Genomic DNA, 42,542 nt, shown 5'->3' with positions numbered 1-42,542 from the left:
AATCTGATGGCCGAGCGCCGCTCGATCTACAACCAGGTCACCGAGCTGACCAACCGCATCAAGAACGGGGGCGTGCTGCGCGAGATCGATGCGTTCACTGCGCATAACTCCAGAGGGTTGGTCAGTGCGGTCATCGACATCAGTGGTGGCAAGGGGGCCGACCTCATCAGGCGGTGCCGCGAAATGGATGCCTGCTGATAGCGGAGGGGGTGTCCTGCCAGATGTTCACCCGGAGACCACTTCGCCGCCTGGCGTGGCGGTGAGGCCGGCCTCTCCCGTTCCATGAAAGACGTCCCGCTCGCCTGTGCAGGAGCTCGACATGGGCAGCCTGCTCGTTGAGCTTTTACCCTTCGCAGGTTCCCTATGCCTGCTTAGACCGCGTTCGTGGGGGTCGCTCTTGATCGTTCTTGACGTCGAAGGGCACTGACTGTCAGTGCGGTGCGTCAAACTAGATCCGCGGCCGACAGGGCCTCCCCCGGAAACGGCGGCGGCCCCCTGGTCCTACGCAGGAGGCCGCCAACACCGTCAGGAACATCAACCAAGGGAGGCCGAGATTCCCAGCAACAGGAAGTGTAGGCGCCAGGTCGGACATCGACCCACCGCGAAGATCATCCAAATGTCACGAAAGCGAGACCGGGGGCACGTCCACCTTGCGGAGGGGCCCGCCCGGCGGCACTTCCGTCGGCTCCTACATTCTGCCGGTGATGAGCTGGTGCGCGTCGCGGTCAAGGCGAGCTTGAGCGGCATCGGAGTGCTCGCGCTGTACTGGTGGAATCACCACCACTGAGTCGTGCCGAAGAGTGTGCTGGTCTGACCCGGTAGCGGCACACTCCGCACTGCCGATCGTCAATAGGCCACCACCTACCCCAGCTGCCACTCCGTCCGCCGGCGACCCACACACCACGAAGCGGGCGTGGTACCTGGCGTCTTTCATCCGCCGCACGTGCCCCCTTTCACCCCGTTGTCGAGAGGGGGGTGCGCCATTGGGTTTGACGGCAACTCTGACGGCAACGACGGCACACAGCCGCGCATGCTCGCCGACCTGAGCGATCGGAGCAGGATGCTGCCAGCACTCCTCAAGGCGTGCTGCCCGATCCTACGGATCAGAAGGTCTGAGGTTCGAATTCTGCCGAGTGCACGCAGATCAAAGGCCCCCTCATTCCGGGGCCTCTGGCGTTTCCCGACTCGATGGGCCGCACACCGTCCCCGGCCGTTCGGGGGATGCCCGGTCGCCGCCGGCGCCTTTCCCGCCCGGCGGGGGCATCCCTTGTTGGAACGAAAGGGAGACACCATGCCGCTCTACCTGTCGAGATTCAGCTACACCCCGGAGACCTGGGCGAGGCTGATCGGCCGCCCGGAGGACCGGGCAGAGGCCGCTCGGTCGTACATCGAGTCCGTCGGCGGGAAGCTCCATGGCTTCTGGTACGCCTTCGGCACGCACGACGGTTACAACCTGTGGGAGGCCCCGGACAACGTGTCCATGGCCGCGGTCGCCCTGGCGATCAGCGGAGGCGGTGCGCTGAGCTCGTTCGAGACAACAGTTCTCCTGACCGTCGACGAAACGATCGAGGCCCTGCGCACAGCCGGGCAGGTCCAGTACCGGGCTCCTGGCGCGTAGCGGTCCGGGTCACTATGCGTCCCGTCGCTTCGGTGCGCAGTGAAGTTCTGAAGGGATTCAGGGGATAGGAGGGGAGAAATGAATAGCCCGTGTGGGTGAGGTAGGAATCTCTTCTTCCCGAAGGGCGGGGAGTCGTCCGGTCTGACTGGTGATTCCGCTGTTCCTCAGTCGGGCCGGCAGTGTTCCTCCAAGTAGTTCGCCGCCAGCGCGCTCGCGCGGGTGAACCAGTCGTTCAGGACCGCGATTTCGTCGGGTGAGTAGTCCGCGAAGAGTTCCGCGAGGCGGGCGTAGTACGGCTCGTAGACCTCTCGGACGCGGGCGACAGCTTCCGGCCGGGCGGCTACGCGGATGCGGCGGCGGTCGGTCGGGTCGGGGAGGCGGGTGATGTAGCCGGCGCGTTCCAGGCGGTTGAGGATGCCGGTGACCGCGCCCGTGGTGACGTGGACGCGGGCTGCCAGGTCGCCGGCCGTGGGCAGGTTCTCGCCGGCCTCGATGACGTAGGCGAAGCAGGTGAGGTCGGTCACACTCAGACCCACCTGTTGGGCGATCTCGTGCTGTCCGACCAGGTGGGTCGCGATGAGGTGGTCCATCGCCGACAGTGCCTGCTCCGGTGTCGCGGCCGGACGCGGCTTGGCTTGCATTCCCATATCCCTTAGTTCGTGAGATGTTTGGGGCGCTAAAAGCTTAGTTGGTGAGGGGGTCGGGGGCGGGTTTCCCGGGCCTTCGCGTGTCATTCGTGTGAAAAGGGGGGCAGCGCATGAGCGCACATCAGTATGACCACGGGCACACGGCAGCCGGGTGGGTCGGAACCGGGATCGCGAGTGTCGGGGCCGCCGTGGCGGGGGCGGGGGTGTGCTTCGTTTCTGGCGTGCTGATCGTCGGTGGGCTCGGGATCGGTGTGGTCGCGCTGTTCGTCACCTGGGCGCTGCATCTGGCCGGTTGGGGGAAGGGACCGGGGATCCGGCCCCGGGAGGAGTGGGGGTGGCGGGTGCGGGACTCGGGGGCGCGGGCCGGGCATGACGAGTGCCTCGGGTGTCGGCTGGCCGGGCGGCGGCGGACCGCGGGTTCGGGCCGTGTGGACGAGGTGGCCGGGGGAGTCGTCATGCGCGGTGATGTGGGTCTCGGCGGGGAGCCCGAGGCCGCTGTTGTGGTTGCCGACTCGGGGCGTTGACTCGCGCGGACGCCGTTGTCAGTGGTGCCCTCTAGTCTCGACAGAGATGGCACAGGCGTGGAAGTGCTCGGGGCTGCGGTGGTCGGCGGACGGTCCCGTGCTGGCGTGGGACGGCGGGCGGCGCAGTGCGCTGACCTGGGGGAAACGGGTGGCCTTCGGGGTCGCGGAAGGGGGCGTGCGGACATGTGTGGGGGCTCGGGGGCATGCGTGTCCGGCAGGGGCGGCCGTGTCGGGGCGGAGTACGGGGGCGCGGTGCGAGGAGTGTGCGCGGCTGGACCGGGCGCACTCCGTGGCCGCCGACACGATCGCGGACGATCCACGGCCGTACCACGTGTATTTGGCGTGGTTCGGGCCCGGCATGGTCAAGGTCGGGATCACGGCGGAGGAGCGGGGCTCCGCGCGGCTGTTGGAGCAGGGGGCCGTGTGCTTCAGCTGGCTCGGAGTCGGGCCGCTCATGGCCGCGCGGCGTACGGAGGAGCTGTTGCGGGCCGCGCTGGGGGTGCCCGACCGGATTCCATACGTCGAGAAGCGGGCCGTGCGGGCCGTGCTTCCGCAGGCGGCGGCTGACCGGGCCGTCGAGGTCGCCGAGCTGCACGCGCGGGCGCTCGCGCTGGGCGGGTGGCCGGAGTCGCTCGTGCGGGAGCCCCTGCTAGTCGTCGATCACGTGGAGGTCTTCGGGCTCGCCGGGCTGCCGGTCGCCGTCGGGGAGGTGGGCGAGCTCGTCGCCGGTGGGACCGTGAGCGGGGAGCTCGTGGCTGCTGCCGGGCCCGATCTGCATCTGGCGACCGCGGGTGGGGTCGTCGTGCTGGACACGCGGCTGATGAGCGGGTGGGGGCTGGTGCCAGCCGGGGGTGCGGAACTGACCGTTCCGGTGAGGGAGTTCAAGGAGGAGGTGGGTGTGCAGGACGGGTTGTTCTGATCCGCTCGCTGATGAACCCCGTCCGCGGATGAACCCCGTCCGCGGATGAACCCCGCCCGCTGATGACCGTCCTGCTGTGCCGCCCAGCGGATCCACAGCTTCTCCGTCCCGTCTCACAGCGGCGCCACAGGCCTCACCCCACCGGCCCCGGCATTCGCAGGCGTTCCCAGGCGTTCCCTGAGAAGTGCCTGTGTGTTTCTCAGGGAAATCACAGGTTCTCGAAAGGGCGCTCTCAGAGCGCCCCGACATCGTGTGCACCATGACCACGACCTCGCCCCAGGGGCGCACCGAACTGCTGAGGCCGGACGGGAGCCCCGTCCGAGTGCTTGTGGTGGACGACGAGATGTCGATCAGCGAGCTGCTGTCCATGGCCCTGCGCTATGAGGGATGGCAGATCCGGAGTGCCGGTGACGGCACGGGCGCCATCCAGACCGCGCGCGACTTCCGGCCCGACGCGGTCGTGCTCGACATGATGCTGCCCGACATGGACGGGCTGGCCGTGCTCGGGCGGCTGCGCCGTGAGCTGCCCGACGTGCCGGTCCTTTTCCTCACCGCCAAGGACGCCGTCGAGGACCGGATCGCCGGGCTGACGGCCGGCGGGGACGACTACGTCACCAAGCCGTTCAGCCTCGAAGAGGTCGTCGCGCGGCTGCGCGGGCTGATACGGCGGTCCGGTGCCGCCGACCGGCGCTCCGACTCCACGCTGGTCGTCGGCGACCTCACCCTCGACGAGGACAGTCACGAGGTCACCCGGGCCGGGGAGAACATCCACCTGACCGCGACCGAGTTCGAGCTGCTGCGGTTCCTGATGCGCAATCCGCGGCGCGTGCTCAGCAAGGCGCAGATCCTCGACCGCGTGTGGTCGTACGACTTCGGCGGGCAGGCCAACGTCGTCGAGCTGTACATCTCGTATCTGCGGCGGAAGATCGACGCGGGGCGGGAGCCGATGATCCACACCCGGCGTGGTGCCGGTTACCTGATCAAGCCCGCGGCCTCATGAGCGGGCGGCGACGGCCGAGTACGCAGCAGAGGGCGGGCAAGCTGTCGCGGGCGGGCAAGCCGCGCACGCTGCGGGCACGGCTCGTCGTCGCGTCCGTGGTGCTGATCGCCGTGGTCTGTGCGGTGATCGGAACGGTGACGACGCTTGCCCTCAGGTCGCATCTGTACGAGCAGTTGGACAGGCAGGTCGACGAGGCCGGCAAGCGTCTGTCGGGACCTATGAAACCCGGCGGCGAGAAGGACTCCGACTCGATCGACAGGGTCACCGGCTTCGTCGAGGGACCGGCCCAGCCGGAAACCATCGCCGCCGAACTCGGCGGCGATGGCAGCGTCACCAGGGCGGCCTTCGCAAAGGCCTCCAGCGACAAGGGCCCCTTCCAGCGGAATACCGCCGTCAGCCTTACCGGCGCGCAGAAGGCCGCCCTCGCCGAGGTGCCGACCACGGGTGGAATCCACACCGTCGAGATACCCGGCCTCGGCGAGTACCGCGTCCAGTTCGTCCCCGGGGCCGACGGAGGCAGCTACTACGTCGCCCTGCCCACCGAGTCGGTCACCACCACGATCAACACGCTCATCCTCGTCGAGGTGAGCGTCACCGGCGCCGGCCTGGTCGCCGCCGCCATCGCCGGTTCCGTCCTCATCGGCGTAGCCACCCGCCCCCTCCGCCGCGTCGCCGCCACCGCCACCCGGGTCTCCGAACTCCCCCTGCACACCGGCGAGGTGAACCTCAGCGAGCGGGTCCCCGACTCCGAGACCGATCCGCACACCGAGGTCGGCCAGGTCGGCGCAGCGCTCAACCGGATGCTCGACCACGTCCACGGCGCCCTGCACGCACGGCAGCAGAGCGAGACGCGGGTCAGGCAGTTCGTCGCCGACGCCAGTCACGAGTTGCGGACCCCCCTCGCCTCCATCCGCGGATACGCCGAGCTGACCCGGCGCGGCAGAGAGGACGTCGGGCCCGACACCCGGCACGCCCTCGGGCGGATCGAGTCCGAGGCCGGGCGCATGACCCTGCTCGTCGAGGACCTGCTGCTGCTCGCCCGGCTGGATGCCGGGCGGCCGTTGCAGTTCGAGCAGACCGACCTCGTACCGCTCGTCGTGGACACCGTCAGCGACGCCCGCGCGGCCGGCCAGGACCACAACTGGCGTCTCGACCTGCCCGACGAGCCCGCGCTCGTGTCGGCGGACGCGGCCCGGCTCCAGCAGGTCCTCGTCAACCTGCTCGGTAACGCCCGCAACCACACCCCGCCCGGTACGACCGTCACCGCCCGCGTCCAGCGGCGCGGCCCCTGGCTGTGCGTGGACGTCGAGGACAACGGGCAGGGCATCCCGGCCGAGTTGCTTCCGCACGTCTTCGAACGGTTCGCACGCGGCGACTCCGCGCGGACCCGCGCCACCGGCTCGACCGGTCTCGGCCTCGCCATCGTGCAGGCCGTGGCGACCGCGCACGGCGGTGCCGTGACCGTCGACAGCGTGCCCGGGCGGACGGTGTTCACGGTGCACCTGCCCGCGCTGCCGGCCCGGCCGCAGCCGGACATGAGCCGGCAACAGCACTCACAGGCACGCCACAGCGTCACCACATGGGCACGACAGGGCGCCTGACGAAAGTCGGTTCCATGCGAACCGATTCTTCTCCCGGCACCCTGCCGGCGCGGGAGCACCTCCCGGCCGCACCAGCCGGTACGCCTGTCCTGGACGTAGTGATCCCCGTCTACAACGAGGAGAAGGACCTCCAGGCTTGCGTCCGCAGACTGCACGAGCACCTCGCCCGCACGTTCCCGTACGCGTTCCGCATCACGATCGCGGACAACGCCTCCACGGACACCACCCCGCAGGTGGCGGCACGGCTGGCGGCGGAGATCCCCGAGGTCACCACCTTCCGTCTGGAGCAGAAGGGCCGCGGCCGGGCCCTGCGGGCCGTCTGGTCGTCCTCGGACGCCCCGGTCCTCGCCTACATGGACGTGGACCTGTCCACCCACCTCAACGCCCTGCTCCCGCTGGTGGCGCCGCTGATCTCCGGCCACTCGGACCTCGCGATCGGCTCCCGGCTGGCCCGCAGCTCGCGCGTGGTGCGCGGCCCCAAGCGGGAGTTCATCAGCCGGGCCTACAACCTCATCCTGCGCGGCTCGCTCCAGGCCCGCTTCTCGGACGCCCAGTGCGGGTTCAAGGCGATCCGCCGTGACGTGGCTCAGGTGCTGCTGCCCCTGATCGAGGACACCGGCTGGTTCTTCGACACCGAGATGCTGGTGCTCGCCGAGCGCGCGGGACTCCGTATCCACGAGGTGCCGGTCGACTGGGTCGACGATCCCCACTCGACCGTGCACATCGTCAAGACCGCGACCGACGACCTCAAGGGCGTGTGGCGGGTCGGCAGGGCCCTGGCCACCGGTTCGTTGCCGCTGGACCGCCTCACCCGGCCGTTCGGCGACGACCCGCGCGACAGTGAGATCAAGGACGTACCGCGGGGCCTGGCCCGCCAGTTGGTCGGCTTCTGCGTCGTCGGCGGCCTGTCCACCCTCTTCTACCTGCTCCTCTACAGCGGCTTCCGCGTCTTCACCGGATCCCAGGCCGCCAACGCCCTCGCCCTGCTGGTCTCGGCGATCGCCAACACCGCCGCGAACCGGCGGCTCACCTTCGGGGTGCGCGGGCGCGGCGGGGCCGTACGGCACCAGGCGCAGGGCCTGGTCGTCTTCGGTATCGGGCTCGCCCTGACCAGCGGCTCGCTCGGCGCGCTCAACGCGGCCACGTCCGAGCCCGCGCACTCCACCGAACTGGCGGTCCTCATCGCCGCCAACCTCGCGGCGACGGTGCTGCGCTTCCTGCTCTTCCGGGCGTGGGTGTTCCCGGACCGGCGGGACGAGCACGAGCCCTCGAACGCCGAGCCCTCGAACGCCGAGCCCTCGAACGCCGAGCCCGCGACCGCCGGGGCCGCGCCCGACCCGCGTCTCGAGTACGGCCCGCTCCCGCAGCGACCGACGGAGCGACCGACGGAGCATCCGACGGAGCGGCGGTACGCCCCGTACGACACCACCCGGTTCCGCGCCGGTGACCCCGCGGACCGCACCTGGAGGGACACCACCGTGCAGCTCCAGCCGGTACGCCCGACCGACACCGACCCGAGGAACGCCCGATGACGACGTACTACGACGAGAGAACCCGCGAGACGGGCACGAGCCCCTCGGCCTGGGACGGGCCCGCCGCGGCACCACCACCGGCCTCCGCCTCGAAGCCGCCCTTCCCGCGGCGCATATGGCGCGGCCGGCCCGAGGACCCCCGCTGGGCCCGCCCGGCCTTCCTCGGCCTGCTGCTGGCGATCGCGGTGCTCTACCTCTACAACCTGAGCGCCTCCGGCTACGCCAACTCCTTCTACTCTGCGGCCGTTCAGGCGGGCAGCCAGTCCTGGAAGGCTTTGTTCTTCGGCTCGCTGGACGCGGCGGGTGCCATCACCGTCGACAAGCCCCCGGCCGCGCTGTGGCCGATGGCCCTGTCCGTGCGGCTGTTCGGCCTCAGCTCCTGGGCGATCCTCGTCCCCGAGGTCCTCATGGGAGTCGGCACGGTGGCCGTCGTGTACGCGGCCGTACGCCGCCGGTTCAGCCCCGCTGCCGGCCTGATCGCGGGCGCGGTGCTCGCGCTCACCCCCGTCGCAACGCTGATGTTCCGCTTCAACAACCCGGACGCGATGCTGGCCCTGCTGATGGCCGTGGCCTGCTACTTCGTCATTCGGGCCCTGGAGGACGGCCGTACGAAGTGGCTGGTGTGGGCCGGTGTGGCCATCGGCTTCGCCTTCCTCGCCAAGACACTCCAGGCCTTCCTGATCCTGCCGCCGCTGGCCCTCGTCCACGCGGTGTGCGCACCGGTGTCGATGAAGAAGCGATTCCGGCAACTGGCCCTCGCCACGGTCGCGTTGGTCGTCTCCGGCGGCTGGTGGGTCGCGATCGTCGAGCTGTGGCCGGCGTCCTCCCGCCCGTACATCGGCGGCTCGCAGAACAACAGCTTCCTGGAACTGACCTTCGGCTACAACGGCTTGGGCCGTCTCAACGGTGACGAGACCGGCAGCGTCGGAGGCGGCGGTGGCAAGTGGGGCGAGACCGGCTGGGACCGACTGTTCAGCTCCAGCATCGGCGGACAGATCTCCTGGCTGATCCCGGCCGCGCTGGTCCTGCTCGTGGCGGGCCTCGTGGCCACCCGCAAGACGAGGCGTACGTCGGTGACGCGCGGTTCGTTCCTCGTCTGGGGCGGCGCGCTGATCACGACCATGCTGGTCTTCAGCTACATGCAGGGCATCTTCCACGAGTACTACACGGTGGCGCTCGCCCCTTACATCGCACCGCTGATCGGCATGGGCTCGGCGCTGCTCTGGGACAAGCGTGACAAGGCGTGGGCGTCGCTGACCCTGGCGGCCGCGATGACGGCCACCGCGGCCTGGGGCTACGTCCTGCTCAACCGCTCCTCCGACTACCTGCCCTGGCTGAAGTGGTTCGTCCTGGTCGGCGGTCTGACGGCGGCCCTCGGCCTGATCTTCGCCGGCCGGCTGGGGCGCCGACTGGCCCTGGGAGCGGCGGGGTTGGGCCTGGTCGCCGCGCTGGCCGGTCCGGCGGCGTACACGCTCACCACGGTGAACGAGGGGCACACAGGCTCGATCGTCACCGCGGGCCCGGCGGTCGCGGGCGGTCGTGGTGGGCCGGGTGGCGGTGGCGGCCCCGGCGGTGGCGGTTTCCCGGGCGGTGGCCCGAACCGGCAGAACGGCAACGCCCAGGGCGGGCAGGGCAACGGCTTCCCCGGCGGCGGTTTCCCGGGCGGCGGCCAGAACCAGCAGGGCCAGAACACCACCCCCGGCGGCCGGACCGGTGACGGCGGCCGCATGGGCGGCGGCGGCATGGGCGGACTGCTCAACGGCGCCAGCGTCGGCTCCGAGGCCAAGAAGCTGCTGGAGACCGACGCCGACCAGTACACCTGGGTCGCGGCGGCCATCGGCGCCCAGAACGCCGCGAGTTACCAGCTGTCCACCGGCGAGCCGGTGATGGCCGTCGGCGGCTTCAACGGCACCGACCCGTCCCCGACGCTCGCACAGTTCAAGAAGTACGTGGAGGAAGGAAAGATCCACTACTTCATCGCCTCCGGAGCGGGCGGCGGCATGGGCGGCAGCAGCGACGGCACGTCCTCCCGGATCACCTCCTGGGCCGAGGCCAACTTCAAGAAGGTCACGGCCGGTTCGGCCACCTTCTACGACCTCACGCAGAAGGCGAGCGGCTGACAGTCCCCTGACCGGGAGAAGGGCGGTGGCTGAGAGCCACCGCCCTTCTCTGTGGCTCGATAACTCGGTTGTACGGCGTATGGGAATTATTCTACGGTGTACAGCATGACGACGTCCCCCCAGGAAGAGGCCCCGCCGCAGACGGCGCACGGCGGCCATCCCCAGCGCTGGCTGATCCTCGGTGTCATCTGCCTCGCGCAGCTCACCGTGCTGCTCGACAACACGATCCTGAACGTGGCCATCCCCTCGCTCACCCGCGAGATGGATGCGACGACCGCCGACGTCCAGTGGATGATGAACGCCTACTCACTGGTGCAGTCCGGCCTGCTGCTCACGGCGGGCAACGCCGCCGACCGCTACGGCCGCAAGCTGCTGCTGATGTCGGGCCTGGCGATCTTCGGTGTGGGCTCGCTGGTGGCCGGCCTGTCCCAGAGTCCGGCCCAGCTGATCGCGGCCCGCGCCGGCATGGGCGTCGGCGGCGCGCTGCTGATGACCACGATCCTCGCCGTCGTCGTGCAGATCTTCGACGACAAGGAGCGGGTCAAGGCCATCGCGCTGTGGTCCACGGTCAGTTCGCTCGGTTTCGCGGCCGGGCCGCTGATCGGCGGAGTGATGCTGAACCACTTCTGGTGGGGAGCGATCTTCCTGATCAACATCCCCGTCGCCGTGCTCGGCCTGATCGCGGTCGCCGCGCTCGTACCGGAGTCCAAGCACAAGGCGGGCGATCGTCCCGACCTGGCCGGCGCTGTGCTGTCGACCATCGGCATGACGGCCGTCGTGTACGCGATCATCACCGGCCCAGAGCACGGCTGGACGTCGGGGCAGGTGCTGGTCTCCGCGCTGATCGGCATTGCCGTTCTCGGCCTGTTCGTGACATGGGAGCTGCGGATCGAGCACCCCATGCTCGACATGCACTTCTTCCGCAACCAGAAGTTCGTGGGCGCGGTCGCGGGCGCGATCCTCGTGGCGTTCGGCATGACGGGCTCGCTGTTCCTGCTCACCCAGCACCTCCAGTTCGTGCTCGGCTACGAGCCGCTGGACGCCGGTCTGCGGACGGCGCCGCTCGCGTTGACCGTGGTCGCGCTCAACTTCACCGGGCTCGGAGCGAAGCTGGTGCTCAAGGTCGGCACGCCGGCGGCCATCGCACTCGGCATGACCCTGGTGTCGGCGGGGCTGGCGGCGATCGCGCTGCTCGGCGGGCACGGCTACGGCGGGATGCTGCTCGGCCTGGTCGTGATGGGCGCGGGTGTGGCGTTGTCCATGCCGGCCATGGCCAACGCGATCATGAGCGCGATACCGCCGGAGAAGGCGGGTGTGGGAGCGGGGATCAACGGAACGCTCGCGGAGTTCGGCAACGGTCTCGGTGTGGCGGTCCTCGGCGCCGTGCTCAACTCGCGGTTCGCGTCGCTGGTCGCCGTATCGGCGGCGTCGTTGCCGGCGGCGTTGGCCGCGGCTGACGGTGCTGAGGAGAAGGCGCGCATCTCTGATGCGTTCGCCTCCGGGTTGGAGACCAGTCAGCTGGTGGGGGCGGTGGCTGTGCTGGCCGGTGGTCTGGTCGCGGCGGCGTTGTTGCGGCGGGCTGAGCGGGCAGAATCCGCCTGAGAGCCCGGGGCGTACGGTCGTCTCGCGGGTGCGGGTCCGTTGTGGCTGGTCGCGCCCCGCGGCGAGCCGCAAGTCGACACAGCCCCGCGCCCCTGAAAGCATGATCGGCGTTTGCAAGTCGAGGAAGGTGCGCCATGGCGAAAGCGGCTCGGGAGAGTCAGCCGCGGACCAGCGTCTGGCTGGAGAGCAAAGCGCACCGGCGGCGCGGCGGTGGGCAGCCCTCGGGGCTGGACCGCGCGCGCATCACCGAGGTCACCGTCCGGCTGCTGGACGCCGAGGGGCTGGCCAAGTTCTCGATGCGGCGGCTGGCAGGTGAGCTGAGCGTCACCGCGATGTCCGTCTACTGGTACGTCGACACCAAGGACGACCTCCTCGAACTCGCCCTGGACGAGGTCATGGGCGAGATGCGGCTGCCGGATCCGGACGCCGACGAGGACTGGCGGGACCAGGTGCGGGCCCTCGCGTGGGAGTACCGGACGCTGCTGGTGCGTCACCCCTGGGTGTCCGCGCTGGTCGGCGTCTTCCTCAACATCGGCCCCAACAACCTGGCCTTCTCCCGGGCCGTACAGCGCGTCGTCCGCAGGACCGGGCTGCCCGCGAAACGCCTGACGAGCACGATCTCGGCCGTCTTCCAGTTCGTCTACGGCTACGGCACGCTGGAGGGCCACCTCTCCGCCCGGGCCAAGGCCGGCGGCATGACCGTGGACGAGTACTTCCAGCAGGCCCTGAGCACCGTGACCGCGGCCCCGCAGGCAGCGGACGTCATGCAGGAGTCCCAGGAGATCATGGCGGCGCGCGGCGGTGACACGGTCGCCGAGATGCTGGAGCGCGACTTCGAGTTCGCGCTGGAACTGCTGATCGCGGGCATCGAGGCGATGGTCGCCCGGGAGTCAGAGGCCTGAGCGGGAGGGCCGGCTACTCGCCCTCGGCCAGCCGCGCCGGGAACCCACCGGTCGCCACCGGCCCCCACCGCTCCGGTGTGACACGGATGATCGACTTGCCCTGCTTGAGCATCGCCGCGCGGTACTCGTCCCAGTCGGGGTGCTCCCCGGCGATGTTCCGGTAGTACTCCACGAGCGGCTCGACGGACTCGGGCGGGTCGATGACCTCGGCCGTGCCGTCGATCTGGACCCAGGGGCCGTTCCAGTCGTCGCTGAGGACGATCAGGCTCACCCGGGGGTCCCGCTTGGCGTTGCGGGTCTTGGCCCGCTCCGGGTACGTCGAGACCACGATCCGGCCGGAGTCGTCGACCCCGCAGGTCAGCGGCGAGCCCTGGGGGCCGCCGTCGGCGCGCCGGGTCAGCAGGATGGCGTGGTGCCGGGGTCGTACGAAGTCGAGCAACTCGTCGAGGGAGACGCGGGTGTTCGTAGCGATGTTCGGTGCCATGCCAGGCAGCCTACGACGCCATGGCCTCGGCGAGGTTGTCGTACACGGGCACGTCCCGGCGCAGGCCGGTCAGTTCCAGTACGCGGCTCGCCACACCCTCCGGCCGGGCCACCAGGCGCATCCGGGCTCCGGGGCGCAGCCGGTGGCGGATGTCGTTGATGAGGCGGATGCCCTGGGAGTCCATGAAGCAGGTCGCGGTGAGGTCGAGGACGAGGACCTCCAGCCGGTCACCGCGGGCCTGAGCCTCGGACACGATGAGCGGAAGCAGCTGCTCCGCGTTGCAGAAGTCGATCTCCGCGGGCATGGTGAGGTGGACGCGGCCGGGCAGGTCACGCGGTTCGGTGGGATTCGGAAGGAAGGTCACAGCACTCACCTGGCAGACGTTCGTCCGGATTCCGGTAAGGCCGCTTCCTGACCCGTGGGGCCATTCCACCATGCCGGAGCGCGGCTGCGGAAGCGCCTGTGGCGGCCGTCGGCCGGACGTCACCTTGACGCAACCGAGCAGCTAGAGTGCTGTTCGTCCTGTGCTCGCAGTCGGGAATGTGCTGCGGAGCTCTCCTGCGCACGACCATGGTCGTGCATGCCGAAGAGGTTCGTGGTGGCTGCGTCCGAGTTTCCTGATTTGCCCCGTTTTACGGTCGGCTTCGAGCTGGCCGAGGCACTCACGGTGGCGTCTCAGCAGCTGCACGAGACCCCCACACGGCACAACACGCTGCGCACGGCAGTCCGGCTGGCCGTGCACCTCATGCCCGGGGCCGAGCACGCCGGCATCTCCGAGATCGAGCGCGGCAGCAAGTTCCGCACGCTCGCCTGGACCGACGACGTCGTGCGCTCCGCCGAGGCCCGGCACGGCGGCCGCGAACCGCACGGGCACTGGGACCAGTTGTGGCACAGCCCGGTGGCGCGGATAACGGACAGCGAGGCCGACGACGGCTGGGACGTGCTGTCGGCCCTGGGACTGCGCTCGGCGCTGTCGCTGCGGCTGCGCGCCGACCGCCGCCGGCTGACCGTGCTCACGGCCTACGCGCGCAAACCGGGCGCCTTCGACGAGGACGCGACGCGCATCGGCCGGCTGTTCACCACGCACGTCAGCATCGCCCTGGAGTCCGCCACCGTGCGCGAGCAGCTCACCGAGGCCATGCACACCCGGGACCTGATCGGCCAGGCCACCGGCATCCTCATGGAACGCAAGGGCATCGACGCGGCCGCGGCCTTCGAGAGCCTGGTGCGGGCCTCCCAGCGGGAGAACGTGAAACTGCGCGACCTCGCCCGCCGGATCGTCGGCGCTCACAACTCCCCGTGAGCCACTGTGCGTTAGGGCGGGGGGCGTTAAGGGACGCCGACGGGATACACGTACGTCCATGAGATCCGAGACGTCCGACACGCTGGACCAGGCGATGGTGCGCAGCAGCGGTCTCGACACCCTGCTGCGCGATCTGACCGACCGTGCGGTGCAGGAGGTGCCCGGCGCCGCCGCGTGCAGCATCACGGTGAGCCGCGGCGGCCGGCTGCTCACCCTGGCAGGCAGCGACGGCCTGCCCAACGGCCTGGACCAGCGTCAGTACGAGAACGGCTCGGGGCCCTGCGTAGACGCCGCCGAGACCGGCACCGAGCAGTACGCCCCCGACCTGGCCGCGGAGTCCCGCTGGCCGGCGTACACGCGGTACGCGCTCACCGCGGGCGTCCACTGCGTGCTGGCCGTGCCGGTGGCCGTCGAGGGCGAGACGGGCGCCGCGATCAACCTCTACGGCGTGCGGCCCGGGATGCTCGACCAGGGCCGGGAGGCGGCCCGTGCCTTCGCCGCACGGGCGGGGGACGCGATCAACGTGGCGCTGCGCATCGAGCGTCGCCGCCAGTCGGTGGCCGACGTGCGCACCGCGCTGCTCTCCCGCAGCGTCATCGACCAGGCGATCGGCATCCTCATGGCCCAGGAGCGGATCGACGCCCGTGACGCGCTGGAGCGGCTGCGCCGCGCCTCGCAGCACCGGAACGTCAAACTCCGGGACCTGTGCGGCCAGTTGGTGGCGAAGGTCTCCGGCTCGGCCTCAGACAGCCGGAAGTGACTCGCCCTGCACGGCCTGGATGTCCAGCTCCACCCTGAGCGTCGTGCCGATGGCGGCGATGCCCGCCTGGAGGACCTGGTTGTAGTTCATCGCGAAGTCCTCGCGGTGCAGTTCGGTCGTGGCACGGAACGCCGCCCGGGTGCCGCCCCACGGGTCCGGGCCGGTGCCGAGGTAGGCCAGGTCCAGGTCGGCCGGCCGTACGACACCGTGCATGCCCAGCTCGCCGTGGACCGTCCACCGGTCGGACCCGGTCGCCGTCAGCCCCGTGGACCGGTAGGTGATCTCGGGGAACCGCTCGACGTCCAGGAAGTCCGGCGACTTCAGGTGCTCGTCGCGCATGCCGTTGCCGGTGTCGATGGACCCGGCCCGGATCACCGCCTCCACACGGGACTTGGTGACGTCGTCCGGGGCGATCTCGATCGAGCCGGAGAACTCCGTGAACCGGCCGTGCACGCTGGAGATGCCCAGGTGCTGTGCCACGGCGGCCACGCTGGAGTGCACCGGGTCGACGGTCCACGGCCCCGGCGGCGGCAGCTCGGTACCACCCTGCCGCGCCAGCGTCACCGTGCCGACCTCGGCCCGGCCGCTCGCCGTGACGATCACGCTGGCGGCCGCGGGCGCGTATCCGACGGCGGTGACGATGACGGTGTACGCCCCCGGCTGAAGCGGCGTCGCGTCCCGTACGGCGCCCTCCGCGTCGGCCTCGGCACGCAGCGCCTGCGCACCGGTCGTGTCGGCCACGGTGACGACCGCGTGCGACACGGCCCAACCGTCCCGGGTACGGATCCTCGCGGTCAGTCCCATCTCAGCTAACTCCTCGAAAAGAAACCGGCCCGCGGCAGCGGACGCACCTCCGCTCGGAGTGCGCCCACCGATACGGGCCGGGGCTTGTCCTACTCGCCGGGGTGGGCGAGTTCGATGTCGTGGGCGTCGGTGCCGCGGCCCGTGACCGTCAGGGCGGTGGCCACCGGCGGGTAGCCCGTGGCGATGACGGTGTACTCACCGCCGTCCAGGTCGGTGAAGGCGTACGCCCCGTCCGTGCCGGTCGTGGCCGAGCCGACGACGTTGCCCGCCTGGTCGACCAGCGTCACCCGGGCGTCGGCCAGCGGGCCGTGCGGGGCGCGGACGACGCCCTGGACGCGGGCGCCCGAGTCCAGGTCGATCTCGACGCGGGTGACCCCGGTGCCGCCCACCTCGACGGGCAGGGCGCGCGGCCGGTACCCGGCGGCGTTCACCGCGACGGTCACCGACCCCGGCACCAGCTCGGCGAAGGAGAACTCGCCCTGCTCTCCGGTGGCCTGGGTGGCCAGCAGATCCCCGCGCACATCGGTCACGATCACCATCGCGTCCTTGACCGGCTGCCCGCCCTCGGCGGCCCGCACCAGGCCGGTCAGCCCGCTGGTGCCGCTGAGCAGGATGTCGTAGGCGACCGGCTCGCCGTTCACCACGACCGTGGACGCCTGCGGCTGGTAGCCGTCGGCGGACGCGATCAGCACGTACGACCCGGTGCCCGGCGCGTCGAGGGCGTAGGAGCCGTCGGCCTGCGCCACGGACCGGCCCAGCTGACGCCCGGCCAGCGAGATCAGCGTGACGGCGGCCCGCGGCACGGGCGCGCTCTCGTTGCCGCGGACGAAGCCGCGGACCGGCACACCGCTCCCACCGGACGCGGGCTCCTCGGCCCGGGCCGCCGTGGCGACGGCGGCGAGCCGCTGCGTGCCCTCGGACCCGGTGCCGTCGGCGGCCTCGGTGTCCGCCACGGCCCAGCTCGGCCCCGCCTTCTCCCCGGCGGGAGCCCCGGCGGGAGCTTCCGCACGGGCGTCGGTGTTCGCAGCCTGTGCCAGCCCACCCTTCGTCTTCAAGGGGACCTCCTTGATGAACAGCGACACCAGCAGCGCGAGCAGCGCCAGCGGAGCCGAGTAGAGGAACACGTCGGCGACACCGTGGCCGTAGGCGCTCTCCACGACGGTGCGGATCGGCGCGGGCATCGCGTTGAGGTCGGGGATGCCGCCCCCGCCCGTGCCGGCGTGGCCGAGGGCCGCGCCCTTGCCGCCGAGGTCGGCGAGGCCGTCCTTCACATACTCGGTGATCTTGTTGCCGAGGACCGCGCCGAGAGCCGAGACGCCCACCGCACCGCCCAGGGACCGGAAGAAGGTCACCGTGGAGCTGGCAGCGCCGAGATCACCCGGCTCCACCTGGTTCTGCGTGCACAGCACCAGGTTCTGCATCATCATGCCGATGCCTAGGCCCAGCAGCGCCATGAAGATCGCTATGTGCCAGTACTCGGTGTCGTACCGGATCGTGCCCAGCAGCCCGAGACCCGCGGTCACCAGCACGCCACCGGCGACCAGCCACGCCTTCCAGCGCCCGGTCCGGGTGATGACCTGGCCGGAGACGGTGGAGGAGACGAACAGGCCCGCGATCATCGGGATGGTCATGACGCCGGACATCGTCGGCGACTTGTCCCGGGCCAGCTGGAAGTACTGGCTGAAGAAGACGGTCCCCGCGAACATCGCGACACCGACGAACAGCGAGGCCAGCGACGCCAGCGCGATGGTCCGGTTGCGGAACAGCCGCAGCGGGATGATCGGCTCGCTCGCCTTCGCCTCGATCAGGACGAACAGCGCCAGCAGCACGACCGAGCCGCCGACCATCGCGTACGTCTGCCACGACACCCAGTCGTACTTGTCGCCGGCGAAGGTCACCCAGACCAGCAGCAGGCTGACGGCCGCGGTGATGAAGAAGGCGCCGGCCCAGTCGACCTTGACCTTCCGCTTCACCACGGGCAGGTGCAGGGTCTTCTGGAGCACGATGAGGGCGATCACGGCGAAGGGCACGCCGACGTAGAAGCACCAGCGCCAGCCGAGCCAGTCGGTGTCGGTGATGACACCGCCGACCAGCGGACCGCCGACCATGGCCGTGGCGAAGACGGCGCCCAGGTAGCCGTTGTAACGCCCGCGCTCACGCGGCGAGATCATCGCCGCCATGATGATCTGGGCCAGGGCGGACAGACCGCCCATGCCGATGCCCTGAACCGCGCGGAACGTGATGAGCGTGGCAGGGTTCTGCGACATGCCGGCCGCCGCCGAGCCCAGCACGAAGACGACCAGGGCGAGCTGGATCAGCAGCTTCTTGGAGAACAGGTCGGCGAGCTTGCCCCACAGCGGCGTGGACGCGGTCATCGTCAGCAGGGACGCGGTCACGACCCAGGTGTAGGCGCTCTGGCCGCCGCCGAGGTCGCCGATGATCCGGGGCAGGGCGTTGGAGACGATCGTCGACGACAGGATCGCGACGAACATGCCGAGCAGGAGACCGGTGAGGGCCTCCATGATCTGCCGGTGCGTCATCGGAGCGCCGCCGCCGGAGGAGCCGTGGGAGCCTCCCCCGTGCTTGGCATGAGCCCGCACACCGGCTGGTGTGGTCGTTGCCATGGGCTTCCTTTCTTACGTGCTTGCGGGTGTACGGGTGGTCTGTTCGACAGCGGGTGGTGCCGCCCGGGGCGCGGGGCGGCAGTCGAAGCTCTCCCTCAGCCGCGCCATCAGGTCCGTGAGCCGGTCGACGTCCTCGTCGGTCCAGTGGCTCAGGCGCTCGGCGAGGACCTCGGTGGTGCGCCGGGACAGCTCGTCGAGCTGTGCGTGGCCCGCGGGCGTGAGGCGCAGGATGCGTGAGCGTTTGTCGGCGGGGTCGGGGGAGCGTTCGATCCAGCCCCGGGCCACGACGTGCGCGACATGGCGGCTGGTGACCGACATGTCCACCGCGAGCAGCTCGGCGAGCTTGCTCATGCGCATGTCGCCGTGGCGGCCCAGCAGTGTCAGTACGGCCGCCGAGCCGCCGGTGCAGTCGGCCGGCATGATCCGGCCGAGCTCCCGCTTCACGGCGCCGAAGGCACTGAACTGGCGGACCAGCTCTTCGTACTGCGCCCTCTCGGCCATGACACCTCCCGCTTTCGTTGCCTAGGGCAACCATAGAAGCTGTTGGTTGCTGAAGGCAAATAAAGAAGGTGAATGCGGCATAAAAAGTTGGCAAAGGCAAGTATTGCGGTAGTAAATGTGCAGGTGGTGACGCTGGTGACAGGGGTCGTGCGGGGGTAAACGGAAGACCAACCCCCACTTGGGGAGCCCCGGCGTTTTCGCTAGGGTCTCGGGCCATGGCTAACAACCAGGCCCCCCAGGGCAACCACGACCCCGCCGGCAGCACCCAGATGTTCCGCGCGTTCGTCGACGAGGCGCCGCAGGGGCGGCAGGCCGCGGCGACGAGTGGCGGGCCGCGGATCGGTCTCATCCTCGGCGTCGTCGTCGCCGTCGCGGTTGTCGCGGCGGTGGCTTGGCTGGCGCTGGGGTGACGTTGACCGTGCGGCGCGGGTGACTCGTACGACGGGTTTCCCGGAACTCGGCGTCCGGCGTGGGGCTGGGGCGTTGCGCGACTCGGCGTTGTCCGGTTGCCCGGAGTTGCTGCTGGGGCCGGGTGGGTTCGCAGCCCGGCGGAGCGGGGTGCCGCTGCGCCCACCCGTGCCGCTCTTGGCGGCACGATTGCCCGCAGCGGCGGGCGGCCTGCGGCAGCTGTGCGGATGACCGCGCGCCTGCACCCGGGGCAGCGGCCCGCGGCAGCTCAGCCGGGGCACCACGCAGCGCACTTGCAGCCCGCGGCGGCGACTCTGCGGCAGCTCGTGGCCAGGCCCTGTTGCGAAGTGCCGCCTGCCGCTCGACGCCCGGCACGCACTCTCGCCGCACCGGCCGAAGGACCGAGTGCGCCCAGTACGAGGGCTTCCGGCCGGCACGCCGAGCGCACGCACCGGGCGCCGCGCGGCCGCCCTTCGGGCGACGACGCCACTTTCGCAACACCCTTTGGACGGCGCCACCACGCGCCCGCACCCGCGGCGGCGGCCCGCCGCGGCTGAGTGGGAAGCGCCCGCGGCTCAGCCGCGGCGCAGCCGCACTCGCGTACGTGCGGAAGGGGTCGGGGGGTGTCCGCCCGCGGCGGTTGGCGCGTCAACGGACAGCCAGTCGGTCACCCACCCCATCGCGCCGTTCCGAGGACGGACACTCCCCGGCGCGGCCCCGGCCCACCGCATCCGGCAGGCGCAGCCACCACCTGCGGATAGGCGGCCCACCACCCCCGCGGGTCGGCGGCCCACCCTCGGCGGGCAGGGGGCTCACCACCAGCGGATAGGCGGCCCGCCACCCTGGCGGGTCAGCGAGCCATCATCCGCGGGTCAGCGGCCCGCCACCCTGGCGGGTCAGCGAGCCATCATCCGCGGGTCAGCGGCCCGCCACCCTGGCGGGCCAGCGAGCCATCATCCGCGGGTGGGCGAGCCACCACCCGCGGGTTCGGCGGCGCGCTCAGTCCGAGATGAGGCCTTCCCTCAGCTGCGCCAGCGTCCTCGTCAGCAGGCGGGACACGTGCATCTGCGAGATGCCGACCTCCTCGCCGATCTGCGACTGGGTCATGTTCGCGAAGAACCGCAGCATGATGATCCGCCGCTCACGGGGCGGCAGTTTGGCCAGCAGCGGCTTCAGCGACTCCCGGTACTCGACGCCCTCCAGGGCGCTGTCCTCGTACCCCAGCCGATCGGCCAGCGAGCCCTCGCCGCCGTCGTCCTCCGGGGCCGGGGAGTCCAGCGAGGACGCCGTGTACGCGTTCCCCACCGCCAGCCCGTCGACGACGTCCTCCTCGGACACCCCGAGCACGGACGCGAGTTCGGTGACCGTCGGCGAGCGGTCCAGTTTCTGCGAGAGCTCGTCACTGGCCTTCGTCAGCGCCAGCCGCAGCTCCTGAAGCCGGCGCGGCACCCGCACCGACCACGACGTGTCGCGGAAGAACCGCTTGATCTCGCCCACGACGGTTGGCATCGCGAACGTCGGGAACTCGACGCCCCGTTCGCAGTCGAACCGGTCGATCGCCTTGATCAGCCCGATCGTGCCGACCTGGACGATGTCCTCCATCGGCTCGTTGCGGGAGCGGAACCGCGCCGCCGCGTACCGCACCAGCGGCAGGTTGAGCTCGATCAGGGTGTCGCGGACGTATGCACGCTCGGGGCTGTCCTCGTCGAGCGCGGCCAGCCGCAGGAACAGGGAGCGGGACAGGGTGCGGGTGTCGATGGCCCCCGTGGCCGGAAGCGCCGGCGCGGGCTCGGTCGCGAGCTCGGCCGGAACGTCGTCGATGGGGCCGAGTGAGTCGAGAGCATGGGGAGCTGTGTCGCTCTCCGCGAGCGTGAGCACCTTCGAGCTGCCCTGTTCTGCGGACATGCCACCCCCTTTGGGTCGCGGGACGGTCGCGGCGAACGCCCCCGTCTGAGGAACGCAGCCTTCACCTGAATACCGGAGCCGAAGCCCCGGCAAACGCGCTTCCCGCAGAATGTCACATGTCGGCAACACGCTGTAGTGACATGTCGACATCTGAGACGCGAATCCGCCCTGCACGCAAGGGGTCTGACGCCTTTTCGGCCCGCAACTGTCGGGAACGGCCCTGAGGAGCGATTCGCTCGCCACGGTTACCACTCGCAACTGTTTGCGGTTACGTGCCGAGGGGGTGCGCAGGCACCTCCCACCCTGGTTCGCGGCTAACCGTCACCCCGGTTCGCGGCCACCCGCCGCCCGGGTTCGCGGCTACGCGTCGATCCGGTTGGCGGACCGCAACCGCTGGAAGCTGCGCGCGAGTAGCCGCGAGACATGCATCTGCGAGACGCCGAGTTCCGCACTGATCTGAGACTGCGTGAGATTGCTGTAGTACCGCAGCAGCAGAATCCGCTGCTCCCTTTCGGGCAGCTGTACGAGCAGATGCCGTACGAGATCCCGGTGCTCCACCCCGTCCAGCGCGGGATCCTCGTAACCGAGCCGGTCCAGCAGTCCCGGCAGCCCGTCGCCCTCCTGTGCGGCCTCCAGGGAGGTGGCGTGATACGACCGCCCGGCCTCGATGCAGGACAGCACCTCGTCCTCGGTGATGCGCAGCCGCTCGGCGATCTCGGCCGTGGTCGGGGTGCGCCCGAAGGCGGTCGTGAGGTCCTCGGTCGCGCTGTTGACCTGCACCCACAGCTCGTGGAGCCGGCGCGGCACATGGACCGTGCGGACGTTGTCGCGGAAGTAGCGCTTGATCTCGCCGATCACCGTCGGCATCGCGAACGTCGGGAACTGCACGCCCCGGTCCGGGTCGAAGCGGTCGATGGCGTTGATGAGCCCGATGGTGCCGACCTGGACGACGTCCTCCATCGGCTCGTTGCGGGAGCGGAACCGGGCGGCCGCGTAGCGCACGAGCGGGAGGTTGGCCTCGATGAGCGTCCCGCGCACCCGGTCGTGCTCCGGCGTGCCCGGCTGGAGCTCCTTGAGCTGCGCGAAGAGGACCTGCGTGAGGGCGCGGGTGTCGGCGCCGCGGCTCCGCTGGGGAGCCGGTTCCGAGGATGGTGCCTGAGGTGCGGTACTGGCCAGCACGGTCAACTCCACCTCGTCATCCGTCAACCCATCCGTCCGCTCTTCCATCAAAAGCGGTCATAGCATCACAAGACATGTCCACTGTGTGCAAGCACCCCATAACTACGTGTTGAGGGATGAAATACCGCATAAATGCGCAGAAGCCCCCCGTCGGAACGACGGGGGGCTCGAAGCGGGGGGCTCAGAACTCGTAGTCGGCGATCACCCACGTGGCGAACTCGCGCCACAGCGCGACACCCGCCTGGTGGTCGGGGTGCTCGACGTACCGGCGCAACGCGTCCGCGTCGTCGAAGGCCGAGTTGATGGCGAAGTCATGGGCGATGGGACGGTCGCTGACGTTCCAGCCGAGCTCCCAGAAGCGGATCCCGGGGATCGTGCCCTCGAGCGAGCGGAAGGCCTCGACACCCTTCACGACCCGCGGGTCGTCCCGCTCGACACCCTCGTTCAGCTTGAAGAGGACCAGGTGGCGGATCATCACTTTCCTCCGTCGGCGACCCACGTGGCGAAGTCGCCGAGGGCCTGGGCGGCGTCCGATATGCCCTGGAACCCTATCTGCATGTAGTCGGCGGCCTTCTTCGGGTCCGTGATGATCACGTACAGCGCGAAGACCACGACGACGTAGACGGCGACCTTCTTCGCGTTCACCGCCATCGCGGCCTCCCTGTCACTGGTGTCTCATGCAGCGCACATGATCGCACGAAGGACCGATCACACGAAGGGGCAGAACGCACGAAGGGCCCCGTCTGACGACGGGGCCCTTCTCAAGCGGTAGCGGAGGGATTTGAACCCTCGGTGACTTGCGCCACACTCGCTTTCGAGGCGAGCTCCTTCGGCCGCTCGGACACGCTACCGAGGGAGACCTTACAGCAAGGTGCCGCGTGCTTTGAAATCGGTTTGCGGCGACGGTCAGCGACCGCGGAAGAACTCGGTGAGCAGCCCGGCGCACTCCTCGGCGAGCACGCCCTCGATCACCTCGGGCCGGTGGTTGAGCCGCCGGTCGCGGACGAGGTCCCAGAGTGAACCGGCCGCGCCGGCCTTGTCGTCGCGGGCGCCGTAGACGAGCCGGTCGACGCGGGACTGCTGGATCGCGCCCGCGCACATCGTGCAGGGCTCCAGCGTCACCACCAGGGTGCAGCCGGCGAGCCGCCACCGGCCGAGCACGGCTGCGGCCCGCCGCAGGGCGAGGACCTCCGCGTGGGCCGTCGGGTCGCCGCCGGCCTCGCGTTCGTTGTGCCCGGCCGCGAGCACGGTCGTGCCGTCCGGGGCCAGCACGACGGCGCCGACGGGGACGTCCCCGCCCCGGACGGCCTCGGCGGCCTCGTCCAGGGCGAGTCGCATCGCGGGCCGCCAGGGGTCCCGTACCGGATCTGGCCGGTCCGGTGGTACCGACGGGTCCGGCTGGTCCGGTGGTCCCGACGGGCCCGGCCGGTCCGGCTGTCCCGACGGGGCCGGCCGGTCCGGCTGGTCCGGCGGTCCCGGAGTGGTGCGAGCGGTCAGCGGACGGTCTCCAGCGTCTCCGAGGCGCCGAGGGCCTCGGCGATCTCCGTGACGGCGTCCGTCGCCAGCGAGCGCAGCTCCTTCTCGCTCACGCCGAGGTCGTCCAGGATCTGGGCGTCGCCGACCGGGCCGTGCGGCACGGCCTCGCCGGTTCCGGCGACCGGGTCGCCGTCGTCGGCCTCGTCGTCGGAATCACCGTCCTCGGTGCCGTCGAGGTCGAGGGCGTCCAGGTCGTCCCCGTCGTCGGGATCGCGTCCGAGCAGCTCGTCGGTGAGCAGGATCTCGCCGTAGCTGCTGCGGGCAGCGGCGGCGGCGTCCGAGACGTAGATGCGAGGGTCCTCCTCGCCGTCCACGCGGACGACGCCGAACCAGGCGTCCTCCTGCTCGATGAGCACGAGCACCGTGTCCTCGTCGGGGGAGGCTTCACGGGCCAGGTCGGCCAGATCCGACAGGGTTTCCACATCGTCGAGCTCCGTGTCGCTCGCTTCCCACCCGTCTTCGGTGCGCGCGAGCAGTGCGGCGAAGTACACCGTGACTCTCCCACTGGTCATAGGCGTGCCGGTTGGGGGTCCCCCCGGCGGAGGTTGCGGGCGGGGAGTGCTCGTCCGAGCCCCACCCACTCGGAATCGTGGCAGAAACAAGGCGTTCAGGGGATGTCTTCGGCCCCCTGTGTCCGGCAGTTTTGATCGCACGCTCGTTGCCGCCACCTGCGGATCGTACGCGGCTTTCCCACGCTCCACGCACGGTCACCTCGGCAACGTCCGCGCGGTTCGTGATCTTCCCCGGGGGTTTCCTCACCCGTTTCCTACCAGCGGAACGTGCGCATGCGCATCGCGTGCCGCAGCCGGGCCACCTTGACGCGGCGCGGCTGGACGCGGTCGCGCAGTTCCCGCGCCTCGGCCAGATCGCGCAGGAACCGGGCGCGCCGCCGACGGCGCTCGGCGTCGGTCTCGCTCGTCGTCCCGCCCAGCATGCGGGGCGAGTCGGCCGTGTCCGCCTGCTCGGCCTGTTCGGTCCGGGCAGCCTTGCCGGGCCGGGCAGTCCTGCCCGGCCTGCCCGGCCTGCCCGGCCTGCCGGGCCTGCCGGTCTCGTAGCTCTCCGGGTTCGTCGCGGGCCGTGCGCGCGACGACGGAACGTCTCGGGAATCCCGGTCGGGCATCAGGTTCACCACCCCCAGTCCGTCCTTCCCACGTTCCCCGGACGGACGGTTTGACGCCAGCGAACGGGTGACGGGCTTGCCGTGCGGCCGGGGTCAGCGGGCCCGGTTACTGTTGTGGACATGCGTCTCCACGTCGTCGACCACCCCCTGGTCGCCCACAAGCTCACCGCGCTGCGCGACCAGCGCACCGACTCCGCGACCTTCCGCCGTCTCGCCGACGAGCTGGTCACCCTGCTCGCCTACGAGGCCACGCGCGACGTGCGCACCGAACAGGTCGACCTCCAGACGCCGGTGGCCACGACCACGGGCGTCAAGCTGTCCCACCCGCGTCCGCTGGTGGTGCCGATCCTGCGGGCCGGCCTCGGCATGCTGGACGGCATGGTCCGGCTGCTGCCGACCGCCGAGGTGGGCTTCCTCGGCATGATCCGCAACGAGGAGACGCTCCAGGCCTCCACGTACGCCACGCGTATGCCGGAGGACCTGTCGGGACGACAGGTGTACGTGCTGGACCCGATGCTCGCCACCGGCGGCACGCTGGTCGCGGCCATCCAGGAACTGATCCGGCGCGGCGCCGACGACGTGACCGCCGTGGTGCTGCTGGCCGCGCCGGAGGGCGTCGAGGTCATGGAGCGCGAGCTGGCGGGCACCCCGGTGACGGTCGTGACCGCGTCGGTCGACGAGCGTCTGAACGAGCACGGCTACATCGTGCCGGGCCTCGGCGACGCGGGGGACCGGATGTACGGGGCGGCCGAGTAGGTCCCGGGAGCTGGACCTGAGCGGTTCAGCGGCCCTTCTGCCTGAGCTGCTCAGCAGCCCTTCTTCGACGACGGCGCCGGCTGGGGCCTGGCCATCTTGGTCAGGGCCCGGTCGGCGTCCGGTTTCTTTGCCAGCTCCTTGAAGCCGTCGCCGATGACGAGGTCGACGGCAACGCCCTTGCGGGCCGCCTCCGTACGCCGCTCGGCGCCCGGGAGCTGGGTGCCGAGCACCGGCAGCGAGGTGTCGAGGGCGGAGGCGGGGCCGAGCAGCATGCCGGGGCCCTTGACCTTCTTGTCGTACTGCTTGGTCGCGTTGCCCACATCGCCGATCTTGAAGCCGCGCTTCTTCAGCTCGTCGGCGGTCTTCTTGGCCAGGCCGCTGCGGGTGGTGGCGTTGAGCACGTTGACCGTGATCGCGCGCGGTTCGGGCAGGGGCTTGGCGCTGGGCGAGGGGCTCGCCTTGGTCTCGGGGGCGCAGTCCGTCCCGCTGCCGACGGCCGAAACCTTCGTGCCGCCGCCGGTGAAGACGCCGACGAGCTGCCACATGCCCCAACCGCCCATGCCGAGCACGGCGGCGGAGGAGGCGACCAGGACGACGAGCCTGCCGCGCCGCCGGGGCCGGCGCATCCGCGGGTACTTGTTTCCCTTGATGCGGTATTTGCCGCCCATGCCGGGGGGAGTCAGCATGCTCATGAGCGCAGCGTAGTGCGCCTGGACGACGATGCCTACTAGATGATCATTCGACGTCGCCCAGCAGAACCCGAAAGGGTCAACCCGTGACCGGCGGGAGTCAGTCGAGCTCGAGCACGCGCGCGTGCAGCACCTGGCGCTGCTGGAGCGCCGCCCGCACCGCGCGGTGCAGGCCGTCCTCCAGGTACAGATCGCCCTGCCACTTCACGACGTGCGCGAAGAGGTCGCCGTAGAACGTCGAGTCCTCGGCGAGCAGCGTCTCGAGATCGAGCTGCTGTTTGGTCGTCACGAGCTGATCGAGGCGGACCGGGCGCGGCGCGACGTCCGCCCACTGCCGGGTGCTGTCCCGGCCGTGGTCGGGGTACGGCCGGCCGTTTCCGATGCGCTTGAAGATCACACGGAAAGCCTACCGGGCGGGACCTTCCGGGCGCAGCCGTGGCGACGGAGTGCGACGCTGAAAAAAACCCCACAAGACGGTACGAAACGGGAACGGGGGCGTGAATATGCCGGACTGCGGGCCCATGCCGTCCGTCCTCGCCCCCGCAGTCAAGGACCTCAGGGCGGTCGTGACCTTCCTGACCTGGAGGCGATCACGCAGACCATGCGTCTGATTCGCTCGAAAGGGGTTGGCGTCTTCTTCGTGGCGCGGCCTCCGAAGGACGTACCCGCCGATGTCACCCGGTCGCCGTTCGGGACGGCACGGACCGCGCGGCGTTCGGGGCGGCGGAGGCGTCAGTCCGGTCGCCTCCGCCGCCGCGGGTCGGTCAGCCGCGTTCCCTTGCCATCGGGTGCTGGTGTCGCTCCCGTGTCTTCGGCTTGGGCTCGGGATGGGGCTGGGGCGGCTTGGGGGCGTTGCGAACGGCCTCGGCGCGCAGGAGGGCGCGCAGGACCGCGTAGGGGTCTTCGAGCATGGCTGTGTTCCTCGTTCCGCATTGCTGCGTATTGCTGCGTACGGGCTGATGGACCGGTGTCCGGTCCTGTCAGCAGCGCAGGACCTCGGAACGCAGGGGGCGAGGGTCGTGCCGCGGGCCCGGCGGCACGGGCGCGGCATGTGGCGCGGCGTAGGCGGGCCCGGGGCTTGGGAGCGGGGTGGGGCGCAGGGGGATGGCGCTGCGCCGGGCGGCCCGGGCGGGTGGACGCAGGGCGGTGTCGAGGACGTCGCACTCGACGGCCGTGCTCTCGCCGGAGACGGTGGCCGCCGGGCCTGTGTGTGCCTCGGCGTGCGCGCCGGGCACGAGCAGGGCGAGGAGCAGGACGAGCACCCGCGGCCATGTGTGCCGGCGGGTGCCGCGGGGGGCCGGCTGCGGTGCGGGGTTCACGGGAGGTGGTTCCCCGTTGTGGATATGTCGTTCATCCCACCGGTTGCGAGATCCGCTCGCTCGGCGTACGGCGGCCCCGGATGCGCAGGGCCGTGGCGATCTCGACGGCGCCGACCGCGAGCAGCCAGCAGCCGCCGACCAGGGTGAGGACGGCGACGGACTCGAAGGGCGCGTCGATGAGGACGATGCCGGCGACGACGGTGAGGATCCCGAGGAAGATCTGCCAGCCCCGGGCGGGCATCGCCGGGTCGTGGGCGGCGGCCAGGGTCTGGGTGATGCCGCGGAACAGCCAGCCGATGCCGATCCAGAGGGCGAGCAGCAGGATCGACTGCAGGGGGCGGCGGAAGCAGAACAGGCCGAGCAGGATCGAGAGCGTGCCGCTGACGAACGCGAGGACGCGCAGGGCTGTCGTCCGGTGGGTGCCGAAGGCGGAGGCGAGCTGGAGGATGCCGCTGACAAGCAGATAGAGCCCGAACAGCACCCCGGCGGCGGACAGGGACGCGCCCGGCCAGACCAGGACGAGAAGCCCCAGCACGAGGGAGGTGACTCCGGTGACCAGCACGGCTTGCCAGGCGGCGTGGGAGAGCTGGTGCAGGGGGCCTGGGAAGGGGGACTCCGGCTCGTCACTGCCTGAGGGCGGGTTCGCGGTGCGCGCGGCGCCCCGCGGTGCGTGCGGGTCGTGCGGGTCGTGCGGCCAGTGGCCCTGTGCGCCCGGTGGGGCCGGGGCGTGCGGGTGGGGTGGCTTGGGCGGGGGCGAGGTGTGACCGGGCCGTTCGTGGGTGTGCGGGCCGTCCGGCCCCGGGCCCTGGGGGACGTGGGGTTCCAGGCCCTGGGGCGGGCGGGGCACGTGCCCGTGGGCGGGGCCGCGCTCCGGCTCCCAGGGGGAGCCGCTCGGTGGCTCGGTCATGGTCCATGCTTGGACCGGCTGGGAGGGGCCCGCCACCTGGGGCGGGCCGTGCGGTTGATGCCTGTCGTCTGGGATGGGCCGTGCGGTTGCTGTCCGTCGTCTGGGTGGGCCGTGCGGTTGACGTTTGTCGTCTGCGGCCGGCCGTGTGGCTGATGCCTGCGGGCTGGGCGGGCTTGTGGCTTACGGCGCGGCCCGAGCCGGGTCGGGTGGCTTACGGCGCGACCCGAGTCGGGTCGCGTGGCTGACGTCTGTGGGCTGGTTGGGGCTGTGGCTGACGTTTGTGGGCTGGGTCGGGCTGTGCGGCTGACGTCCGCGAGCTGGGTCCGGCCCTGCGGTTGAGGCCTGTCTGGGCGAGCCGTGTGGCTGGCGCCTGCTGTCTGGGGAGGGCCTGCGACGGATGTCCGCGACCTGGGCGCGCTTGCGGCTGGCGCCCGCGAGCTGGTCGGGGCTGCGCGGTTGACGCCTGCCGCCTGGCTCGGCCACGTGTCTGACGTCTGTGACCTGGGCGGGGCCGTGTGGCTGGCGCCCGCAACCGGCCGGGCCCGCAGCTGACGCCTGCCGCCTGGGCCCGGCCACGGCCGCTGACGTCCGGCACTTGGACCCGGCCGTGCCGCCGACGCCCGGGGCAGGCCACGGGCGTCCGCCGTCTGGGACGGGCAGGTGTCAGTCGGCACCCGCGTCCCGCAGGGGGCTACTTCCCGGCCGACTTCGCGGCCTTGGCCGCTGCCTTCATCTCCTGTTTGTGTGCTCGTACCTTGGCCAGTGACTCGGGGCCGGTGATGTCGGCGACCGAACGGAAGGACTTCGGTTCGCCGTAGGAGCCCGCGGCCTCACGCCAGCCCGTCGGCTGCACGCCGAGCTGCTTGCCGAGGAGGGCGAGGAAGATCTGGGCCTTCTGCTTGCCGAAGCCGGGCAGTTCGGCCAGTCGTTTCAGCAGTTCCTTGCCGGTGGCGGCGTCCTTCCAGACGGCCTCGGCGTCACCGTCGTAGTGCTCGACGAGGTACTGGCACAGCTGCTGGATCCGCTTGGCCATGGAGCCCGGGTAGCGGTGCACCGCCGGCTTCTGGGAGAGCAGGGCGGCGAAGGCCTCGGGGGCGTGCGCGGCGATCTCGTGCGCGTCCAGGTCGTCCGTGCCGAGCCGCTGGGCGATGGTCGCCGGACCCTTGAACGCCCACTCCATCGGGATCTGCTGGTCCAGCAGCATCCCGACCAGCGCGGCGAGCGGACTGCGCCCGAGCAGCGCGTCGGCCTCGGGGTCCTGGGCGAGGTGGAGAGTGACGTCCATGCCCCGATCATCCCTCGGTGCGGGCCCGGCCGCGTCCGGAGCCTGGCCCGCCCGGGCTTACGTCGCCCGCCAGTAGCCCAGCGCGTGCACCCGCTGCTTGGGCAGCCCGAGTTCCTTGCGGACGTATGCCGCGAGCGACCGGGTCGTCGCCGTGTCGCAGGCGATCCAGACGTACGGGTCGGAGGTGCCCTGGAGCAGGCCGGGCAGGTCCGCCTTCACCCGGTCGACCAGCTGAGCGCCGGAGTCCTGGCGCGGCACCTTGCGCAGCTCGTGCCGGGCCGGGTCGGTGCGGAACGGCAGATCGTCGTCGCCGCCCTCGAACCAGACGGTGGCCGGCGCGGAATCCAGCGCGTCCAGCAGGGAGTTGATGGCGGGCAGCGACGCCGGGTCACCGACGGCGAAGACGTGGGAGGGGGCGGGGTCGGGGTGCTCGAAGCCGGTGCCCTGGACGGTCGCCTCGATGGTGTCGCCGGGCTTCGCCGCCCTGGCCCAGTCGCTGGCGCAGCCCTCGTGCAGGGCGAACTCCAGGCTGAACGTTCCGGCCGCCGGGTCCGGGGCGACCAGGGTGTAGGCCCGCTGGTGGGGCTTGCCCGCGTTGTCGAACCACAGGCGGACCCACATGGTCGGGTGCACGCCGGTCGCCGTGAGCAGACCGCCGTCGGTGAAGCGCAGCCGCCGGTAGTCCGGGGTGACGTCCTCCACGTCGGTCACGGTGAACACGAAATCCTTCGCGCGCAGCAGCTTGAGGACCGCGCCCTCCCAACCCCGCCCCTGCCCCATCCCGTATTCACCCTTCGCGTACGATTTTCGCCACAGCTATGACTTAGGCAAGGCTAACCTAAAAGAAAGAGGGGGGCGCAGCGTGGCCACCGAGATCTATCGCGACGCCTGGGGCATTCCGCATCTGCGCGCGGGCAGCGCGGTCGGACTCGCCCATGCCCAGGGCCTCGTCACCGCCCGCGACCGGGCCTGGCAACTGGAGGTCGAGCGGCACCGGGCCCAGGGCACCTCGGCATCCTTCCTCGGCGAGAGCGCCCTGGCCTGGGACCGGTTCGCCAGACGCGCCAGACTCGACGACACCGCCAGACGATGCTTCACGGAGCTGGAGAGACGGGACCCCGAGACGGCGGACTGGCTGCGGGCGTATGTGGAGGGGGTCAACGGCGGGCTGGCGGCGGGCGCCGACGCGGCACCCGAGTTCGCCCGCGTCCACCTCACCCCCGGCCCCTGGCACCCCTGGACCCCGCTCGGCGTCTGGCTCGCCACCCACATCCTCTTCGCCGGGTTCCCGGCCAAGCTCTGGCGTGAGCAGGTCGCGGCCCACCTGGGCGCGGACGCCATCGGCCTGTTCGCCACCGACGGCCCCGGCACCTCCGGCAGCAACGGCTGGCTGGTGAGCGGCGAACGGAGCGTCACCGGGCAGGCGGTCATCGCCGGCGACCCCCACCGCTGGATCGAGGACCCGGGCGTCTACCAGCAGATCCGCCTGTCCTGCCCCGAGTTCGACATCGTCGGCCTGGCCGTCCCCGGCGTCCCCGGCATCGCCCACTTCGGGCACACCGGCACGGTCGCGTGGGCCATCACCAACGCCATGGCCGACTACCAGGACCTGTACCGGGAGCGGCTGCGGCGTACCGGCGCCGGCGTGGAGGCCCTCGGCCCGGACGGGGTCTGGCGCCGGGCGGCCCGGCACACGGAGGTCGTCGAGGTGGCGGGCGAGGAGCCGGTCGAGGTCGAGGTGATCGAGACCGACCGGGGCCCGGTGGTCATCGGCGGCCCCGAGGGGCTCGACGGCGACCCGTTCGCCCTGTTCGACCCGTCCGGTCCGGCCGATCCCGCCGACCCCTCCGGCCCGCCCGTGGCGATCAGCCTGCGCCACCCGCCCCGCGTCACCGGCGACCTCGGCTTCGGCGCCCTGCTCCCGCTGCTGCGGGCCCGCCGGGTCGCCGACGTGGACCGGGCGTTCGACCGGTGGGCCGAGCCGGTCAACGTCGTCCAGGCCGCCGACACCGAGGGCGGTGTGCTGCACCGCGTCGCCGGACGGGTGCCGTTGCGCGCCGAGGCCAACCGCCTGCGCCTGGTGCCCGCCTGGGAACCCGGGCACGAGTGGCAGGGCTGGCACGAGACGCCCCGCGCCGGGCTCACCGACGGCGTCGCCGTCATGGCCAACCAGCGCGGCCCGGCCGAACCCCTCGGTGTCGAGTTCGCCCCGCCCCACCGCCACGACCGGATCGCCGCGCTGCTCGCCGGCAAGGAGCGCTGGTGCGCCGACGACATGCCCGCCATCCACACGGACACCCACCTCGCCTCCGCGTCCGCCCTCCTGGACCACCTCCGGGCCCTCGACGCCCTCACCCCCGGGGCCTCCGCCCTCCGGGACCGCCTCCTCGCCTGGGACCGCCGCATGGACGCCGGCAGCGCCGACGCGGCCCTCTACTCGGCCGTGCGCGGCGCGGTCGTACGGCAACTGGCGGCACACCCCGCCTTCGCCGCGCTCGCCGCACCGCCGGCGTACCCGGAGGTGTTCCGGCCCTGGCTCGCCCTCCTCCCGCGTGTCGGCTTCGCCCTCGAACACCTGCTGCGGGCCGAGGAACCGCACGGAATCGACCGCCCGTCGGCCGTCCGTGCGGCGGTCGAGGAGGTGGCCGCCCGGCCGCCCGCCGGTGTCTGGGGCGACACCCACCGGCTCGCCCCCTGGCGGGCCCTGGAGCCGGAGACGCCGTACGACGAACCGGGGCTGTCCGGCGACCACGACTGTGTGCTGTGCACCTCGGGCGTGCCGGGTCTCACCGACCGCGCCGCGCGCGGCCCGGCGGCCCGATACGTCTGGGACCTGGCCCGGCGCGAGGACAGCCGCTGGGTCGTCCCGCTCGGTGCCTCGGGCGTCCCCGGCTCGCCCCACCACCGCGACCAGCTCCCCCTGTGGCTCGCCGGTGACCTCGTCCCGGTCGTCACCGACTGGACCCTGCTGAAGAAGGAGACCGATGTCTGACCCGTACGCCTCCCGCACGGCCGTCCACGAGCAGGTGACCGACGGCTTCGGCACCGTCCGCGTCCTGCCGCTGGACCCGGAGGCCGACGCCGGGACGGTCCACCGCTGGGTGAGCGAGGACCGGGCCGCCTTCTGGGGCATGACCGGCCTCACCGAGCAACAGGTGGCCGAGATCTACGCCCACATGGACACGCTCACGACCCACCACGCCTTCCTCGTCGTCCGCGACGGCGAGCCCGTCGCGCTCCTCCAGACCTACGAGCCCGAGGCGGACCGCGTCAGCGAGTGCTACGACGTCCGCCCCGGGGACATCGGCGTCCACCTGCTGGTCGCCCCCGCCGGTCCGGACGGCGCGCGCTCCGGCTGGACCGCACGGCTGGTGACCGCAGTCACCCGGTACGTCCTGCTGGGCCTGGACCGCCGGCGGGTCGTGGTCGACCCGGACGTCCGCAACGAGAAGGCGGTCGCCCGTTTCCTCACCATGGGTTTCACCCCGGGGCCGGTGGTGGTCCTGCCGGAGATCGACCTCCCGGACGTGTACCTGCCCGAGAAGAAGGCCCAGCTCGCCTTCCTCGACCGGGAGATACTCTTCCCCGCGTGACGCCCGACGACCTCATCGCCCACTACGGCCTTGAGCCGATCCCCCGCGAGGGCGGCCTCTTCCGCCAGACCTGGGCCGGCCCCGAACTCCCGGACGGCAGACCCGAGGGAACGGCGATCGTCGCCCTGCTGACAGCGGGCCCCGACGACTTCTCCGCCCTGCACTGCCTGCCGACCGACGAGATCTGGCACTTCTACCTCGGCGATCCCCTGGAGCTCCTCCTGCTCGCCCCGGAGGGGAGCACGCGGACGGCCGTGCTGGGACCGGACGTCCTCGGCGGCCAGCACGTGCAGTTCACGGTCCCGGCAGGCACGTGGATGGGCGGCAGGGTGCGCGAGGGCGGGCAGTGGACCCTGTTCGGCTGCACGATGGCACCCGGCTTCACGTTCGAGGGCTATGAGCACGGGGACCCGGCGGAGCTGACGGCACGCTATCCGGCAGAGGCAGACGAGATCGCAGCTCTGTGCCGGCCTTGAGGGGTGCGGGGCCGTGTCGATTTGCGGCTTTGCCGCGCGGGCGCGACCAGCCCCAACGCCCCGCAGTCGCCAATGCACATACCGCCCCGCATCGGCTGAGCGCTGCACAACTCCCATCCGTACATAACCGGGAGCCGTACAGCCCGACCCCGGAGAACCACGTGCATCAACGGCGGAACGAGGAGCGCAATGGCGGACACCCCCGGCGACGTCAAGCCCTGGTGCTGCTCGGCACTGTGCTGGTCCTGCTCCTCTTCAGCGGAGCCCCCGCTTCCGCCCACGCAGCCCTCCGCAGCACCGACCCCGACGACGGATCAGTCGTCCAGCGTGCCCCCCGCCACATCACCCTGACCTTCACTGAGTCCGTCGGCCTGCTCGACGACTCCTTCCGGGTCTTCGGCCCGGACCAGCGCCGCGTGCACACCGGCGAGGCGCAGCACGCGGACGGCCGTTCCGACACGGCCCGGGCCGGACTGCCCGGGAAGCTCGCCCAGGGCACGTACACGGTGGCCTGGCGGGTGGTGTCCGCCGACAGCCACCCGGTCTCCGGAGCCTTCACCTTCTCCGTCGGCAAGCGGTCCGCGACGACCGCACAGGTCGACACCGGCCCGGACGAGGACCCGCTGACCGGAGGCCTCCACGACGCCGCCCGCTATCTCGCCTACCTCGCCGCCGCGCTGCTCGTCGGCACGGTGGCGTTCGCGCTGCTGTGCCGGCCCGCGGACACGTCCCCGCTGCGCAGACCGCTGGTGGCGGCCTGGTGGACACTGCTCGGCTCGACGGCCGTCCTGCTGATCCTGCGCGCCCCGTACGAGACGGGCGCGGGCCCCGCCGCGGCCTTCGACCTCTCCGCCCTCGAACGCACCCTGACCAGCCGCCCGGGCATGGCCCTGCTCGCCAGGCTGGCCGTCCTCCTGCTGACCGCGGCCTTCCTGCTACGGCTGTCCAGGCGCCGCGACCACCGAGAGCCTCTGATGCGGGCGGTGGGGGCGACCCTGGCCGTCGCCCTGGCCCTGACCTGGGCGGTGGCCGAGCACGCCTCCGCCGGGATCCAGGTGCCGGTGGCGATGGCGTCGTCCGTGCTGCACCTGGTGGCGACGGGGGTCTGGCTCGGCGGCCTCGTGGCGCTGCTCCTGACCCTGCGCCGGGCCTCCGTCGACGCCCTGACGGAGGTCGTGCCCCGCTTCTCCCGTATCGCCTTCGCCTCGGTGACCGTCCTTGCCGTCACCGGCCTCTACCAGTCCTGGCGAGGCCTCGGCTCCCTCGCCGCGCTGACCGGCACGTCGTACGGCCGGCTGCTGCTGGCCAAACTGGTCGCGGTGACCGCGCTGTTGCTGGCGGCCGGGTACTCGCGCCGGTGGACGGCCCGCCTCGCGGTCCCGGCGGCCACCGCCCGGACGGCCGTACCGGAACGGGTCCCGCAGCCGGTCGGCGTGGGGGCACTGGTACAGCCGGAGGGGCCGGGGGAGTCCGGGGCATCCGGCGCGGCAGGTGAAGCCGGGGAGCCCGGGGAACCGCAGAAGCCGGAAGCGCCGGAGGAACGGCAGGGGCCGTCGGGGGTGTCGGAGCCGGCTCCAGGGTCCTGCGAAGAGGACACCCGGCGGCGCGGGCTGCGCCGCTCCGTCCTCGTCGAAGTCGCTGTCGCCGCCGTGGTGTTGCTGATCACCACACTGCTCACCGCCACGCTGCCGGGCCGTGCGCAGGCCGAGGCCGCGCAGCGGTCCCCGGCGGGTGCGCTGCCGCCCATCACCCTCGTCACGGTGCCCTTCGACACGGGCGGAAGCGCCGGCACCCTGTCCGGCCGCGGCACAGTGCAGGTCACCCTGGACCCGGCCCGCGTCGGCGACAACGGCGTCCAGGCCGTGGTCTACGGCGCCGACAAGGGGCTGGTCGTCGTCCCCGAGGTACGCATCACCTTCACCCTGTCCTCCCGCAAGGTCGGCCCGATCGACGCCGGACTCACCGACGTCGGCGGCTACTGGAGCGCCAACTCCGTCAACCTCCCCCTCGCCGGGACCTGGACGATGAAGACGACCGTGCGGGTGTCGGACGTGGACCAGGTGACGGTGTCGAAGCAGGTGCGGATCGTGCCCTAGGGACCCTCGGTGCCGCCGTCGGCCGGTCGCCGCCGAGGAGCCGCGTCATGCACTCCGCGGCACGGACGGCGGCGTCACCGCAGCAGTTGTTGAACAGGACGTGGACCTGTTCGGTGCGCTCGGCCAGCCGGCGCACGCGGGGCAGCCACTCGGCGAGTTCGTCCTCGCCGTACCCGTACCGGAACCGGTCCTCCTTGCTGCCGGTCCCCCAGGCGGTGCTGCGTCCGTGGAACCGTACGACGGACAGCCGGGGCGAGGTGACAGGGGTGACGGGCGGCATCGAGGAGGGCAGCGCCTGCGTCATGTCGACGGCGACCGCGGCCATTCCGTACCGGGCGAGCAGCACGCCCGTCGCCTCCTCCCGGCCCGGCTCCCACCACGAGGGATGCCGGAACTCCACAGCGACGGGCCACCCGCGGGTCCGCTCGGCGCACTCCCGGAGGAACGCCTCCGCCCGTTCCCCCGGCCGGAACCACGGCGGGAACTGGAACAGCACGCTCCCGAGCCGCCCGGCCCGCCGCAGCGGCTCGATCCCGGCCACGAACCGCGCCCATACCTCGTCGAGCACGGCGGGGTCCCGATGATCGGCCGGCAGTCCGCCCGGCATCGCCGCCTCCCGGGTGGGATGCCCGGTCAGCAGCGAGAACGCCTTCACGTCGAACACGAACCCGTCCGGTGTCCGTTCGGCCCACAGCCGGCTGTTCCGCTCGCTCGGCAGCGCGTAGTACGAGGCGTCTACCTCGACGACCGGGAACCGCTCGGCGTAGTGCCGTAACCGCCCCTCGGCGTCCCGCCGCCCCACCGGATACCAGCCGCTGCCGACCAGGGCCCGGTCGGTCCAGGAACACGTGCCCACCAGGATCTCGCCCATGGGGGACCGGTTACCCGGGCAGGGCGGCGGCAGGCTCACCGGGCCGGGCCGGTGGCGACACGGTAAGACCCGCCACAATCGGGTAATCAGGAGGTAGTGCATATATGTGGAATTACGGCTGATTCTCGCTCATTCCCACGAAACTTCGGCCGCGATTCTCCCGCGATTCCACCGCGAGAGCGAGATGACCGATCATGGAGCAGCCCGTCACCGTCGGCCGGGCCACCCGGTCGCTCGGAGCGGAATCCGATGCCTCCGAAGCCCTCGCGGGCCTCGTCGGTGAGTCCCTCACCGCCCGCGTCACCCTCGACGAGCAGGGCAGGGTGACCGGCTGGAACACGGGCGCCGAGCGGCTCCTCGGGTACCCGGCGCGGCAGATGACCGGCCGCCGCGCGGCGGATCTGCTGGCCGAGCCGATCCCGGTACGGGGCGGCCTGCCCACGCTCGCCGGACTGCCCCGGTGGAACGGCGACGTCGCGCTCCGGCACCACGACGGCCGGAAGCTGACCGTCAGGGTCCTCGCCCACCACAGGGCGCCCGGAACCGGCGCCCCCGCTTGGCTCCTCCTCTCCGCCCTGACCCGCCGGCAGCCGCGGCCCGCCCTCGACGAATCCCTCGTGAGCTGGAGCTTCGCCCAGTCCCCGTGCTGCGCCCTGGCGATCTACGACACCCGGCTCCGGCTCAGGCGGGCCAACGGGGCCATGGAGCGGGCCATGGCGCTCACCGAGGAGGAGATGCTGGGCCTGCGTGTGTCCGAGATCGTCGACGACGAGGCCGCTGCGCGGGCGGAGCGCAGCATGGCCCGGGTGCTGCGCACCGGCGAGCCGCAGTACGAGGAGAACTATCTGCGCGCCCCGGGCGAGACCCGCGAGCACGCCTGGTCGGTCTTCGAGTCCGCGCTGCGGGACGCCGAGGGCACGATCCGGGGCGTCTGCCTCTCCGCGCACGACATGACGGAACAGTTCTGGGCCCGCAAACGGCTCCAGCTGATCGCCGAGGCCGGCCGGCGCATCGGCAGCACGCTCGACGTGACGCGCACGGCCCAGGAGCTGACGGACGTGACCGTTCCGGCCCTGGCCGACTTCGTCAGCGTCGATCTGATCTCCGCGCTGGACGACACACCCGAACCGCCCGCCCGGGCCCTTCCGGCGGAGGGGCCGCTGCTGCTGCGGCGGGTAGCGCTGCGGTCCGTGACGCCGGGGGCTCCGGAGGCGGTCGTGGCGCCCGGCCAGGTGGACTCCTACCCGGAGGGTTCGGCGCCCTACGAGAGCCTGCGCGCCGGACGGGCCACCCTGCACGAGGTGACCGACACGGCCTTCACGGCGTGGCTGGCACACGACCCCGCCCGTGCCGCGAGGATCCGGGCGTTCGGCATCCACTCGGTGATGACCGTACCGCTCGTCGCCCGCGGCACCACGCTGGGAGTCGCGTTCTTCATCCGGTACCGCAACCCCGACACCTTCCGGCACGACGACCTGGTCCTGGCCGGGGAACTGGCGGCCAGGGCCGCGGTCAGCATCGACAACGCCCGCCGCTACACCCGGGAGCGCGCCACGGCTGTCACGCTCCAGCGCAGCCTGCTGCCGCAGCGGCTGCCCCGGCAGGCGGCGGTCGAGGTCGCGTCGCGCTATCTGCCGGCGGGCGGGCACGCCGGCGTCGGCGGCGACTGGTTCGACGTCATCCCCCTCTCCGGGGCGCGGGTGGCCCTGGTCGTCGGCGACGTCGTCGGCCACGGCCTGCACGCCTCCGCGACCATGGGCCGGCTGCGCACGGCCGTACGCACCCTCGCCGACATCGACCTGCCGTGCGAAGAGCTCCTCACCCACCTGGACGACCTGGTCGCCCGGCTGAGCGTGGAGGAGGACGGGGAAACCTCGGCGGACGTGGGCGCGACCTGCCTCTACGCCGTGTACGACCCCGTGTCGCGGCGCTGCTGCTTCGCCGGTGCCGGGCATCCGGCGCCGGCCGTGGTGAGCCCCGACGGAAGCGTCGAGCTGATGGAAGTCCCGGCCGCGCCCCCGCTCGGCGTGGGGGGCCTGCCCTACGAGGCCACCGAGGTCGTCCTGCCCGAGGGCAGCCTGCTCGTCCTCTACACCAACGGCCTGATCGAGGACCGGGACCGGGACCTCGACGCCGGCGTCCACCGGCTGCGGGAGGCCCTCGCCCTTCCCCGAGCTCTCGGCTTCGCTCGAGCAGGGGGCACCCCCATGGCGCCCTCGCTGGACGCCCTGTGTGACTCCGTGCTGGCCGACCTGCTGCCGCAGCGCCCGGCCGACGACGTGGCCCTGCTCGTCGCCCGCACCCGCGCGCTCGACGCGAGCCAGGTCGCCACCTGGGCGGTGCCGGACGACCCGTCCGCGGTCGCCCAGACCCGCAAGGACGTGGTGGCGCAGCTGGAGAGGTGGGGACTGTCCGACGCGGTCTTCGTCACCGAGCTGGTCGTCAGCGAACTCGTCACCAACGCCATCCGGCACGCTCAACCGCCGATCCAGCTCCGCCTGATCCATGACAACACCCTGATCTGCGAGGTCTCCGACGGCAGCAACACCGCTCCCCACCTGCGGCGCGCCCGCACCTACGACGAGGGCGGGCGCGGCCTGCTCCTCGTGGCCCAGCTGACCGGTCGCTGGGGCACCCGCCAGGGCCCCATTGGCAAGACCATCTGGGCGGAACAGACACTGTCTCTCCAGTGAGGAACCACCGGCCATGACCACACACACTTCCCACCGGGCCGCCGCGGCACCCGTGCGGCGGGCCGCCCAGCTCATGGGCGTCGTCTTCCTCCTGGTCGGCGTGCTGGGGTTCATCCCCGGTGTCACCACCGACTACGACTCCATGGAGTTCGCCTCCCACGAGTCGGGCGCCGAGCTGCTGGGCCTGTTCCAGGTCTCGGTCCTGCACAACCTCGTGCACCTGGCCTACGGCCTCGCCGGCCTGGCCCTCGCCCGCACGGCCGCCGGAGCGTACTCGTACCTGCTGGTCGGCGGCGCCGTCTACCTGGTGCTGTGGATCTACGGCCTGTCCGTCGGCCACGACAGCGACGCCAACTTCGTCCCCCTCAACGCCGCGGACGACTGGCTCCACTTCGCCCTGGGCATCGCGATGATCGCCCTGGCTCTGGCCCTCGGCCGCCGCCGCCCGACCCGCGCCCAACGGTAGGCACCGGAACGGGACGGCGTGCAGACCTTCCTCCCCTACCCCGGCTTCCGGGAGTCGGCCCTGGTCCTGGACCGCCGCCGGCTCGGCAAACAGCGGGTCGAGGCATTGCAGGTGCTGCGCGGTCTGGTCGTCCCGGGGTACGGCTGGCGCCGCCACCCGGCGGTCCGGATGTGGGCCGGCTACGAGGAGGCACTCGTCCGCTACGGCCTGGAGATCTGCCGCGTCTGGCGAGAGCAGGGCCACCAGGACAGCTGTGCGGCCACCCTGGTCGCCGACCTCGCGGCGACCCGCCCGCACGCCCCGGTCCGCGAACAGCCCGTCCTGGCCGCCGAGGGCGAACTGCCCCCCTGGCTGGGCGACGCCCCCTTCCACCGCAGCCACCGCTCGGCCCTCGTGCGCAAGGACCCCACCGCCTACGCGGACCTCTTCCCCGGCGTCCCCGACGACCTGCCGTACGTGTGGCCGGCGTCGGACCGGCTGGCATAGGCACTGCGACCAACTCCAACTTCCTTCCATGCAGCCCCCGTTGTCCGATCAGACCGTTCCGTGTTCCACTGGATCTTTTCTGGCACATCGGTCACCGGTCACCCGCTCCAGGGCGGGCAGGCACTCCATGGGGGGGTCCGTGTGTGAAGAACTGGGATTCGAGAAACTCCTCGGCGAGGAGGGCTTCTTCGCGCGGCTGCTGGGGCGGGCGCCGTCGGGGGCCGGCCGGGATCTGCTCTACGGCCCCGACCTGCCCGTCGTGCTGCTCACCGGCGGTCCGGGCATGGGCAAGGGCCGGCTGCTGCGCGCCGTGCGGGACCGTTTCGCCGCCAAGGTGCCGGTGATCCACCTGGACTGTGCCTCCCCGGTGTACGCGGACCGCGCGGACCCGGAGCCCGACGCCCGCTCCGCCGCGACCGAGGCCCTGGTCGAGGTCGCCCGGCGGTTGTGCACCTGGCAGGGGACAGGCGGCTCGTTCGCCTTCCCGCGGCTCTTCGCGGGCCTGGCCGTGATCGCGACCGGCGTCGCGGAGGGCACGCCCGAGGCGGTCGCGACGGAGGCCGAACGGTACGAGGACCTGCCCCAGAAGCAGCGCCTGCGCGGTCTGGGCGCCGGCGACTTCTGGCGCGGCGTCCTGCGCGGCACCATCCGAAACCTCCTGACCACCCTCGGACAGGCGCTCGACCCGTACTCGGCGGCCGTGAGCAACGCCCTCCTGGACGCCCTCTTCGAGAGCCTGGCCCCCCGGGGCAGAGCGGAACTGGGCCGGATCTACGGCGCCTATCCCGGCGCCGCCGGCCAGCCCAGGATCGGGCTGCGCATCCTCGCCGCCGACTTCCGGGCCGGCGGCGAGGCACGTGAGGTCGCGGAAAGCTTCCTCTTCCGGGCCCTGCGCGAGGACTTGGAGGCGGCGTACGCCGCACCCATCGGCTGGCTGCGCCGGGTCGGCCGCCCGGGCCTGCTGCTGGACCACGCCGAGTCACCCCTGGGCGAGCAGCTGCTGCGCGCCGTACTCACCGACCGCCGGGGCGGGCAGCGCGACCGCGTGGTCATCGTCGGCACGGCACGCAGGCCGGACGGCGGCGCCTTCCTGCACGGCGGCCTGCCGCCCGATGAGGTGACGCCCCCGGCGGAGTACCGCCCCGCCGACGGCGCCCCGCCCGCCTGGTCCCGCCGTACGGACGAAGCCGCGGACCGGGCACCCCTGGCCGACGGCGTGCTCCTGCTGCGGATGCCGCTGCTCACCGGTGACCAGCTCCGCCGGGAGACCGTACGAAGACAGCAGCGCGCCGAGCCGGAGGGCGGCACGAACCGCCGCCGTATCGACGCCGCCGTGGCACGGCTGAGCGGCGGCCGGCCGCACACCGTGGTCCGCCTGGCCGAAGCCGCGGCCGCCTTCCGCATGCCGCCGGACGCCAACGACCGGGACATCCTGGACGCCCCGTTACGGCTCCCCGGCGACGGCACCCTCGAACGCCCCGTCGCGGACGTGCTCCTGCGGGAGCTGATCCTCGACCAGTTACCGGTACGGCTCCCGACCGAGCACCACGCCCACTGGCTCGACCTCCTCACCCACCTGTCGGTGGCACACGACACGGAGTGCGCGGACGTCCTGCTCCGCCACCACCAGCAGGGTCACCTCCATCACCTGACCGCCCATCACGTCTCCCGGCTCCTCACCGACACCGGATGGCCGAGCTGCGAACGCCACTTCATAGGCGACTTCGGCCTCCGCCAGCTGCTGGTGCACCGGCTGTACGGCCTGCGCCCCGACGGCGCCGCCTGGTACGCCGACCACCACCTCCTGCGCGACCAC

At 71.7% G+C, this 42,542-nt stretch carries 43 protein-coding genes, 1 tRNA gene and 1 pseudogene; 23 read left to right on the top strand and 22 right to left on the bottom strand.

Annotated elements, in window-relative coordinates; all coding sequences use genetic code 11:
• Both AOQ53_RS44755 and AOQ53_RS21200 read left to right on the top strand, forming a co-directional pair.
• Nucleotides 1-198, top strand: a 198-nt coding sequence (locus AOQ53_RS44755; protein ID WP_167745745.1) for a hypothetical protein, incomplete at its 5' end; no start/stop codon positions are given.
• Nucleotides 199-1,291: 1,093 nt separating this feature from the next.
• On the top strand, nt 1,292-1,618 hold the full coding sequence (locus AOQ53_RS21200) for a GYD domain-containing protein (RefSeq protein WP_059419543.1): 327 nt from the start codon (nt 1,292-1,294) through the stop codon (nt 1,616-1,618).
• Between the two features lie 164 nt (nt 1,619-1,782).
• On the opposite strand, the gene AOQ53_RS21195 is transcribed toward AOQ53_RS21200, so the two are convergent.
• Nucleotides 1,783-2,259: a MarR family winged helix-turn-helix transcriptional regulator gene (locus AOQ53_RS21195; RefSeq protein WP_059419541.1), complete on the bottom strand. Its 477-nt coding sequence runs from the start codon at nt 2,257-2,259 to the stop codon at nt 1,783-1,785.
• Between the two features lie 116 nt (nt 2,260-2,375).
• On the opposite strand from AOQ53_RS21195, the gene AOQ53_RS21190 reads away from it, so the two are divergent.
• From AOQ53_RS21190 to AOQ53_RS21155, 8 genes are all read left to right on the top strand, one after another.
• Entirely contained in the window at nt 2,376-2,789 is a 414-nt protein-coding gene (locus AOQ53_RS21190) for an HGxxPAAW family protein (RefSeq protein ID WP_059419540.1), read from the top strand.
• A 46-nt stretch (nt 2,790-2,835) separates the two neighbouring features.
• Entirely contained in the window at nt 2,836-3,708 is an 873-nt protein-coding gene (locus AOQ53_RS21185) for a DUF2797 domain-containing protein (RefSeq protein ID WP_078945422.1), read from the top strand.
• A 259-nt stretch (nt 3,709-3,967) separates the two neighbouring features.
• Nucleotides 3,968-4,708: a response regulator transcription factor gene (locus AOQ53_RS21180; RefSeq protein WP_059419537.1), complete on the top strand. Its 741-nt coding sequence runs from the start codon at nt 3,968-3,970 to the stop codon at nt 4,706-4,708.
• Nucleotides 4,705-6,309, top strand: coding sequence for a sensor histidine kinase (locus AOQ53_RS21175; protein ID WP_174523326.1), 1,605 nt, complete (start codon nt 4,705-4,707; stop codon nt 6,307-6,309). Before AOQ53_RS21180 ends, AOQ53_RS21175 begins: the two co-directional genes overlap by 4 nt.
• A 14-nt stretch (nt 6,310-6,323) precedes the next feature.
• Nucleotides 6,324-7,841 (top strand): bifunctional glycosyltransferase family 2/GtrA family protein, encoded by a 1,518-nt coding sequence (locus AOQ53_RS21170; protein WP_059419535.1) that lies wholly within the window; start codon nt 6,324-6,326, stop codon nt 7,839-7,841.
• The gene (locus AOQ53_RS21165) at nt 7,838-9,961 is read left to right on the top strand and encodes an ArnT family glycosyltransferase (protein WP_059419534.1); all 2,124 of its coding nucleotides are present in this window, start codon (nt 7,838-7,840) and stop codon (nt 9,959-9,961) included. Before AOQ53_RS21170 ends, AOQ53_RS21165 begins: the two co-directional genes overlap by 4 nt.
• Before the next feature lie 105 nt (nt 9,962-10,066).
• Nucleotides 10,067-11,563, top strand: a complete 1,497-nt coding sequence (locus tag AOQ53_RS21160) for an MFS transporter (RefSeq protein ID WP_059419532.1) — start codon at nt 10,067-10,069, stop codon at nt 11,561-11,563.
• Between the two features lie 134 nt (nt 11,564-11,697).
• Nucleotides 11,698-12,465: a TetR/AcrR family transcriptional regulator gene (locus AOQ53_RS21155; RefSeq protein WP_059419531.1), complete on the top strand. Its 768-nt coding sequence runs from the start codon at nt 11,698-11,700 to the stop codon at nt 12,463-12,465.
• 13 nt (nt 12,466-12,478) lie between these two features.
• On the opposite strand, the gene AOQ53_RS21150 is transcribed toward AOQ53_RS21155, so the two are convergent.
• Both AOQ53_RS21150 and AOQ53_RS21145 read right to left on the bottom strand, forming a co-directional pair.
• Nucleotides 12,479-12,949: a PPOX class F420-dependent oxidoreductase gene (locus tag AOQ53_RS21150; RefSeq protein ID WP_059419530.1), complete on the bottom strand. Its 471-nt coding sequence runs from the start codon at nt 12,947-12,949 to the stop codon at nt 12,479-12,481.
• Between the two features lie 10 nt (nt 12,950-12,959).
• Nucleotides 12,960-13,322, bottom strand: coding sequence for an STAS domain-containing protein (locus tag AOQ53_RS21145; protein ID WP_099054653.1), 363 nt, complete (start codon nt 13,320-13,322; stop codon nt 12,960-12,962).
• 207 nt (nt 13,323-13,529) lie between these two features.
• Between AOQ53_RS21145 and AOQ53_RS21140 the strand changes: the two genes are divergently transcribed.
• Together AOQ53_RS21140 and AOQ53_RS21135 are read left to right on the top strand one after the other, a co-directional pair.
• Nucleotides 13,530-14,252, top strand: a complete 723-nt coding sequence (locus AOQ53_RS21140) for an ANTAR domain-containing protein (RefSeq protein ID WP_059419528.1) — start codon at nt 13,530-13,532, stop codon at nt 14,250-14,252.
• A 58-nt stretch (nt 14,253-14,310) separates the two neighbouring features.
• Nucleotides 14,311-15,012 carry a GAF and ANTAR domain-containing protein gene (locus AOQ53_RS21135; protein WP_059419526.1) on the top strand — a complete coding sequence of 234 codons (702 nt, stop codon included), beginning with the start codon at nt 14,311-14,313 and terminating at the stop codon, nt 15,010-15,012.
• Here the strand turns inward: AOQ53_RS21135 and AOQ53_RS21130 are convergent.
• From AOQ53_RS21130 to AOQ53_RS21120, 3 genes are all read right to left on the bottom strand, one after another.
• Nucleotides 14,995-15,816 (bottom strand): YceI family protein, encoded by an 822-nt coding sequence (locus AOQ53_RS21130; RefSeq protein ID WP_059419525.1) that lies wholly within the window; start codon nt 15,814-15,816, stop codon nt 14,995-14,997. The two genes, AOQ53_RS21135 and AOQ53_RS21130, sit on opposite strands and share 18 nt — an antisense overlap.
• An 89-nt stretch (nt 15,817-15,905) precedes the next feature.
• Nucleotides 15,906-18,440, bottom strand: a complete 2,535-nt coding sequence (locus AOQ53_RS21125) for an MFS transporter (protein ID WP_099054652.1) — start codon at nt 18,438-18,440, stop codon at nt 15,906-15,908.
• Nucleotides 18,441-18,452: 12 nt separating this feature from the next.
• Nucleotides 18,453-18,941 (bottom strand): MarR family winged helix-turn-helix transcriptional regulator, encoded by a 489-nt coding sequence (locus AOQ53_RS21120; RefSeq protein WP_059419523.1) that lies wholly within the window; start codon nt 18,939-18,941, stop codon nt 18,453-18,455.
• Nucleotides 18,942-19,156: 215 nt separating this feature from the next.
• On the opposite strand from AOQ53_RS21120, the gene AOQ53_RS21115 reads away from it, so the two are divergent.
• Entirely contained in the window at nt 19,157-19,351 is a 195-nt protein-coding gene (locus AOQ53_RS21115) for a hypothetical protein (RefSeq protein WP_059419522.1), read from the top strand.
• Nucleotides 19,352-20,348: 997 nt separating this feature from the next.
• Here the strand turns inward: AOQ53_RS21115 and AOQ53_RS21110 are convergent.
• The 8 genes from AOQ53_RS21110 to AOQ53_RS45245 all read right to left on the bottom strand — a co-directional run bounded on the left by AOQ53_RS21110 (nt 20,349) and on the right by AOQ53_RS45245 (nt 25,089).
• A complete protein-coding gene (locus tag AOQ53_RS21110) occupies nt 20,349-21,254 on the bottom strand; it encodes an RNA polymerase sigma factor SigF (RefSeq protein WP_010045122.1) in 906 nt (301 codons plus the stop codon).
• Between the two features lie 360 nt (nt 21,255-21,614).
• Nucleotides 21,615-22,481, bottom strand: coding sequence for an RNA polymerase sigma factor SigF (locus AOQ53_RS21105; protein ID WP_059419519.1), 867 nt, complete (start codon nt 22,479-22,481; stop codon nt 21,615-21,617).
• 133 nt (nt 22,482-22,614) lie between these two features.
• Nucleotides 22,615-22,908 carry a Dabb family protein gene (locus AOQ53_RS21100; RefSeq protein WP_059419518.1) on the bottom strand — a complete coding sequence of 98 codons (294 nt, stop codon included), beginning with the start codon at nt 22,906-22,908 and terminating at the stop codon, nt 22,615-22,617.
• Nucleotides 22,908-23,084: a hypothetical protein gene (locus AOQ53_RS42945; protein WP_099054651.1), complete on the bottom strand. Its 177-nt coding sequence runs from the start codon at nt 23,082-23,084 to the stop codon at nt 22,908-22,910. The genes AOQ53_RS21100 and AOQ53_RS42945 overlap by 1 nt, the downstream gene beginning before the upstream one ends.
• A 115-nt stretch (nt 23,085-23,199) precedes the next feature.
• Nucleotides 23,200-23,284 (bottom strand) — tRNA-Ser (locus AOQ53_RS21095).
• 55 nt (nt 23,285-23,339) lie between these two features.
• A complete protein-coding gene (tadA, locus tag AOQ53_RS21090) occupies nt 23,340-23,771 on the bottom strand; it encodes a tRNA adenosine(34) deaminase TadA (RefSeq protein ID WP_059419516.1) in 432 nt (143 codons plus the stop codon).
• A 155-nt stretch (nt 23,772-23,926) separates the two neighbouring features.
• Nucleotides 23,927-24,460: a tRNA adenosine deaminase-associated protein gene (locus AOQ53_RS21085; protein WP_059419514.1), complete on the bottom strand. Its 534-nt coding sequence runs from the start codon at nt 24,458-24,460 to the stop codon at nt 23,927-23,929.
• 275 nt (nt 24,461-24,735) lie between these two features.
• The gene (locus AOQ53_RS45245) at nt 24,736-25,089 is read right to left on the bottom strand and encodes a hypothetical protein (RefSeq protein ID WP_174523325.1); all 354 of its coding nucleotides are present in this window, start codon (nt 25,087-25,089) and stop codon (nt 24,736-24,738) included.
• A gap of 120 nt (nt 25,090-25,209) precedes the next feature.
• Here AOQ53_RS45245 and upp point away from each other — a divergent pair, with 120 nt between their 5' ends.
• Nucleotides 25,210-25,845, top strand: a complete 636-nt coding sequence (gene upp / locus AOQ53_RS21075) for a uracil phosphoribosyltransferase (RefSeq protein ID WP_059419546.1) — start codon at nt 25,210-25,212, stop codon at nt 25,843-25,845.
• Between the two features lie 50 nt (nt 25,846-25,895).
• Here upp and AOQ53_RS21070 read toward each other — a convergent pair whose 3' ends face one another.
• Nucleotides 25,896-26,513, bottom strand: a complete 618-nt coding sequence (locus tag AOQ53_RS21070; protein ID WP_059419510.1) for a LytR C-terminal domain-containing protein — start codon at nt 26,511-26,513, stop codon at nt 25,896-25,898.
• A 121-nt stretch (nt 26,514-26,634) separates the two neighbouring features.
• The gene (locus tag AOQ53_RS21065; RefSeq protein ID WP_003991361.1) at nt 26,635-26,931 is read right to left on the bottom strand and encodes a type II toxin-antitoxin system VapB family antitoxin; all 297 of its coding nucleotides are present in this window, start codon (nt 26,929-26,931) and stop codon (nt 26,635-26,637) included.
• Between the two features lie 183 nt (nt 26,932-27,114).
• On the opposite strand from AOQ53_RS21065, the pseudogene AOQ53_RS43655 reads away from it, so the two are divergent.
• Nucleotides 27,115-27,210 (top strand): annotated as a pseudogene (locus tag AOQ53_RS43655) (helicase HerA-like domain-containing protein); the annotation flags it as partial.
• Between the two features lie 88 nt (nt 27,211-27,298).
• On the opposite strand, the gene AOQ53_RS44750 reads toward AOQ53_RS43655, so the two are convergent.
• The 5 genes from AOQ53_RS44750 to AOQ53_RS21045 form a co-directional block, all read right to left on the bottom strand.
• A complete protein-coding gene (locus AOQ53_RS44750; RefSeq protein WP_167745744.1) occupies nt 27,299-27,445 on the bottom strand; it encodes a hypothetical protein in 147 nt (48 codons plus the stop codon).
• Between the two features lie 69 nt (nt 27,446-27,514).
• A complete protein-coding gene (locus AOQ53_RS21060) occupies nt 27,515-27,853 on the bottom strand; it encodes a hypothetical protein (protein ID WP_059419508.1) in 339 nt (112 codons plus the stop codon).
• Between the two features lie 31 nt (nt 27,854-27,884).
• Nucleotides 27,885-28,448 (bottom strand): HdeD family acid-resistance protein, encoded by a 564-nt coding sequence (locus AOQ53_RS21055; protein ID WP_059419545.1) that lies wholly within the window; start codon nt 28,446-28,448, stop codon nt 27,885-27,887.
• A gap of 1,003 nt (nt 28,449-29,451) precedes the next feature.
• Nucleotides 29,452-30,045, bottom strand: a complete 594-nt coding sequence (locus tag AOQ53_RS21050; protein WP_059419507.1) for an HhH-GPD-type base excision DNA repair protein — start codon at nt 30,043-30,045, stop codon at nt 29,452-29,454.
• 57 nt (nt 30,046-30,102) lie between these two features.
• Nucleotides 30,103-30,825, bottom strand: coding sequence for a siderophore-interacting protein (locus AOQ53_RS21045; protein ID WP_059419505.1), 723 nt, complete (start codon nt 30,823-30,825; stop codon nt 30,103-30,105).
• Between the two features lie 82 nt (nt 30,826-30,907).
• On the opposite strand from AOQ53_RS21045, the gene AOQ53_RS21040 reads away from it, so the two are divergent.
• From AOQ53_RS21040 to AOQ53_RS21025, 4 genes are all read left to right on the top strand, one after another.
• A complete protein-coding gene (locus AOQ53_RS21040) occupies nt 30,908-33,037 on the top strand; it encodes a penicillin acylase family protein (protein ID WP_059419503.1) in 2,130 nt (709 codons plus the stop codon).
• A complete protein-coding gene (locus AOQ53_RS21035; protein ID WP_059419500.1) occupies nt 33,030-33,638 on the top strand; it encodes a GNAT family N-acetyltransferase in 609 nt (202 codons plus the stop codon). Before AOQ53_RS21040 ends, AOQ53_RS21035 begins: the two co-directional genes overlap by 8 nt.
• The gene (locus AOQ53_RS21030; RefSeq protein WP_059419499.1) at nt 33,635-34,114 is read left to right on the top strand and encodes a cupin domain-containing protein; all 480 of its coding nucleotides are present in this window, start codon (nt 33,635-33,637) and stop codon (nt 34,112-34,114) included. Before AOQ53_RS21035 ends, AOQ53_RS21030 begins: the two co-directional genes overlap by 4 nt.
• Before the next feature lie 221 nt (nt 34,115-34,335).
• Nucleotides 34,336-36,210: a copper resistance CopC/CopD family protein gene (locus tag AOQ53_RS21025; RefSeq protein WP_059419497.1), complete on the top strand. Its 1,875-nt coding sequence runs from the start codon at nt 34,336-34,338 to the stop codon at nt 36,208-36,210.
• On the opposite strand, the gene AOQ53_RS21020 is transcribed toward AOQ53_RS21025, so the two are convergent.
• On the bottom strand, nt 36,110-37,081 hold the full coding sequence (locus tag AOQ53_RS21020; protein WP_059419495.1) for a DUF72 domain-containing protein: 972 nt from the start codon (nt 37,079-37,081) through the stop codon (nt 36,110-36,112). The two genes, AOQ53_RS21025 and AOQ53_RS21020, sit on opposite strands and share 101 nt — an antisense overlap.
• A gap of 194 nt (nt 37,082-37,275) precedes the next feature.
• Here AOQ53_RS21020 and AOQ53_RS21015 point away from each other — a divergent pair, with 194 nt between their 5' ends.
• The 4 genes from AOQ53_RS21015 to AOQ53_RS21000 all read left to right on the top strand — a co-directional run.
• The gene (locus AOQ53_RS21015) at nt 37,276-39,774 is read left to right on the top strand and encodes a SpoIIE family protein phosphatase (RefSeq protein WP_059419494.1); all 2,499 of its coding nucleotides are present in this window, start codon (nt 37,276-37,278) and stop codon (nt 39,772-39,774) included.
• Between the two features lie 13 nt (nt 39,775-39,787).
• A complete protein-coding gene (locus tag AOQ53_RS21010) occupies nt 39,788-40,240 on the top strand; it encodes a DUF4383 domain-containing protein (protein WP_059419492.1) in 453 nt (150 codons plus the stop codon).
• Between the two features lie 18 nt (nt 40,241-40,258).
• Nucleotides 40,259-40,726, top strand: coding sequence for an MSMEG_6728 family protein (locus tag AOQ53_RS21005; RefSeq protein WP_059419491.1), 468 nt, complete (start codon nt 40,259-40,261; stop codon nt 40,724-40,726).
• Between the two features lie 139 nt (nt 40,727-40,865).
• The coding region (locus AOQ53_RS21000) for a hypothetical protein (RefSeq protein WP_059419490.1) at nt 40,866-42,542 on the top strand (1,677 nt) is incomplete at its 3' end.

Origin of the sequence: Streptomyces azureus, from assembly GCF_001270025.1 — a bacterium.
In the GTDB taxonomy this organism is placed as follows: Bacteria; Actinomycetota; Actinomycetes; order Streptomycetales; family Streptomycetaceae; genus Streptomyces; species Streptomyces azureus.
The sequence above is the reverse complement of the archived record's forward strand: the minus strand, read 5'-3'. Positions and strand labels throughout refer to the sequence as shown.

What these genes read in the sequence shown, in the direction of transcription:
- AOQ53_RS21200 (WP_059419543.1), top strand. Translation starts at nt 1,292, where the DNA reads ATGCCGCTCTACCTGTCGAGATTCAGCTACACCCCGGAGACCTGGGCG.
- AOQ53_RS21195 (WP_059419541.1), bottom strand. Translation starts at nt 2,259, where the DNA reads ATGCAAGCCAAGCCGCGTCCGGCCGCGACACCGGAGCAGGCACTGTCG.
- AOQ53_RS21190 (WP_059419540.1), top strand. Translation starts at nt 2,376, where the DNA reads ATGAGCGCACATCAGTATGACCACGGGCACACGGCAGCCGGGTGGGTC.
- AOQ53_RS21185 (WP_078945422.1), top strand. Translation starts at nt 2,836, where the DNA reads ATGGCACAGGCGTGGAAGTGCTCGGGGCTGCGGTGGTCGGCGGACGGT.
- AOQ53_RS21180 (WP_059419537.1), top strand. Translation starts at nt 3,968, where the DNA reads ATGACCACGACCTCGCCCCAGGGGCGCACCGAACTGCTGAGGCCGGAC.
- AOQ53_RS21175 (WP_174523326.1), top strand. Translation starts at nt 4,705, where the DNA reads ATGAGCGGGCGGCGACGGCCGAGTACGCAGCAGAGGGCGGGCAAGCTG.
- AOQ53_RS21170 (WP_059419535.1), top strand. Translation starts at nt 6,324, where the DNA reads ATGCGAACCGATTCTTCTCCCGGCACCCTGCCGGCGCGGGAGCACCTC.
- AOQ53_RS21165 (WP_059419534.1), top strand. Translation starts at nt 7,838, where the DNA reads ATGACGACGTACTACGACGAGAGAACCCGCGAGACGGGCACGAGCCCC.
- AOQ53_RS21160 (WP_059419532.1), top strand. Translation starts at nt 10,067, where the DNA reads ATGACGACGTCCCCCCAGGAAGAGGCCCCGCCGCAGACGGCGCACGGC.
- AOQ53_RS21155 (WP_059419531.1), top strand. Translation starts at nt 11,698, where the DNA reads ATGGCGAAAGCGGCTCGGGAGAGTCAGCCGCGGACCAGCGTCTGGCTG.
- AOQ53_RS21150 (WP_059419530.1), bottom strand. Translation starts at nt 12,949, where the DNA reads ATGGCACCGAACATCGCTACGAACACCCGCGTCTCCCTCGACGAGTTG.
- AOQ53_RS21140 (WP_059419528.1), top strand. Translation starts at nt 13,530, where the DNA reads ATGCCGAAGAGGTTCGTGGTGGCTGCGTCCGAGTTTCCTGATTTGCCC.
- AOQ53_RS21135 (WP_059419526.1), top strand. Translation starts at nt 14,311, where the DNA reads ATGAGATCCGAGACGTCCGACACGCTGGACCAGGCGATGGTGCGCAGC.
- AOQ53_RS21130 (WP_059419525.1), bottom strand. Translation starts at nt 15,816, where the DNA reads ATGGGACTGACCGCGAGGATCCGTACCCGGGACGGTTGGGCCGTGTCG.
- AOQ53_RS21125 (WP_099054652.1), bottom strand. Translation starts at nt 18,440, where the DNA reads ATGGCAACGACCACACCAGCCGGTGTGCGGGCTCATGCCAAGCACGGG.
- AOQ53_RS21120 (WP_059419523.1), bottom strand. Translation starts at nt 18,941, where the DNA reads ATGGCCGAGAGGGCGCAGTACGAAGAGCTGGTCCGCCAGTTCAGTGCC.
- AOQ53_RS21115 (WP_059419522.1), top strand. Translation starts at nt 19,157, where the DNA reads ATGGCTAACAACCAGGCCCCCCAGGGCAACCACGACCCCGCCGGCAGC.
- AOQ53_RS21110 (WP_010045122.1), bottom strand. Translation starts at nt 21,254, where the DNA reads ATGTCCGCAGAACAGGGCAGCTCGAAGGTGCTCACGCTCGCGGAGAGC.
- AOQ53_RS21105 (WP_059419519.1), bottom strand. Translation starts at nt 22,481, where the DNA reads ATGGAAGAGCGGACGGATGGGTTGACGGATGACGAGGTGGAGTTGACC.
- AOQ53_RS21100 (WP_059419518.1), bottom strand. Translation starts at nt 22,908, where the DNA reads ATGATCCGCCACCTGGTCCTCTTCAAGCTGAACGAGGGTGTCGAGCGG.
- AOQ53_RS42945 (WP_099054651.1), bottom strand. Translation starts at nt 23,084, where the DNA reads ATGGCGGTGAACGCGAAGAAGGTCGCCGTCTACGTCGTCGTGGTCTTC.
- tadA (WP_059419516.1), bottom strand. Translation starts at nt 23,771, where the DNA reads ATGCGACTCGCCCTGGACGAGGCCGCCGAGGCCGTCCGGGGCGGGGAC.
- AOQ53_RS45245 (WP_174523325.1), bottom strand. Translation starts at nt 25,089, where the DNA reads ATGCCCGACCGGGATTCCCGAGACGTTCCGTCGTCGCGCGCACGGCCC.
- upp (WP_059419546.1), top strand. Translation starts at nt 25,210, where the DNA reads ATGCGTCTCCACGTCGTCGACCACCCCCTGGTCGCCCACAAGCTCACC.
- AOQ53_RS21070 (WP_059419510.1), bottom strand. Translation starts at nt 26,513, where the DNA reads ATGGGCGGCAAATACCGCATCAAGGGAAACAAGTACCCGCGGATGCGC.
- AOQ53_RS44750 (WP_167745744.1), bottom strand. Translation starts at nt 27,445, where the DNA reads ATGCTCGAAGACCCCTACGCGGTCCTGCGCGCCCTCCTGCGCGCCGAG.
- AOQ53_RS21050 (WP_059419507.1), bottom strand. Translation starts at nt 30,045, where the DNA reads ATGGACGTCACTCTCCACCTCGCCCAGGACCCCGAGGCCGACGCGCTG.
- AOQ53_RS21045 (WP_059419505.1), bottom strand. Translation starts at nt 30,825, where the DNA reads ATGGGGCAGGGGCGGGGTTGGGAGGGCGCGGTCCTCAAGCTGCTGCGC.
- AOQ53_RS21035 (WP_059419500.1), top strand. Translation starts at nt 33,030, where the DNA reads ATGTCTGACCCGTACGCCTCCCGCACGGCCGTCCACGAGCAGGTGACC.
- AOQ53_RS21020 (WP_059419495.1), bottom strand. Translation starts at nt 37,081, where the DNA reads ATGGGCGAGATCCTGGTGGGCACGTGTTCCTGGACCGACCGGGCCCTG.
- AOQ53_RS21015 (WP_059419494.1), top strand. Translation starts at nt 37,276, where the DNA reads ATGGAGCAGCCCGTCACCGTCGGCCGGGCCACCCGGTCGCTCGGAGCG.
- AOQ53_RS21010 (WP_059419492.1), top strand. Translation starts at nt 39,788, where the DNA reads ATGACCACACACACTTCCCACCGGGCCGCCGCGGCACCCGTGCGGCGG.